At 69.1% G+C, this 56310-nt stretch carries 51 protein-coding genes, 2 tRNA genes, 1 pseudogene and 1 riboswitch (1 of these 55 running past the window's edge); of the genes and pseudogenes, 22 read left to right on the top strand and 32 right to left on the bottom strand.

The window, feature by feature from the left end:
- The 7 genes from SALPAC6_RS0106430 to mqnE form a co-directional block, all read right to left on the bottom strand.
- Positions 1 to 471, bottom strand: the 5' portion of a protein-coding gene (locus tag SALPAC6_RS0106430; protein ID WP_026189365.1) for an ABC transporter ATP-binding protein. Its footprint begins 339 nt before the window's first position; the window shows 471 of its 810 coding nt (coding positions 1-471); it begins with the start codon at positions 469 to 471; its stop codon lies beyond the left edge, outside the window.
- Positions 468 to 1556: a FecCD family ABC transporter permease gene (locus SALPAC6_RS0106435; RefSeq protein WP_018252604.1), complete on the bottom strand. Its 1089-nt coding sequence runs from the start codon at positions 1554 to 1556 to the stop codon at positions 468 to 470. Before SALPAC6_RS0106435 ends, SALPAC6_RS0106430 begins: the two co-directional genes overlap by 4 nt.
- A gap of 33 nt (positions 1557 to 1589) precedes the next feature.
- Entirely contained in the window at positions 1590 to 2528 is a 939-nt protein-coding gene (locus SALPAC6_RS0106440; protein ID WP_018252605.1) for an ABC transporter substrate-binding protein, read from the bottom strand.
- A gap of 81 nt (positions 2529 to 2609) precedes the next feature.
- Positions 2610 to 2755: riboswitch (cobalamin riboswitch) on the bottom strand.
- A gap of 61 nt (positions 2756 to 2816) precedes the next feature.
- Positions 2817 to 4697, bottom strand: coding sequence for a M14 family metallopeptidase (locus SALPAC6_RS0106445; protein WP_018252606.1), 1881 nt, complete (start codon positions 4695 to 4697; stop codon positions 2817 to 2819).
- Positions 4698 to 4813: 116 nt separating this feature from the next.
- Complete coding sequence (locus SALPAC6_RS0106450; RefSeq protein ID WP_018252607.1) at positions 4814 to 5107, bottom strand: DUF4229 domain-containing protein; 294 nt, start codon at positions 5105 to 5107, stop codon at positions 4814 to 4816.
- A gap of 35 nt (positions 5108 to 5142) precedes the next feature.
- On the bottom strand, positions 5143 to 5565 hold the full coding sequence (locus tag SALPAC6_RS0106455) for a hypothetical protein (RefSeq protein WP_018252608.1): 423 nt from the start codon (positions 5563 to 5565) through the stop codon (positions 5143 to 5145).
- Between the two features lie 37 nt (positions 5566 to 5602).
- On the bottom strand, positions 5603 to 6772 hold the full coding sequence (mqnE, locus tag SALPAC6_RS0106460) for an aminofutalosine synthase MqnE (RefSeq protein WP_018252609.1): 1170 nt from the start codon (positions 6770 to 6772) through the stop codon (positions 5603 to 5605).
- Positions 6773 to 7038: 266 nt separating this feature from the next.
- Here mqnE and SALPAC6_RS0106465 point away from each other — a divergent pair, with 266 nt between their 5' ends.
- From SALPAC6_RS0106465 to SALPAC6_RS0106475, 3 genes are all read left to right on the top strand, one after another.
- A complete protein-coding gene (locus SALPAC6_RS0106465; RefSeq protein WP_018252610.1) occupies positions 7039 to 8592 on the top strand; it encodes a C40 family peptidase in 1554 nt (517 codons plus the stop codon).
- Between the two features lie 200 nt (positions 8593 to 8792).
- Positions 8793 to 9773, top strand: a complete 981-nt coding sequence (locus tag SALPAC6_RS29935; protein ID WP_223874401.1) for a hypothetical protein — start codon at positions 8793 to 8795, stop codon at positions 9771 to 9773.
- A gap of 197 nt (positions 9774 to 9970) precedes the next feature.
- Entirely contained in the window at positions 9971 to 11356 is a 1386-nt protein-coding gene (locus tag SALPAC6_RS0106475) for a DEAD/DEAH box helicase (RefSeq protein ID WP_018252611.1), read from the top strand.
- Between the two features lie 38 nt (positions 11357 to 11394).
- Here the strand turns inward: SALPAC6_RS0106475 and SALPAC6_RS0106480 are convergent, their stop codons facing one another.
- On the bottom strand, positions 11395 to 12495 hold the full coding sequence (locus SALPAC6_RS0106480; protein WP_026189368.1) for an L-cysteine desulfhydrase Cds1: 1101 nt from the start codon (positions 12493 to 12495) through the stop codon (positions 11395 to 11397).
- Positions 12496 to 12574: 79 nt separating this feature from the next.
- A complete protein-coding gene (locus SALPAC6_RS0106485) occupies positions 12575 to 13033 on the bottom strand; it encodes an Lrp/AsnC family transcriptional regulator (protein ID WP_018252613.1) in 459 nt (152 codons plus the stop codon).
- Positions 13034 to 13304: 271 nt separating this feature from the next.
- On the opposite strand from SALPAC6_RS0106485, the gene SALPAC6_RS27260 reads away from it, so the two are divergent.
- Positions 13305 to 13571 (top strand): BldC family transcriptional regulator, encoded by a 267-nt coding sequence (locus tag SALPAC6_RS27260; protein WP_026189369.1) that lies wholly within the window; start codon positions 13305 to 13307, stop codon positions 13569 to 13571.
- 58 nt (positions 13572 to 13629) lie between these two features.
- Here the strand turns inward: SALPAC6_RS27260 and SALPAC6_RS0106495 are convergent, their stop codons facing one another.
- From SALPAC6_RS0106495 to hemL, 9 genes are all read right to left on the bottom strand, one after another.
- On the bottom strand, positions 13630 to 14259 hold the full coding sequence (locus SALPAC6_RS0106495) for a UbiX family flavin prenyltransferase (RefSeq protein WP_018252614.1): 630 nt from the start codon (positions 14257 to 14259) through the stop codon (positions 13630 to 13632).
- A 56-nt stretch (positions 14260 to 14315) separates the two neighbouring features.
- On the bottom strand, positions 14316 to 15266 hold the full coding sequence (gene mqnP, locus SALPAC6_RS0106500; protein ID WP_018252615.1) for a menaquinone biosynthesis prenyltransferase MqnP: 951 nt from the start codon (positions 15264 to 15266) through the stop codon (positions 14316 to 14318).
- On the bottom strand, positions 15266 to 16726 hold the full coding sequence (locus SALPAC6_RS0106505) for a menaquinone biosynthesis decarboxylase (protein ID WP_018252616.1): 1461 nt from the start codon (positions 16724 to 16726) through the stop codon (positions 15266 to 15268). The genes mqnP and SALPAC6_RS0106505 overlap by 1 nt, the downstream gene beginning before the upstream one ends.
- An 85-nt stretch (positions 16727 to 16811) precedes the next feature.
- On the bottom strand, positions 16812 to 17789 hold the full coding sequence (ccsB, locus tag SALPAC6_RS0106510) for a c-type cytochrome biogenesis protein CcsB (protein ID WP_018252617.1): 978 nt from the start codon (positions 17787 to 17789) through the stop codon (positions 16812 to 16814).
- Positions 17789 to 19426 (bottom strand): cytochrome c biogenesis protein ResB, encoded by a 1638-nt coding sequence (gene resB, locus SALPAC6_RS0106515; RefSeq protein WP_018252618.1) that lies wholly within the window; start codon positions 19424 to 19426, stop codon positions 17789 to 17791. Before resB ends, ccsB begins: the two co-directional genes overlap by 1 nt.
- On the bottom strand, positions 19426 to 20283 hold the full coding sequence (locus SALPAC6_RS0106520; RefSeq protein WP_018252619.1) for a cytochrome c biogenesis CcdA family protein: 858 nt from the start codon (positions 20281 to 20283) through the stop codon (positions 19426 to 19428). Before SALPAC6_RS0106520 ends, resB begins: the two co-directional genes overlap by 1 nt.
- Positions 20283 to 20858, bottom strand: coding sequence for a TlpA family protein disulfide reductase (locus SALPAC6_RS0106525; protein ID WP_018252620.1), 576 nt, complete (start codon positions 20856 to 20858; stop codon positions 20283 to 20285). Before SALPAC6_RS0106525 ends, SALPAC6_RS0106520 begins: the two co-directional genes overlap by 1 nt.
- Positions 20858 to 21511, bottom strand: coding sequence for a histidine phosphatase family protein (locus SALPAC6_RS0106530; protein WP_018252621.1), 654 nt, complete (start codon positions 21509 to 21511; stop codon positions 20858 to 20860). The genes SALPAC6_RS0106525 and SALPAC6_RS0106530 overlap by 1 nt, the downstream gene beginning before the upstream one ends.
- The gene (gene hemL / locus SALPAC6_RS0106535) at positions 21511 to 22848 is read right to left on the bottom strand and encodes a glutamate-1-semialdehyde 2,1-aminomutase (RefSeq protein WP_018252622.1); all 1338 of its coding nucleotides are present in this window, start codon (positions 22846 to 22848) and stop codon (positions 21511 to 21513) included. Before hemL ends, SALPAC6_RS0106530 begins: the two co-directional genes overlap by 1 nt.
- 137 nt (positions 22849 to 22985) lie before the next feature.
- Between hemL and SALPAC6_RS0106540 the strand changes: the two genes are divergently transcribed.
- Positions 22986 to 23309 carry an STAS domain-containing protein gene (locus tag SALPAC6_RS0106540; protein WP_018252623.1) on the top strand — a complete coding sequence of 108 codons (324 nt, stop codon included), beginning with the start codon at positions 22986 to 22988 and terminating at the stop codon, positions 23307 to 23309.
- Between the two features lie 3 nt (positions 23310 to 23312).
- Here SALPAC6_RS0106540 and SALPAC6_RS0106545 read toward each other — a convergent pair whose 3' ends face one another.
- Positions 23313 to 23870, bottom strand: a complete 558-nt coding sequence (locus SALPAC6_RS0106545) for a response regulator (protein ID WP_018252624.1) — start codon at positions 23868 to 23870, stop codon at positions 23313 to 23315.
- A complete protein-coding gene (locus SALPAC6_RS0106550) occupies positions 23867 to 27409 on the bottom strand; it encodes a HAMP domain-containing protein (RefSeq protein WP_018252625.1) in 3543 nt (1180 codons plus the stop codon). The genes SALPAC6_RS0106545 and SALPAC6_RS0106550 overlap by 4 nt, the downstream gene beginning before the upstream one ends.
- A gap of 180 nt (positions 27410 to 27589) precedes the next feature.
- Here SALPAC6_RS0106550 and SALPAC6_RS0106555 point away from each other — a divergent pair, with 180 nt between their 5' ends.
- Both SALPAC6_RS0106555 and SALPAC6_RS0106560 read left to right on the top strand, forming a co-directional pair.
- Complete coding sequence (locus tag SALPAC6_RS0106555; RefSeq protein ID WP_018252626.1) at positions 27590 to 29671, top strand: SpoIIE family protein phosphatase; 2082 nt, start codon at positions 27590 to 27592, stop codon at positions 29669 to 29671.
- A gap of 55 nt (positions 29672 to 29726) precedes the next feature.
- A complete protein-coding gene (locus SALPAC6_RS0106560) occupies positions 29727 to 31823 on the top strand; it encodes a S9 family peptidase (protein WP_018252627.1) in 2097 nt (698 codons plus the stop codon).
- A 20-nt stretch (positions 31824 to 31843) separates the two neighbouring features.
- On the opposite strand, the gene SALPAC6_RS0106565 is transcribed toward SALPAC6_RS0106560, so the two are convergent.
- Complete coding sequence (locus SALPAC6_RS0106565; protein WP_018252628.1) at positions 31844 to 32788, bottom strand: threonine ammonia-lyase; 945 nt, start codon at positions 32786 to 32788, stop codon at positions 31844 to 31846.
- Between the two features lie 44 nt (positions 32789 to 32832).
- Here SALPAC6_RS0106565 and SALPAC6_RS0106570 point away from each other — a divergent pair, with 44 nt between their 5' ends.
- Together SALPAC6_RS0106570 and SALPAC6_RS0106575 are read left to right on the top strand one after the other, a co-directional pair.
- Positions 32833 to 33033 (top strand): hypothetical protein, encoded by a 201-nt coding sequence (locus SALPAC6_RS0106570; protein ID WP_018252629.1) that lies wholly within the window; start codon positions 32833 to 32835, stop codon positions 33031 to 33033.
- 93 nt (positions 33034 to 33126) lie between these two features.
- On the top strand, positions 33127 to 33477 hold the full coding sequence (locus tag SALPAC6_RS0106575; RefSeq protein ID WP_018252630.1) for an STAS domain-containing protein: 351 nt from the start codon (positions 33127 to 33129) through the stop codon (positions 33475 to 33477).
- 24 nt (positions 33478 to 33501) lie between these two features.
- On the opposite strand, the gene SALPAC6_RS0106580 is transcribed toward SALPAC6_RS0106575, so the two are convergent.
- A complete protein-coding gene (locus SALPAC6_RS0106580) occupies positions 33502 to 34686 on the bottom strand; it encodes an MFS transporter (RefSeq protein ID WP_020493551.1) in 1185 nt (394 codons plus the stop codon).
- 233 nt (positions 34687 to 34919) lie between these two features.
- On the opposite strand from SALPAC6_RS0106580, the gene SALPAC6_RS0106585 reads away from it, so the two are divergent.
- The 4 genes from SALPAC6_RS0106585 to SALPAC6_RS0106600 all read left to right on the top strand — a co-directional run bounded on the left by SALPAC6_RS0106585 (position 34920) and on the right by SALPAC6_RS0106600 (position 37115).
- Complete coding sequence (locus tag SALPAC6_RS0106585; protein WP_018252632.1) at positions 34920 to 35603, top strand: FadR/GntR family transcriptional regulator; 684 nt, start codon at positions 34920 to 34922, stop codon at positions 35601 to 35603.
- An 82-nt stretch (positions 35604 to 35685) separates the two neighbouring features.
- Positions 35686 to 35931 carry a hypothetical protein gene (locus SALPAC6_RS0106590; protein WP_018743778.1) on the top strand — a complete coding sequence of 82 codons (246 nt, stop codon included), beginning with the start codon at positions 35686 to 35688 and terminating at the stop codon, positions 35929 to 35931.
- 29 nt (positions 35932 to 35960) lie between these two features.
- Positions 35961 to 36317, top strand: a complete 357-nt coding sequence (locus SALPAC6_RS0106595; protein ID WP_018252634.1) for a hypothetical protein — start codon at positions 35961 to 35963, stop codon at positions 36315 to 36317.
- Positions 36318 to 36395: 78 nt separating this feature from the next.
- Entirely contained in the window at positions 36396 to 37115 is a 720-nt protein-coding gene (locus SALPAC6_RS0106600) for a PP2C family protein-serine/threonine phosphatase (protein WP_018252635.1), read from the top strand.
- Positions 37116 to 37163: 48 nt separating this feature from the next.
- On the opposite strand, the gene SALPAC6_RS0106605 is transcribed toward SALPAC6_RS0106600, so the two are convergent.
- Entirely contained in the window at positions 37164 to 38603 is a 1440-nt protein-coding gene (locus tag SALPAC6_RS0106605) for an MFS transporter (RefSeq protein WP_026189370.1), read from the bottom strand.
- Between the two features lie 172 nt (positions 38604 to 38775).
- The gene (locus SALPAC6_RS0106610) at positions 38776 to 40254 is read right to left on the bottom strand and encodes an FAD-binding oxidoreductase (protein WP_026189371.1); all 1479 of its coding nucleotides are present in this window, start codon (positions 40252 to 40254) and stop codon (positions 38776 to 38778) included.
- A 605-nt stretch (positions 40255 to 40859) separates the two neighbouring features.
- On the opposite strand from SALPAC6_RS0106610, the gene SALPAC6_RS0106615 reads away from it, so the two are divergent.
- Complete coding sequence (locus SALPAC6_RS0106615) at positions 40860 to 41393, top strand: YbhB/YbcL family Raf kinase inhibitor-like protein (protein WP_018252638.1); 534 nt, start codon at positions 40860 to 40862, stop codon at positions 41391 to 41393.
- Positions 41394 to 41491: 98 nt separating this feature from the next.
- Here SALPAC6_RS0106615 and SALPAC6_RS0106620 read toward each other — a convergent pair whose 3' ends face one another.
- The gene (locus tag SALPAC6_RS0106620) at positions 41492 to 42205 is read right to left on the bottom strand and encodes a class I SAM-dependent methyltransferase (protein ID WP_018252639.1); all 714 of its coding nucleotides are present in this window, start codon (positions 42203 to 42205) and stop codon (positions 41492 to 41494) included.
- A 210-nt stretch (positions 42206 to 42415) separates the two neighbouring features.
- Between SALPAC6_RS0106620 and SALPAC6_RS0106625 the strand changes: the two genes are divergently transcribed.
- Positions 42416 to 44227, top strand: coding sequence for a hypothetical protein (locus SALPAC6_RS0106625; RefSeq protein WP_026189372.1), 1812 nt, complete (start codon positions 42416 to 42418; stop codon positions 44225 to 44227).
- An 81-nt stretch (positions 44228 to 44308) separates the two neighbouring features.
- Here the strand turns inward: SALPAC6_RS0106625 and SALPAC6_RS0106630 are convergent, their stop codons facing one another.
- Positions 44309 to 45088 carry a hypothetical protein gene (locus tag SALPAC6_RS0106630; protein WP_026189373.1) on the bottom strand — a complete coding sequence of 260 codons (780 nt, stop codon included), beginning with the start codon at positions 45086 to 45088 and terminating at the stop codon, positions 44309 to 44311.
- Positions 45089 to 45386: 298 nt separating this feature from the next.
- On the opposite strand from SALPAC6_RS0106630, the gene SALPAC6_RS0106635 reads away from it, so the two are divergent.
- Positions 45387 to 46907, top strand: a complete 1521-nt coding sequence (locus tag SALPAC6_RS0106635) for a peptide deformylase (RefSeq protein ID WP_018252642.1) — start codon at positions 45387 to 45389, stop codon at positions 46905 to 46907.
- 94 nt (positions 46908 to 47001) lie between these two features.
- On the opposite strand, the gene SALPAC6_RS0106640 is transcribed toward SALPAC6_RS0106635, so the two are convergent.
- Positions 47002 to 48120 (bottom strand): globin domain-containing protein, encoded by a 1119-nt coding sequence (locus SALPAC6_RS0106640; protein WP_018252643.1) that lies wholly within the window; start codon positions 48118 to 48120, stop codon positions 47002 to 47004.
- A gap of 142 nt (positions 48121 to 48262) precedes the next feature.
- On the opposite strand from SALPAC6_RS0106640, the gene SALPAC6_RS0106645 reads away from it, so the two are divergent.
- The 3 genes from SALPAC6_RS0106645 to SALPAC6_RS0106655 all read left to right on the top strand — a co-directional run bounded on the left by SALPAC6_RS0106645 (position 48263) and on the right by SALPAC6_RS0106655 (position 49471).
- Positions 48263 to 49033, top strand: a complete 771-nt coding sequence (locus SALPAC6_RS0106645; RefSeq protein ID WP_018252644.1) for a CPBP family intramembrane glutamic endopeptidase — start codon at positions 48263 to 48265, stop codon at positions 49031 to 49033.
- Positions 49034 to 49272: 239 nt separating this feature from the next.
- Positions 49273 to 49363 (top strand) — tRNA-Ser (locus SALPAC6_RS0106650).
- Positions 49364 to 49398: 35 nt separating this feature from the next.
- Positions 49399 to 49471 (top strand) — tRNA-Arg (locus SALPAC6_RS0106655).
- A 135-nt stretch (positions 49472 to 49606) separates the two neighbouring features.
- Here the strand turns inward: SALPAC6_RS0106655 and SALPAC6_RS25385 are convergent.
- From SALPAC6_RS25385 to SALPAC6_RS29325, 3 genes and pseudogenes are all read right to left on the bottom strand, one after another.
- Positions 49607 to 50008 (bottom strand): annotated as a pseudogene (locus tag SALPAC6_RS25385) (tyrosine-type recombinase/integrase); the annotation flags it as partial.
- Positions 50009 to 50059: 51 nt separating this feature from the next.
- Positions 50060 to 50821, bottom strand: a complete 762-nt coding sequence (locus tag SALPAC6_RS28845) for an integrase core domain-containing protein (RefSeq protein ID WP_018252646.1) — start codon at positions 50819 to 50821, stop codon at positions 50060 to 50062.
- 218 nt (positions 50822 to 51039) lie between these two features.
- The gene (locus tag SALPAC6_RS29325; RefSeq protein WP_162561558.1) at positions 51040 to 51570 is read right to left on the bottom strand and encodes a hypothetical protein; all 531 of its coding nucleotides are present in this window, start codon (positions 51568 to 51570) and stop codon (positions 51040 to 51042) included.
- Between the two features lie 817 nt (positions 51571 to 52387).
- On the opposite strand from SALPAC6_RS29325, the gene SALPAC6_RS27275 reads away from it, so the two are divergent.
- Entirely contained in the window at positions 52388 to 52690 is a 303-nt protein-coding gene (locus tag SALPAC6_RS27275) for a winged helix-turn-helix transcriptional regulator (protein ID WP_223874405.1), read from the top strand.
- The gene (locus tag SALPAC6_RS0106675) at positions 52687 to 53373 is read left to right on the top strand and encodes a prepilin peptidase (protein ID WP_026189375.1); all 687 of its coding nucleotides are present in this window, start codon (positions 52687 to 52689) and stop codon (positions 53371 to 53373) included. The genes SALPAC6_RS27275 and SALPAC6_RS0106675 overlap by 4 nt, the downstream gene beginning before the upstream one ends.
- On the opposite strand, the gene SALPAC6_RS0106680 is transcribed toward SALPAC6_RS0106675, so the two are convergent.
- Positions 53366 to 53905 (bottom strand): SLOG cluster 4 domain-containing protein, encoded by a 540-nt coding sequence (locus SALPAC6_RS0106680; protein WP_317889027.1) that lies wholly within the window; start codon positions 53903 to 53905, stop codon positions 53366 to 53368. The two genes, SALPAC6_RS0106675 and SALPAC6_RS0106680, sit on opposite strands and share 8 nt — an antisense overlap.
- On the bottom strand, positions 53880 to 55307 hold the full coding sequence (locus SALPAC6_RS0106685) for a hypothetical protein (protein WP_026189376.1): 1428 nt from the start codon (positions 55305 to 55307) through the stop codon (positions 53880 to 53882). Before SALPAC6_RS0106685 ends, SALPAC6_RS0106680 begins: the two co-directional genes overlap by 26 nt.
- Positions 55308 to 56004: 697 nt before the next feature.
- Between SALPAC6_RS0106685 and SALPAC6_RS0106690 the strand changes: the two genes are divergently transcribed.
- Complete coding sequence (locus SALPAC6_RS0106690) at positions 56005 to 56193, top strand: hypothetical protein (RefSeq protein WP_026189377.1); 189 nt, start codon at positions 56005 to 56007, stop codon at positions 56191 to 56193.
- Positions 56194 to 56310: the final 117 nt, after the last annotated feature.

The raw sequence follows: 56310 nt of genomic DNA on the forward strand, positions 1-56310 counted from the left end.
CTGGGCGAAGGCTCGGGCCAGGAAGACCCGCTGCCGCTCACCACCGGAGAGGGTGGCCAGTTCCCGGGATTGGAATCCGGTGAGGTCCAGCCGGTCCAGGACATCGTGTGCGGCGGCCAGGTCGGCGGTGGACTCCCGGCCGAGCGGCGCGATGTACGGGGTGCGGCCGAGCAGCACGTAGTCCAGGACCGACATCCCGGCCGGCACCACCGGCGACTGGGCGACCGTCGCCACCACCCGGGCCCGGTCCCGGCGACGCAGCTGCTGGATCGGCGTACCGAAGAGGGAGACCGCGCCCGCGGTGGGCAGCAGGCCGCCGACGGCGCGCAGCAGCGTTGACTTGCCGGCGCCGTTCGGGCCGATCACGGTCACCCACTCGCCGGCGGCGACGCTCAGGTCGACCCCGGTGAGGATGGGTACGCCGGCCAGCCGGACCCGCAGGTCGCGTACCGCCACCGCAGGTGCGCTCATCCCAGCACCCGCCGGGCGCTCCGCAGTACCAGGACGAAGAACGGGCCGCCGAGCAGGGCGGTCACCACGCCGATCGGGATCTCCTCGGGGGCGGCGACGGTACGGGCGACCACGTCGGTCAGCGCCAGGAACGCCCCGCCGAAGAGCATCGACAGCGGCAGGATCACCCGGTAGCTGGAGCCGGCGAGCAGTCGTACGGCGTGCGGCACGATGATTCCGACGAAGCCGATCAGCCCGGACGCGGAGACCGCCGCGGCGGTGCCGAGGGAGGCGGCGGCGATCAGCAGGTAGCGAGACCGTTGCGGGTGCAGGCCCAGGCTGGTCGCCTCGTCGTCGCCGACCGAGAGGACGTCCAGCTCCCGCCGGTGCAGCAGGACCACCACGGCGGTCAGCAGGAAGTACGGCAGGACCAGCCACACATCGTGCCAGCCGGCGGTGGCGAGCCGCCCGAGCAGCCAGGCATAGACCTGTTGGATGCTGTCTGAGTTGCGTTGCAGCAGGTACGTCTGTCCGGCGGAGAGGAAGGCGGAGACCGCCACCCCGGCCAGGATCAGGGTCGCCGGTGATCGGCTTCGGCCACCGGCGGAGCCGAGCAGGTAGGTCAGCGTGACCGCGCCGATCGCGCCGACGAACGCGGCCAGCGGGATGGTGACCGGCAGCCCGGTGATCGCCCCGCCGACCCCACCAGCGGTGATCACCACGGTGACCGCGAACCCGGCGCCGGCCGCGACCCCGAGCAGGTACGGGTCGGCCAGCGGGTTACGGAACACGCCCTGGTAGGCGCCACCGGCCAGGGCGAGCAAGCCGCCGACGAGCAGGCCGAGTACGGCCCGGGGCAGGCGCAGCTCGGTGACGATGGCGATCTCCCGCTCGGTGAGCCCGCTGTCGAGGCCGACCCCGGGGAGGAGGTTCAGTAGCTCGACCGCGACGCTGCCGGGCGGCAGGCTGACCGGGCCGAGGGAGACGCCCGCCACCAGGGCGGCCAGGACCGCGGCCAGCCCGGCGACGAGCCAGCCGGGCCGCAGCCCGGCTGGCCGAGCCGTGGCCGCCCGGAGGGAGGGGCGCTGGGCTACCACCTGCCGCATGGGAAGGCCTCTGCTACTGCCGCCGGTCCAGCGTCACGCGGGGACCTTGGCGGTCGCCTCGATGATCGTGCGGAGCAGGTCAACGACGCGCGGGCCCCACCGGGAGGCGATGTCGTCGTCGAGCGCGACGACCTGGTTCTCCTGTACGGCGGTGAGCGTCGCCCAGCCGGGTCGGGCCTGGACCGACGCGATGCTCTGCTGGCAGCACTTGGTGTCGGCGAGGAAGACGAAATCCGGGTTGGCCTGGACGATGATCTCCTCGGAGAGCTGCGGGTAGCCGCCGCTCGCGCCGTCCGCGTCGGCCGGGTCGGCGATGTTCTCGAGCCCGGCGAGCGCGTAGAGCGAGCCGATGAAGGTCTTGCTGGTGGCGGTGTACAGCTCGGGGCTGAGCTCGTGGAAGTAGGTCAGCTTCTCCGCCCGCTGGGGCAGGTCGGCGACCAACTCCGCGATGTCGTCCCGCATCTGGCTGACCACGTCGGCGGCCTCGGCGGGGTGCCCGGTCAGCGCGCCCACCTCGGTGAGCTGCCGATAGGTGTCGTCCAGCGTGACCGCCGCCGGGGTGAGGAAGACCGGGATCTTCAGCGTGGTGAGCTGGTCCACGATCTTGTTCTGGTCGTTGGAGAGCAGCACCAGGTCGGGGTTGTGGGCGGCGATCGCCTCGGCGTTCGGCTGGAAGCCGGAGAGATCGGTCTGCGGTGCCTCCGCCGGATAGTTGGAGTTGTCATCGACCGCGACGACCTGCGGCCCCGCCCCGATCGCGAAGAGCATCTCGGTGGCGGCCGCCGACAGCGAGACGATCTTCTCCGGCTGCTCTTCCAGCGTCAGCGAGCCGACGGTTACCGGGAAGGTCGCGGCGCTCTTCGCGCCGTCGTCGGCTGCGGGGGAGTTGGTGGTGTTCTCGGCACAGCCGCCGAGCGCGAGCGCGGCCACCGCGAGGGCCGCGGTGAAGAACCGGGGGGTACGTCTGGACATCGGGCCTCCTGTCGGTCGAGGAGTTGGTGCTTCGCCGACAGGGACCGAGGTGCCCGTCCACGAGGCGCCCTTCCTCGAGAGCGCGTATCGCGACCGACCGCAGGCGACCTGACTCGTCTCCGGGACAAGCCCGGGGCATCACAGTTGCGGGACAGCGCCGGTTTCCCACCGGCTTCGCTGCGGGATGGTCGGTAGCACGGTAGCGCACGGTCGGGCCGGAGCCCGGAGTTGGCCGCAGACGTGTGACGAGGTGGGGTGGGGGCCCAGGGACAGGGCCCCCACCCGGAGTCAGGAAACAGTGATGGTGACGTTGTCGACTGCTGCCTCGACGAGGCTTCCGCCGGAGGCGTCCGCCGCCGCCACCTGGATCTGGATCGACTGGCCGGCATACGGCGTCAGGTCGAGGTTGGCCACTGACCAGGAGGCGCTGCGGTTGGTCGCCGCCCCGGCCTGGTTGAGCAGGGTGGTGGTGCCGCCGCTGTGCACGACGCTGACCCGGAGGTAGTCGGCGGAGGAGGCGTTCGAGTAGTGCGCCAGGTACCAGGCCAACGAGAGCGTCAGCGTGCCGCTCGACGGCAGGGCCACCGCTGGGGAGCGGGCGCTGGTCACGCCGCCGTCGATGTCGTGGGTGCCCGCCGAGGAGCCGGCGAGCCGACCGGTGACCAGGTCGTTACTGCCCGCGTACGGGGTGAGCTGCTTGGCACCGGAGTAGCTGGTCGCCTGGGCGGCGCCCCGCTCCCACTGGCCGGTGGTGGCGGTGTCGGTGCCGTCGGGGTCAATGGTCCAGCCGGTCGTGGTCTCGAAGGTGTCCGCCCAGACCGTCTCCCCGCCGCCGCCACCGTCGCAGTACTGGTCCTCCTTGCCGATCGCCCGGTACGGGCAGTCGGCGTACTCGGAGAGGAGCAGCACCGCTTCGCGGTTGCGGGCGGTCTCCGCCGGGATCACCTCATCGGGTGGGTAGAAGCCACCCCCCGCGGCGGAGCCGGGGTAGAGCTCGAAGGTGTATGCCCAGATCCCGTGCTCTCCCCACATCCAGTCGATGCTGCTGCCGTCGGTGATGTAGAGGTCGCTGGACTGCTGCGGGGTGTAGCCGTTGGTGGCCGCCATCTGCCCGCCGATGGTGGCGAAGGTGTTGTACTGGTCGGCCGTCATCCCCGGGGCGGTGTTGCTGTATGTGTAGCCGAACGGCCAGAGCACCAGCTCGGAGTAGGTGTGGAAGTCGATGTTGGCCTTGATCTGCTGGGCTCCGCCTACGACCCGGCTGTCAACAAAGTCGCGCACCGCATCGGTCTCCGGGGCGGAGAAGGGCGACGGGCCCCGGTAGGTGCTCGACGAGGTGGAGCCGGAGGAGCCGCCGCAGCAGCCCCAGAGGTAGTCCCAGTTGCGGTTCAGGTCGGTGCCGACCCAGGACGAGCCGCTGTTCGGCTGCCGGTTCTTCCGCCACGACCGGTACGAGCCGGTGGCGATGTCGTACTCGCTGCCGTCCGGGTTCACGGTCGGCACGATCCACAACTCCCGGCTGTTGACCACGTTGGTGACCCGGGAGTCGCTGCCGTAGTTGTCGGTGAAGAGGTTGAGCAGATAGATCGCCATCTCCACGGTCAGGTGCTCCCGGGCGTGCTGCTGGGAGTTGAAGAGGATCTCTGGTTCGTCCTCGTCGGTCCCGACGTTGTCGGAGATCTTCACCGCCATCAGGTCCCGGCCCTCGTACGAGGTGCCGATGCTGATCTTCCGCGCGATGCTGGGGTGGTCCGCCACCACCTGGTTCACCACCGCCGTCAGCTCGGCGTAGTTGTGGTAGTCGGAGTCGGCGGGCGGGAAGTCGAAGATGCCGACGTCCCCGTGATCGTGATCGTGGTGGGTGGGGGCTACCGGCACCTCCTCCAGTTCGAAGCCCAGCCGGGTGATCGCGGCGGCCTCGGCGGCGGTGGCGGAGACGTGCAGGACGCCGTGCTCGGAGTAGTCGATCGCGGCGCCGGTGCTGGCGACCGCGCTGCGGTCGGTCACGGTACGCGGGCCGAGCACCCGGTACTGGACGGCGGCCGACTCACCGGTGGGCTCCGACGTGGTGTTCGCGGAGACCGGTGGCGCCGCGAAGGTGAGCAGGCCGAACCCCGCGGCGACGACGAACGCGAGGCGGCGGCGAAGGGTGGGGGTGCGGAAGGCCATGGACAACCTCCTGATGAGCGCGGGAAACCTTTCCCGCCTGGTACCGCACACTCCACCACTCAGCGCATGGTCATATCAATATTCTTCCATGTATAAATTAAGCGGTGATCCGGAGGTCAGGACTTCGGCGCGTCGCCGCCCTGCTCCGCCGAGTCCGTCCCGGCGTCGTCCTCGCCGGCCAGTGCGGAGCGCAGTCGCTCCTTCTCCGCGCGCCGCCGCTCTGCGGCGGCGGCCATCTCCTCGGCCATCTCCTCCCGCCACGGACGCAGCAGGAAGAAGGAGAGCGCCGCCGAGAAGATCAGCGCCACCATCAGCTTGATGAAGAGATTCAACTCCACGAACCACAGGGCCGCCAGCACGACGACAAACAGCCCGATCCGGCCCAGCGTGTACTTGACCGCCGCGCTCATCTCCGTACTCCGTTCTCCGCCATCGGCCGGCGGCCTCAGCCCGCCCTCCGGGCGAGCCACCGCACGCCGTGGAACCACACCACCGCGTACCCCACCGTGAAGGCCGCCGCACCCAACCCGCCGGAGACCACCGGCAACAGGTCAGTGGTGAGGCCGGCCACCACCAGGCCGAGGGTCAGCCCCATGGCCCCGGCTACCAGGCCCGCCACCACCCGGGCGGCGCCGAACCCCCAGGCGCGGAAGTCATCCCAGTAGAGCCAGGCCGGCAGGATCACCGCCAACCACCCGTTGGCCTGCCCGAACTCCCCCGAACTGAGCGAGGTGAAACCCCAGTCCAGTGCCACCAACGCGAGCACCCCGAAGACCCAGCCGGCCAGGCTCACCCCGAGCAGGTCGCCCAGGGTCAGCACGCGCCCCTCGGCGTCTCGCCGGGGAATTTTGTTGCGCTGCTCGGTCATGGCCCTACGAGGGTACGCGAACCGCCGACCAGCACGATCAGGCCCACACCTGCTGCGGCTGGGCGCGGCGCTCGGCGAGTGAGGGCGCGGCGTCGTACTCGCGCACGACGTCGTACCGGGTGTTGCGCTCGACCGGGCGGAACCCGGCATCCCAGATCAGGTCCAACAGGTCAGCCCGGTGCATGGTGTTCGGCGTACCGTACGAGTCGGCATCATGGGTGATCTTGTATTCGACCACCGAGCCGTCCAGGTCGTCCACGCCGAAGTTCAGCGACAGCTGGGCCACCGAGAGCCCGTGCATCACCCAGAAGCACTTCACGTGCGGGACGTTGTCGAAGAGCAGCCGGGACACCGCGTACGTCTTCAGCGACTCCGCCGGCGAGGCCATCGTGGTCCGCGCCTGGATCTGGTTACGGATCTTGCCGTCCGCCGAGTCAACGAAGTCATGCTGGTAGCGCAGCGGGATGAAGACCACGAAGCCGTTGGTCTCGTCCTGCAGCTCCCGCAGGCGCAGCACGTGGTCAACCCGGTGCCGGGGCTCCTCGATGTGCCCGTACAGCATGGTTGACGGGGTCTTCATGCCCTTGTTGTGCGCCAGCCGGTGGATGCGGGACCAGTCCTCCCAGTGGCAGGCGTGGTCAACGATGTGCTGCCGCACATCCCAGTCGAAGATCTCCGCGCCGCCGCCGGTCAACGACTCCAGACCGGCGTCCATCAGCTCGTCCAGGATCTCGTCGGCGCTCAGGCCGCTGATCTTCTCGAACCACTGCACCTCGGTCGCGGTGAACGCCTTGAGCCGGACGTTCGGCAGCGCCGCCTTCAGCTCACGGAGCACCTTCGGGTAGTAGCGCCACGGCAGGGTGGGGTGCAGCCCGTTGACGATGTGCAGCTCGGTGAGCTGCTCGTCCTCCATCTCCTTGGCCTTGCGGACCGCCTCGTCAATCCGCATCGTGTACGCGTCCTTCTCGCCCGGCTTGCGCTGGAACGAACAGTACGCACAGCTGGCGCTACAGACGTTGGTCAGGTTCAGGTGCCGGTTGACGTTGAACATCACCCGGTCGCCGTTCAGTTCGGTCCGCCGGTGGTGCGCAAGCCGACCCAGCCAGGTCAGGTCGTCACTCTCGTAGAGGGCGATCCCGTCCGCGCGGGTCAGCCGCTCGCCGGCGTACACCTTCGCTTCGAGCTCGCGCTTGAGTCCGGCGTCCATCTCCAGCCCCGTCCCTTCCGCCTGTGGTCCCGATCGAGCCTACGTGGGACGGCGAACCCGCGGTCAGCGCGGGCGGTGCGCCGCGACAAACCTCACCGCTCTCCCCGTCGCCGCTATCCGAATTCTCAGCTACTCGTAACCCGACCACACATCGACACTGCTGCCCGCGTGCGATAGGACAGGGTGGGGCCGGACGCGACACACCACTGGTAGCGTCCGGACACCGTGTGCACCCAATGCACGGATTGACCCAGACAAGGAGCGGAATGGGCGACAGCAGCTACGGACGGCGACCTCGACGACGCCCGGTGATCTCACCGGTGCTCCGCCCGAAGCTCTGGTCCGCGTTGCTGGGCCTCATCGCCGCCGGGGCGCTCAGCGCGCCGGTCTACGCCGATCCGTCACTGCCCAACACCGTGCCCGACAGCGGCGCCCGACCGGTCCTGTCCGGCCCGCTGAGCCTGCCCGGCGGCGGACCGCTCGCCCCGTCTGGGTCAACGCCGGTCAACAACCTCATCAACGGACCGCTCGCCACCCAGATCTATGCGGCCGAGGCCCGCATCGGTCAGCTGAGCGACGAACTGCTCCTGCTGAAGCAGCAACGCGCCGAGGCGGAGGCGCGGCTCATCGCCGCCGAACGGGAGCTGAACACGGCCCTGACCGCGCTGGCCAAAGCCCAGTCGCGAGCCGATGCCGCGGCCGCCGACGCGATCAAGGCGGCGGCCGCGTTGCCACCGGCGCCCTTCGCCGACGATCTCCAGGATCTGAATGAGCTCTCCGGCCTTGCCCGGGGAGAGAAGGTCGCGGGCCGGGAAACCACCGCGGCGACCCGGGAGCTCAACCGGGCCCGCTCCGACGAGCAGGCCGCGCGGCGGGAGTGGACGGCGGCGCAGTCCCGGGCACGCTCCATCGACACCACCTACGCCAGCACTGAGCAGTCGCTGCGCAGCGAGAAGGCGAAGCTCGCCACTCTCCGCCAGGACAACGACGCCCTCCTGCTGGAGCTGGAGCGTCAGCAGGAGGCGGCGGAGCAGGCGCTCGGCGCGCAGTGGGTCGCCAACGAGACAGCGAACGGGCTCTCCGCGCACCCCACCGCCCGCGCGGCGGTCGCCTACGCGATCGACCAGCTCGGCGACCCGTACCTCTGGGCGGCCGAGGGGCCGGACCGATTCGACTGCTCGGGCCTGATCTGGGCCGCCTACCGCTCGGCCGGCTACCGCAACCTGCCCCGGGTCTCCCGCGACCAGTACTACGCGACCCGGCACCGCACCGTTCCCCGGACCGGCCTGCTCCCCGGTGACCTGCTCTTCTTCGCCTCCGGATCGAGCTGGACCAGCATCCACCACATCGGCATGTACATCGGCGGCGGGCGGATGATCCACGCCCCGAGCAGCGGTGACGTGGTCAAGATTTCAACTGTGACCTGGTCGCGCCTCTACGCGGCGACGCGAGTGATCGACGGCGTCCCCGCATCGACCACGCCCACACCCACGCCAACCGCATCGCCCACCCCGAAGCCGACACCGCCCCCGGCGCCGTCACCATCCCCCTCGGCCACGAGCACCCCGTCGCACTCGGCGCCGCCGACCGACTCCCCGTCCCCCACGACCAGCCCGAGCAACACCCCGTTCCCCACCACTTCCCCCTCGGCGCCCCCGACCAGCAGCCCGCCCCCCACCACCAGCCCGAGCAACACCCCGCCCCCCACCACCTCACTCTCGGCAGAACCGACCGATACCCCGCCCCCCATCACCTCATCCTCGGCGGAACCGACCGAACGCCCGTCGCCCTCGACGGCCGGCAGCTCATTCCTGCCGTAGCCCGGCGAGACCGCTCCGACCTGCCGTCCTGATCTCCTAGGAGCAGGGCCGCAGACTTTGGGCATCCTGAGGTGACGCGACAACCGGCGGGGTAGCCCTGCTCCGGCTGTGCTCCCTGGACGGAATGTGGCACGGTGAGACCAGGCATTCCCGGCTCGGGTGACACGAGTCCGGGTGCGAGCACGGCGCGGAGGGCGAACATGGCCGAGCAGAACGACCCGGTGGACTCATCCGCCGCCGACACGACGGTTATTCGGTCGGCGACCGGGGAGGCCCGGATCTACCACCAGGCTGGCCCCAGGGAGCCCGAGCCGGTGCGACCACCCGAGCCCGTACAGCCACCCGAGCCCGTACAGCCACCCGAGCCGGTGCAGCCACCCGAGCCGGTGCAGCCACCCGAGCCGTCCGTTCCGGACCCGACCCCACCTGCGCCTGAGCCGCCGCCGCCCCCGGCCCCCGGCCCACACCCGCCGGGTCCGATCCGACCGCAGCCGGCACCCCCGACCCCGGCGCCCCCTGCCCCGGCGCCACCCGGGCCGCCGGCACCTGCGCCAACCGACCCGGCACCGACGTCCCCGTTCCCACCACCGCCGATCACCTCCGGCGGCAACACCGGGCCATCCGGGGACGCCAGCGCCCCCGCGTCCGGCTCGTTCCCCACCCCGCGCATCACGACATCGCCGTTCTCCGGGTTCCGCACGGAGTCACTACCGCCCACGGCCTCATCCGCCAGCACCCAGGTCATCCCCACAACCGGCCACCAGCACCCACCCACGGCCTCATCCGCCAACACCCAGGTCATCCCCACAACCGGCCACCAGCACCCACCCACGGCCTCATCCGCCAACACCCAGGTCATCCCCACAACCGGCCACCAGCAACGGTCGGGCGCCGGGCGCCACAACCCGCAGGAGGGTGACCTGGGCACCCTCTACGGTGACGGGTCGGGCCTGTCCACCGTCGCTTTCCCGGTCAACCCGGTGGAGAACTCGGGCTCCCTGACCAGGCACATTCTCGCCCAGGGCTGGGCGGAGACGTCGACCGAGCAGCGTTCCAGCAATACCCGGGTGCTGGTCGCCCTGGCCGCCTCGCTCGCCCTACTGGTGGCGATCGGCGTGGTGGTCGTCCTCATCGCCAACAATGCGCTGGACGGGGCGTTCGAGAGCCTGTCGAGCGGGTGAGCCCGCCCACTGCGCCACGGCGGGTGCACGGCGCGGTGTGGCATCGCCGTACACTGGCGCGGAAACTGACCTGGCGCGCCTCGCCGCGCGCCCATGGGCGATCTTGCGGGTGATCCGGCGGCACTCCGCCGCGGCGGCCATCGCGAAGATGCGCCCCACTCGAAAGGCCATTCTTGACCACGTCGATCGACCCTGGTATGCCCCCGTCCGCCCCCGAACTCGTCGACTTCGCCGCGCTCGGCCTGCCCCAACCCTTGGTCCGGGCGTTGGCCCGACAGGGGATCACCACTCCGTTCGAAATCCAGCGCGCCACCATGCCGGATGCGCTCGCCGGCCGGGATGTCCTCGGCCGCGGCCAGACCGGCTCCGGAAAGACGCTGGCGTTCGGCCTCCCCCTGCTCGCCCGGCTGGCCGCCGGGGAACGGGCCCGCCCCCGACACCCGCGCGCGCTCGTACTGGTGCCGACTCGGGAGCTGGCTATGCAGGTCAGCGACGCCCTGTTCCCGCTGGGCCGGGCGATCGGCGTATTCCTGCGGACCGCGGTCGGCGGAGTGCCCTACGACCGGCAGATCAGTGCCCTACGCCGTGGCGTCGAGGTGCTGGTGGCCACACCTGGCCGGCTCGCTGACCTCATTGAGCGGGGTGTCTGCCGCCTCGACGACATCGAGGTCACCGTGCTGGACGAGGCGGACCAGATGGCCGACATGGGATTCCTGCCCGAGGTCACCGAACTTCTGGCGAAGACCCCCGCCGACGCGCAGCGGCTCCTCTTCTCGGCCACCCTGGACCGAGACGTGGACGCGCTGGTGCGGCGCTTCATGACCGACCCGGTCACCCACTCGACCGCGCCACCGACGGCAGCGGTGGCAACAATGGATCATCACCTGCTGCTGATCCCACCACACGACAAGTTCTCGGTCGTCGCGTCGATCGCGGCCCGGGAGGGGCGGACGATGGTCTTCGCCCGGACCCAACTCGGTGTGGACCGGCTGGTGGGGCAACTCGCGGCGGTCGGGGTACGCGCCGGCGGCCTGCACGGCGGCAAGACGCAGCGGATGCGCACCCGCACCCTGGCCGAGTTCCGGGAAGGCCGGACGAATGTCCTGGTCGCCACCGACGTGGCCGCCCGCGGCATCCACGTTGACGGTGTCTCGCTGGTGCTACACGTTGACCCGCCGAAGGATCCGAAGGACTACCTGCACCGGGCGGGGCGGACCGCACGGGCAGGCGAGACCGGTGCGGTGGCGACTCTGGCGCTGCCGAAGCAACGCCGTGGCACCCTCGCCATGCTGGAGAAGGCGGGTGTGGCCCCGGCACAGACCCGGGTGCGAGCCGGCGACCCAGCGCTGGCCGAGCTGACCGGAGCCCGGGAACCGAGCGGCGTACCCGTTCGGGACGAGCCCGAGCCGCGCCGACGGGCGGGCCGGCCAGACGGGGCTCGCCGGTTCCCGGACCGGCACCGCCGCGGCGAATCGGGGCGTTCCGGTGATCGCCGCCATCCGCTCCGGCCGGCGGAGGGCCGGCCGGAGCGGCGGTCGGGAGATCGACGGTTCGGCGGACGGCCGGCCGCGGGCACCCACTGACCCGGCCGGCACCTACTGGCCCGGCCTGAGGCTGTTCCTCAGGCCGGCCAGGCGCCGGTGGCCAGAAACCGCTCGATGGTCGCCAGGTGGGGGGAGAGGTCGAGCCCCTGGGCGGCCACCCAGTCGTCGGCGTAGTAGGTGTCGCCGTAGCGGTCCCCGGCGTCGCAGATCAGGGTGGCCACCGAGCCGGTCTTCCCCTCCGCGAGCAGGCCGGCGATCAGGCCGAAGGCACCCCAGAGGTTGGTGCCGGTCGAGCCACCGAGCCGGCGGCCGAGCACTGCGGAGCCGGCCCGCATCGCGGCCAACGAGGCGGCGTCGGGCACCTGCACCATCCGGTCCACCACCGACGGCAGGAAGGATGCCTCCACCGTCGGTCGCCCGATGCCCTCGATTCGCGAGCCGCGGCCGGTGCACACCGACCAGTCGGAGGCCTGCCAGGCCGGATAGAACGCCGAGTTCTCCGGGTCCACCACGCAAAGCTTCGTGGGCAGCCGACGGAAACGCGTGTATCGGCCGATCGTTGCGCTGGTGCCGCCGGTGCCGGCGCCGACCACGACCCACGCCGGCACCGGATGCCGCTCCAACGCTAGCTGCGAAAAGATCGACTCGGCGATGTTGTTGTTACCCCGCCAGTCAGTGGCCCGCTCGGCGTACGTGAACTGGTCCATGAAGTGGCCGCCCGTGTCCTCGGCCAGCCACCGTGCTTCGACGACCACCTTGGCCGGGTCGTCCACCAGGTGGCAGCGCCCCTCCTGGAACTCGATCTTCGCGATCTTCTCCGGCGAGGTGGACGCCGGCATCACCGCGATAAACGGCAGCCCCAGCATCCGGGCGAAGTACGCCTCGGAGACCGCCGTCGATCCAGAGGACGCCTCCACGATCGTGGTGCCCGGGCCGATCCACCCGTTGCAGAGCCCGTAGAGGAACAGGGAGCGAGCCAGCCGGTGCTTCAGCGAGCCGGTCGGGTGCACCGACTCGTCCTTGAGGTAGAGGTCGATTCCCCACTGCCGGGGCAGGGGGAACGGCAACAGGTGGGTGTCGGCGGACCGGTTGGCGTCCGCCTCGACGGCGGCAATCGCCTCGGTCACCCACCCCCGGATCGCCTCGTCGCATCGGTCCAGATGAGTCACGCCCAGCAACCTAGCAAGCCGGGCCGGCGCGGCCTGATCCTGGCCCACGCGCAGCGACCGCACCCCACCGGGCGGTCAACGGGCCCGGTCAGGCCGGCGGCGTACCGACGGGCTGGGGGCGGTTCTCCCACTTGGTCGATAGCGCGATCCCGGTACGGGTAGAGGCGACGCCGGGGGTACGGTTCAACCGTACGATCAGCGCCTCCAGCTCCCCGATGGTGCCGACCCTCGCTTTGAGCAGGAACGACTCCACGCCGGCCATGAAGTAGCAGGACTCAATCTCCGGAATGGCGCGGAACGACTCCAGCACGTCGTCGGTGTCCGCGGCGGACTCCTCAATGATCTCGATCAGGGCGGTCACGCCCAGCCCGATACTCTCCGGCTCGATCTCGGCTCGGTACGCACGGATAACTCCACTGGACTCCAGCTTGCCGACCCGCTCATGCACTGCCGGTGCCGAGAGGCCCACCTGGCGGGCGAGCTCGGCGTACGAGAGACGGGCGTTGCCCCGCAGCAGTTCGATGATGTTCAGATCGATCGCATCCACGGACTGTAGACCCTAATAGCACTGACCCGCCCGCGGGCGTCCGGTCCCGATGATCGACCCCGCGCCCTGCCATTGTTGACGAACCAACCGCAACGGGGCACAGCTACGGGTACCATTGCCTAACCTCCTGATCAGTGCTTTTCTCGCGTTTGGCGGACACGACTGGTCGCCGGTGCTGTAATTGCCATACGTCCCTCATGACGGCTCTGGGCTCGCACCGGCCGGGGGCAGTGTGTTCAGCCGGGGGCTTCGTCGATGCGAGGAGGGGGCTGTGGACACTGGAGATCGCCTGCTGACACCGGGTGAGGTCGCCGCGCTGTTTCGGGTTGATCCGAAGACTGTGACCAGGTGGGCGGCGGCTGGCCGGATAGGCAGCATTCGAACTCCGGGCGGGCATCGCCGATTTCGGGAATCCGAAGTCCGGGCCCTACTCGAGGGCGAAGGAATGCTGGACGAGGCGGAGGAGACAGAACGGCCGCGCAATACCGGCCCTGCCGCCCCGACCGGCCCTGGCCCCGCCAACGCCGGGATGTACTGAGGTGGTGGCCGGCGGGTGATCGCCACCCGTTCCACGCCGGCGCCACGCCCCACCCAGCTCAGGAGCGCGCCGCTCCCAACTCACCCGCCCAGCGGCGAAAGAGCGTGTGCGGCACACCCAGGGCGTCCAGCACCTTCCCGGCGACGAAGTCGACCAGCTGGGCGGCGGAGGCCTCCGCTCCCGCCCCGTAGAAACCGGGGCTGGCGGGGAGCACCACCGCACCAGCGTCGTGCAACGCGATCAAGTGCTCCAGGTGGCTCCGGGTCACCGGTGTCTCACGGGGCACGACGACCACCGGGCGGCGCTCCTTGAGGTTGACCTCGGCGGCGCGTTGCAACAGGTCCTTGGAGAGCCCGATGGAGATCCCGGCGCAGGCCGCCGTACTCGCCGGGACGACCGCCATCCCGCGCGCCCGGTAGGAACCGCTGCTCGGCCCAGCGGCGAGATCGCCGGCCGACCAGTGCCGAAGATCAGCTCCGCTCAGGTCGCGCCCCAGCCAGGCGGCGAGGTCCTCCGCCCAGTGCCCGTCGCGAAACGACCGCCCGGTCTCGTCCAGGATGGTCAGCCGGGCCGCCCGGGACACGATCAGATCAACGGCTTCGCCCGCGTCGAGCAGGGCCCGCAGGACCGCAGCCGCGTACGGCGTGCCGGAGGCTCCGGAGACGCCGACCACCCATGGTTCACGCATGGTCCCAGCGTGCCTGGTCGCCCTCGACCGCCGACGGGCGCCCCCGGTTCCCGGGGTCAGGGCCGCAGCCCGAGGCGTACCACCAGGTCAAGCAGGGCGAAGCCGAAGAGTGCGATACCGACGAAGCCGTTCGCGGTGAAGAAGGCCCGGTTGACCCGGCTCAGGTCGGTCGGGCTCACCACCACGTGTTGGTAGGCGAAGGCGACCGCGGTCAGTGCCAGCCCGATCCACCAGAGCCAGCCGAAGCCGACCACGGTGCCGAACCAGACGAAGAGCACGAAGGTCGCCACGTGCGCGACGGTGGACGCGTGCAGCGCGAAACGCAGCCCGTACCGGGCCGGAACGCTGTGCACGCCGATCTCCCGGTCCACCTCGGCGTCCTGACAGGCGTAGATCAGGTCGAACCCACCGATCCACAGCCCGACCGCCACGCCGAGCAGCCAGGCCGGCCCGGAGCCGGCGAAGGTACCGGTCACCGCGAGCCACGCGCCGACTGGGCCGACCGCCTGCGCCACCGCCAGGACCGCGTGCGGCCAGTTGGTGAACCGCTTGGCGTACGGGTAGCCGACCAACGGCACGACCGCGAGCGGCGCCAGCGCCAGACAGAGGGGGTTGAGCAGCGCGGCGGCGACCAGGAAGACCGCCAGGGCGACGCCCGCGCCGGCCCAGGCCGTATGCAGGCTGACCGCCCCGGTCACCAGTTCCCGGTTGGCGGTGCGCGGGTTCAGCGCGTCGATCCGCCGGTCCAGGATGCGGTTGGCGGCCATCGCGAACGTCCGCGCTCCGACCATCGCCACGGTGATCAGTAACAGGTCGAGCCAGCGCACGTGACCGCCGTTGACCTGCATCGCGGTCAGGGCGGACAGGTAGGCGAAGGGCAGCGCGAAGACGGAGTGCTCGATCGCCACGAGGTCGAGAAACGCCCGGGCCCGCCCGCGCGAGTCCGCGCTGGCCGATGCGGCGGGGACCGAGACGGCGAGGTCCCGCGGATGGGAGGAACCGGACATCAGATGCCGTACTCCTTCCAGCGCTTGTCAACCAGCGACACCACCTCGGGCGACATGGTCATCTCCTCGGGCCAGCCCCGGGTGTAGCCCTCGCCGGGAAGCTTGCGGGTGGCGTCAACGCCGGCCTTACCACCCCAGAACTGCTGGTACGAGGCGTGGTCCAGGTGGTCCACCGGGCCTTCGGTGAGCAGCAGGTCCCGGGCGTAGTCCACGTTGCCGAAGGCCCGGAACGCGACCTCGTTGTAGTCGTGGACGTCGCAGTCCTCGTCCACGATCACAATCAGCTTGGTCATCGACATCAGGTGCGCACCCCAGATCGCGCTCATCACCTTCTGCGCGTGCTTCGGGTAGCGCTTCCGGATCGACACGATCGCGCAGTTGTGGAAGACCCCGGCAGCCGGCAGGTCGTAGTCAACGATATCCGGGATAAGCAGCTTGAGCAGCGGCTGGAAGATCCGCTCGGTGGCCTTGCCCAGACCGTGGTCCTCCTGCGGCGGCTTCGAGGTGACGATCGAGTGGTAGACCGGGTTGCGCTGCATGGTCATTGTCTCGACGTGCAGGACCGGAAACGGCTCGACCGGCGTGTAGTAGCCGGTGTGGTCCCCGAACGGCCCCTCAGGCAGCCGCTCACCAGGCTCCAGGTAGCCCTCAAGCACCACCTGGGCGCGCGCCGGCACCTGGAGTGGAACGGTCAGGCAGTCGACCATCTCGACCCGCTCCCCCCGCAGGAAGCCCGCGAACAGATATTCGTCGATATCGCCGGGGAGTGGGGCGCTGGCGGCATACGAGATCACCGGGTCGCAGCCGATGGCGATGGCGACCGGCAGCCGCTGGCCGAGCCGCTCCGCGACCGCGTGATGGGCGGTGGAGTCCTTGTGGATCTGCCAGTGCATGCCCAGCGTGTTCCGGCTGTGTTGCTGAAGTCGGTAGAGGCCGAGGTTGCGGGCGCCAGTCTCGGGGTGCTTGGTGTGGGTCAACCCGAAGTTGTGAAAGACACCGCCGTCGCCGGGCCACATCTGCAGGCCGGGCAGCCGGTTCAGATCAACGTCGTCGCCCCGGTACACCACCTGCTGACAGGGGGCCGTCTTCACCTTGCGCGGCGGCACCGACTTGAGCTGCATAACCTTGCCGAGGCCCTCCCGGATCCCGGTCCAGCCGACCGGCAGCTCCGGTCGCACCAGCGCACCGATCCGCGCCCCGATCTCGTCCAGCGACTCGACGCCGAGCGCCATCGCCATCCGCTGCTCGGTGCCGAACAGGTTGATCGCCACCGGCATCTCGCCCCGGGTCGGCTGCTCGAACACCAGCGCCGGGCCCCCGGCGCGAACCGTCCGGCTGACGATCTCACTCAACTCCAGCGACGGATCGACCGGAACGTCCACCCGCCTCAGCTCACCCGCGCGCTCCAGCGCCGCGAGGAAGTCCTTCAGATCGGAGTACGGAAAGCCACGAGCCGCCATACCCACAAGTCTCCCCCACCGCCCGGCATACCACCCCAGCCGGGGTGCGGGAAAGGGGCCTCGAGCACGGTGTCGCGCTGACGGGTCAGTCGAGGCCGCCGTAGGAGTGCAGCCCCTCGAAGAAGATGTTCACGCCGAAGAGGTTCATCATCACGGTGAGGAAACCCAGCACTGCGAGCCAGGTGGCCACGTTTCGTTTGACGCTCGGGGTGGCGCGGGCGTGCAGGTATCCGGCGTACACCACCCAGGAGATGAAGGCCCAGGTCTCCTTCGGGTCCCAGCCCCACGCCCGACCCCACGCCGCCTCGGCCCAGATCGCGCCGGCGATCACCGCGAAGGTGAAGATCGGGAACGAGAAGGCGTGCAGCACGAAGGTCAGCCGCTCCAGGGCCGCCGCGGCCGGCATGCGCTTCGCCAACAGGTAGGGGAAGCTGCGCCGGCCCTGTTCGTAGCCGGCCCGCATCAGGTAGGCGCACGCCGGCACCACGCCGAGCAGGAAGATGCCGGAGCTGAAGACGATCGTGGCGACGTGGATGATGAACCAGTACGAGTTGAGCGCCGGCACCAACGGCACGATCGGGGTGTAGAGCAGCAGCTCGGCGGTGGCCACCAGCAGCACCATCACCAGCGTCAGGAACAGCCCGAGCCGACGCAGCGTGGGGCGCTTCCAGAGCACGACGAACCAACTGGCGACCCCGATGAAGGAGACCGTCAGGACGAACTCGTACATGTTGCCCCAGGGCATCCGGTCGGCGGCGACCCCGCGGGCGATCAGCGCACCGAGGTGCAGCAGAGCGGCCACCACGGTCACGGCGACGGCGCCCAGGCCGGCCGCGCGGGCGCGGGCGGCGGTCCGCTGGGCGGTGGTGGCAGCGCGGACCGTCGGCTCCGGCCCGGAGCCCGCACCGCCGGCCGCCCCGACCCCGGCACCGACCAGCTCGCGGGCGGGCGGGCCGACGCGAACGCGGGCGTTGCCCAGCGCGTACTCGACAGCGTGCACGACCATCGCGACCAGGTAGGCCAGGATCGAGAAGGTCACCAGCTGGTCGGAGAGTACGGACATCACTCGGCTCCTACTCGCGCTCCGGCCTGGCCATCAGGATCGACCCGGCGCCCGGCTCCGCTGACCGCTGCCACGAGCCGGGTGAACTCCTCGGCGAAGCCGGGATGGTCAACGCGCGGCAGACCACCGGCCTCGACCAAACTACTACCGGGCGTCGAAGATTCGTCTGCGGGGTCAGCCGGGCGTGCCCGGAAGAAGACCCGCCGCCGACGGCCGAAGAGTGAGCCCATCAGGCCCAGCAGCAGCGTGCCGGAGCTGACCAACAGCAGCGTCGAGCCGGGGTCGTGCCGCACGGACAGGACGATGTACGGCTCGGTGCCCAGGAACTCCAGCGTGGTGCCGTCATCCAGGGTCCAGACCTCACCGAGGCGGAGCAGCTTGGTGCCGACCTCCTTGACCCGGCCGGCGTCAACCTGCCGCTGGTCCAGCTCGTACACCGAGCCGGGAATACCGGCATCCAGGCCCAGATTGCCCCGGTACGCGACGAGATTGAGCAGCGGATTGCGCTCGGTCGGGAACTCCGACCGGACGAACGGAGCCTCCTGTGGGGCGGTGGGCAGGTACAGCCCGGTGAAGGCCAGCTGGAGCTCCGGGTCCCGCTCACCGGTGGCCGGGTCCACGTTCGCGTCCGGAAAAGCCGCCAGCCCCTCCCCGGTCAGGCCGATGTCCCCGGTGCTCAGGAAGGGGTTCGGGCTGGTCTGGCTCCGCCCGAACCGGTCGGTGTACCGGACCACCGGGGCGTACCCGTGACCGAGCAGGTAGACGTTCGCCCCGTCCAGCCGCAGCGGCGAGTTCACCGAGAACTCCGCCGAGCGGGGGGTGCCACCGTTCTCGTCCACGGTCACCTTCGCGTTGAAGAACTCCGGTTGGCCGTTGGACTCCAGGAACCTCGCCTCGAAGTCGTCCAGTTGCAGGCAGAACCGGGGCAGATCGGCACCGTCCACCTGGGGGCCGAACGACGTCTCGGCGTACTGCTGCTGCGTGTTGCAGAAGGCGTTGTCCGCTCCGGCGACCAGGACCCGGTTACCACTCCAGCCGTACCAGGAGCCGAGGGCGACCCCGATGAGCACCACCACCATCGAGGCGTGGAAGAGCAGGTTGCCGGTCTCCTTCAGGTAGCCCTTCTCGGCGGACACCTCGTCGCCGCGTACCTCCACCCGCCAGCGGTGCCGACGCAGCACGGCGGCGATCGCCGGCGCGCCACCGGCCGGGACCGCGAACACGGTGTGCTGGGGCAACCGGTCCAGCCGCTTCGGCGCCGCCGGGGGCTTGGACCGCAGGGCGCGGACGTGGTCGCGCAGCCGGGGCGTGATGCAACCGACCAGCGAGGTGAAGAGCAACAGGTAGATCGCGGAGAACCAGACCGAGCTGAACGCGTCGAAGGCACCGAGCCGGTCCAGCACCGGCGCCAGATCGGGGTACGCGACGAAGTAGTCCCGGACGTCCTCGGGGTTGACGCCACGCTGCGGCAGAACCGACCCGGGAATCGCGGCGATCGCCAGCAGGAAGAGCAGCACCAGCGCCGTACGCATGCTGGTGAGCTGCCGCCACGAGTTACGCAGCAGCGCCAGTACCCGGTTGGGGCGGCGCCGGGGGGTCTCGGCCGGCGGCGCCGGCCGGTCGTCGGTGACCGTCATCAGATGCTTACCTGCCCCGTACCGAAGGTGGTCTGCAGCAGGGTCACGAAGCTGGTCCACCCACCGGTGATGAGCGCGAGGCCGATCAGGATCAGCAGCCCACCACCGATCCGGGTGACCCACCGGCTGTTGCGACGTACCGCCTGGAAGACCCCGAGTAGGCGGTGGAAGCCCAGCCCGAAGAGGACAAACGGCACCCCCAGCCCGAGGCAGTACGCCACGGCCAGCACCACCGCCCGGTTGGTCTGCCCCTCGACGAGGGCCATGCCCATCACCGCGCCGAGGGTCGGGCCGGTGCAGGGCAGCCAGCTGAGCGCGAAGACCGCGCCGAGCACGGGCGCGCCGAGCAGCCCGGCGGCCGGCAGTCGTTGGATGCGCAGCTCGCGCTGCAGCCCCGGGACCACGCCGAGATAACCCAGTCCGAGCAGCACCACCACGCCGCCGATGACGATCTCGAGCGTCCGCTCGTAGGCGAAGAAGACCTGGCCGACCGTGGTGACCAGGACCGCGGTGGCGGTGAAGACGGCGGTGAAGCCGCCGATGAACAACAGCGTGCCGGCGAGCACCCGGCCCTTGACGGCAGCGGTCACCACCCGGGCGGTCCGCTCCCGCACCGCGACTGCCCCGGCGACGGCACCCGCGTCGTTCGCTGCCATCGGCGACGTGCGGCGGGAGTCGTCGCCCGCTCCCCGGCCTTCCAGATCGGCGCCGGCCAGGCCGGTCACGTAGGAGAGGTAGCCGGGCATCAGCGGCAGGACGCACGGCGACAGAAAACTGACCAGCCCGGCCAGCGCCGCCGCGCCGACGGCGAGTAGTAGTGGGCCGGACTGCGCGATCTCCCGGAACGTCTCGCCCATCAGAGGTCGCCGGTCGGATCGGGTGACTCCGCGGCGACCCGCTCGACGATCGGTTGGAGCCCCTCCTGCCTGACAGCGGCCCGGATCACCGCCGCGATCCGCCCGTCCCGGTCCAGCACGACCGTCGCCGGGATGGTGTTCGGTGGGACCTCCAGCTCCAACGCCAGTCGGCTGCCGGGATCGAAGATACTCGGGTAGGTGACCCGGCCCTCCTCGAAGGCGATCGCCTTGTCCCGGCTGTCCTGCACGTTGATGCCGAGGAAGGTCACCCCCGCGCCCTTGGTGGCCTGGTAAGTGGCCTCCAGGTCATCGGCCTCCGCCCGGCAGGGCGCGCACCACGAGCCCCAGAAATTGACCACCACGACCTGCCCACGGTCCTGCGCCACGTCGTAGCTACCCCCGTCGAGCAGCTCGCCGGCGAGCTCGGGCGCGGCGGAACGCTGATCCGGGGCGCATTCGATCACGCCGTCGGAGTTGGTGTCACAGGCCTTCCCCCAGTCCGGGGTGGCGCAGGCGGCGAGCGCCACCGCGACCATGGTGGCGAGCAGGCTGGCAGACCACCGCCGGACAGTCATCAGGCCCCCTTGGCCGTCCGAGCCGTCGACGACATCGCGACCAGGTGGGCGGCCGGCTCGGTGTAGCCGATCCCGGCCACCTTCGACCCCTCGAAGTGAAAGGTGGTAAGGCTGGCCAGCCCACACTGCCGCTTTCGCGGGTCGTGCCAGAGGCGCTTACGCTCGACGAACCGACGCAGCGTCCAGATCGGCAGCTGGTGGGAGACGAGCACCGCCTCCCGCCCCTGCGCAGCCTCCCGGGCGGCCTGTAGCGCGGCGAACATTCGCTCCGCGATGGCCCGGTACGCCTCACCCCAGGAGGGGGTGACCGGATCCCGCAGCACCCACCAGTTGCGCGGGTCGCGGAACGAACCGTCGCCCGGCGAGACCTTCTTGCCCTCGAACCAGTTCGCGCTCTCGATCAACCGCTCGTCGACCCCGATCGGGAGCCCGAACTGCGCGGCGATCGGCTCGGCGGTCTGCTGGGCACGCTCCAGCGGACTGGCGACGACGTGCACCACCTCCCGCTCGGCGAGGCCCTGCGCCGCGGCCTTCGCCATCTGCACGCCCAACTCCGACAGGCGGAAGCCCGGCAGCCGCCCGTAGAGGATGCCCTCCGGGTTGTGCACCTCGCCGTGCCGCAGCACGTGGACCACAGTCTTACTCACCGTCACTACCCCCCGTGACCTGCCGCGGCTGCTGCCGCCGCCGCTGCTGGCAGCGCCGCGGCGATCTGCTCCAGGGCGGCGTCGTCGATCGCCGCCGAGACGAACCAGGACTCGAAGGCGCTCGGCGGCAGGTAGACGCCGGCCGCCAGCATCGCGTGGAAGAACGCCTTGAACGCGGGCACCTGCTGGGCACTCGCGGTGGCGTAGTCGAAGACGTCGGCGTCGGTGAAGAATATCGAGAACATGTTGCCGGCGGAGGACAACCGGTGCGGCACTCCGGCGGTGGTGAGCGCCTCACCGGCGAGCCGGCCCACGACGGCGGCCGTCTCGTCCAGCCGGCGATAGAGGGCGTCGTCAGCGAGCCGCAGCGTGGCGAGCCCGGCGGCGCAGGCGAGCGGGTTACCGGAGAGGGTGCCGGCCTGGTAGACCGGACCGGCCGGAGCCAGCTGGGACATGATCTCCGCTCGCCCGCCGAAGGCGGCGGCGGGCAGGCCGCCCCCCATGACCTTGCCGTAGGTCCAGAGGTCGGCGGCACAGGGGTCAAGGCCGTGCCAGCCGGCGCGGGAGACCCGGAAGCCGGTCATGACCTCGTCAACGATCAGCAGCGCACCGTTCGCGTGGGCGAGGGTGGCGAGTCGCTGGTTGAAGTTGTCGCGGGGCGCGACCACGCCCATGTTGCCGGCGGCGGACTCGGTGATCACCGCGGCGATCTGCGGGCCCTCGGCGGCGAAGACCGCCTCGACGGCGGCGAGGTCGTTGTACGGCAGCACGATCGTCTCCCCGGCCGCCGCACCGGTTACGCCCGGCGAGTCGGGCAGACCAAGGGTGGCGACGCCGGAACCGGCGGCGGCGAGCAACGCGTCCGAATGCCCGTGGTAGCAGCCGGCGAACTTGATGATCCGGGTACGGCCGGTGTAGCCCCGGGCCAGCCGGATCGCCGACATGGTCGCCTCGGTCCCCGAGTTGACCAGTCGTACCTGCTCGATGGGTACGCGGTCAACGATCTCCGCTGCCAGCTCCACCTCACCCGGAGTCGGAGCGCCGAAGCTCGTGCCGAGCGCGGCGGCGGAGCGTAGCGCCTCCACCACCGCAGGGTGGGCGTGCCCGAGGATCATGGGGCCCCACGAGCAGACCAGGTCGACGTAGCGCCGCCCGTCGGCGTCGTAGAGCCACGGCCCCTCCCCCCGAACGATGAAGCGCGGGGTGCCACCGACGGCACGGAACGCGCGGACAGGGGAGTTCACCCCGCCGGGCACGAGGGCGCAGGCGCGGTCGAACAGGGCCTCGGAGGCCGGCGCGGCGGCCGGGTAGCGGCCGGATCCGGCAGGAAAGACGTCGGTCACGATGTCGCCATTGTGGCAGCGTCGGCGGGCAGACCGGCAGGCACCCCGGGCTCCGGGTAATCAGTCTCACCCCGGCCGACGGCCAAGGCAGCTCGCCGACGTGGGGCGGCACCTCAAGGTCGCGCTAGGCTGACCGGGTGGATCGTGCCGAACTGTCCATCACGTTACACCGGTCGGGGGACGAGGTTGTCCTGTGCCTCGCCGGTGAGATCGACATGATGACGGCCGCCCAGCTCTCCACCGTCGTCAATGAGATGTTGACCGAGCCGCCCCCACGAATCGTGCTGGACCTGGCAGCCGTCACCTTCTGCGACTCGCAGGGCCTGGGCACGCTGGTCGTGCTCAGCCGCAAGACCAGTCACTCCCAGAGCCTGCTGGTCCTCACCAACGTGGCGGAGTTCCTGCGCCGCGTCCTCGACATCACGGGCCTGCGTAGCGCCCTGATGATTCGCGGCGACTGACTCTCAGCCGGTGTTGCCCCAGCGAGCCTGCTCCAGCAGGTCGATCGCGCGCTGCACCGCCGCTGGGTCGGTCTCCGCGCGGAGCAGCGCGGTGGCCTCGTCAATGGCGTCGGTCAGCAGCCGCCGCTGGGTCTCCCGCTCCTGAAGCAGGGCCGACTGGGCGGTGAGCTGCCCAGTCTTCACCCACAGGTCAACGAAGACCGACACCTTGGCCCGCAGTACCCACGGGTCGAACGGCTTGGTGAGGTGGTCCACCGCGCCGGCGGCGTACCCGCGCATGGCCAGCTGGGCGTCCTGGTCCGCGGAGGTAAGGAAGATGATCGGCACATGCCGGGTTCGTTCCCGCCGCTTGATGTGACTCGCCGTCTCGAAGCCGTCCATCTCCGGCATCTGGGCGTCCAGGAGGATCACCGCGAAGTCGTCAACGAGGAGCCGCTTCAGCGCCGCCTCGCCGCTCTCCACGGCCACCGACTGGACCTGGAGCCCCTGCAGGATCGCCTCCAGGGCCGTCAGGTTCTCCCGACGATCATCCACCAGCAGCGCCTTCGCCAGCTGCGTCATGGGCTCTCCTCGCTCCGGCCTCCACTGATCCAGGACGAGATGAGCTCGATCAACTCGTCCAGGTCAACGGGCTTGGTGATGTATCCGCTGCCCCCGGCCGCGAGCGCGGACTCCCGATCACCGGGCATCGCCTTCGCGGTCAGGAAGACGATCGGGAGGTCGGCGAAGCGGTGGTTACGCCGGATCTGCCGTGTCGTCTCGTATCCGTCCTGATCGGGGATCATGGCATCCATCAGCACGATGTCCGCCTCCGGATGCTCGGCCAGCAGGCGTACGCCGTCGGCCCCGTTGTCCGCGTACAGCACGGTCATCCCGTGTAGCTCCAGGGCGCTGGTCAGGGCGAACACGGTACGTACGTCGTCGTCCACGATCAGCACGGTGGCACCGGCCAGCTGGCGGGTCGCCGTCGCCTCGACGGTGGGTGGCAGCAGCTCCACGGCGGGCATCAGTAGCGACGACGGGAGACCGGCTCGGGCAGGTGAGGGTGGCGCCGGCGCCACGACCGCGTCCGGGGCCAGGACGTCGGGGAGGAAGAGGGTGAACGTCGAACCCTGCCCGGGCACCGACGAGACGCTGATCGCGCCACCCAGCAGCCGGGCCAGATCCCGACTGATCGACAGCCCCAGACCGGTCCCCCCGTACCGACGACTGGTCGTGCCGTCGGCCTGCTGGAACGCCTCAAAGATGATCGACAGCTTGTCGTCGGAGATGCCGATCCCGGTGTCCGTGACGGTGAAGGCGACCACCTGCCGCGCGTTGGTCAAGGCCGGCACGTCGAAGACCGTCGACTCCGGTGCGGGGGCGATCCCCAACCGCACCGCCCCGGCGTCGGTGAACTTGACCGCGTTGGAAAGTAGGTTCCGCAGGATCTGCTGCAGCAGCTGGACGTCGGTGACGATCTCCTTCGGCAGTTCCGGACTGACCTGGACCTCGAAGTTGAGGCCCTTCTCCTCCGCCTGCGGGACGAACGCCTGCTCGACATAGCCGCGGACCTCGGTGAACTGAATCTCGGTCGGCTCGACATCCGTCCGGCCAGCTTCGATCTTGGACAGGTCCAGAATGTCGTCGATCAGCGTGAGCAGGTCGGTGCCGGCGTTGTGGATCGTCCGGGCGAACTCGATCTGCTTCGGGGTGAGGTTCTGCTCCGGGTTCTGGGCCAGCAGCCGGGCCAGCAGCAACAACGAGTTCAGCGGCGTACGCAGCTCATGGCTCATGTTGGCCAGGAACTCCGACTTGTACGCCGAGGCGCGGGTGAGCTGCTGCGCCGTCTCCTCCAGGCCCAGCCGGGCCAGCTCGACCTCCCGATTCTTGGTCTCGATGTTGCCCTTCTGCTCGGAGAGGAGCTTCGCCTTCTCCTCCAGCTCCGCATTCGTGCGCTGGAGTTCGGCCGACTGCTCCTGCAGCTCGTTGGCCAGCCGCTGTGACTGGGCCAGCAACTCCTCGGTACGCCGGTTCGCCTGGATGGTGTTGACCGCGACGCCGATGGTGAGGACGAGCCGCTCCAGGAAGGAGAGATACAAGTCGGAGAGAGCGGTCACGCTGGCGAACTCGATCACGCCGAGCAGTTCGCCCTCGAAGATGACCGGCAGCACCACCAGGTCGGCCGGCGGGGTGTCCGCGAGCCCGGAACGGAGCCGGAGCCGGCTCTCCGCCGGCCCGCTGACCCGAATCGTGCGCCGGGACAGCGCGACCTGGCCGACCAGGCCCTCACCGGGGCCAAACGTCACGTCCTGCCCACGAGCGACGTAGCCGTACGAGGCGGTGAGCCGTAGTCGAAAGTTGCCCTCAGTGTCATCCACCAGGAAGAACGCGCCGAGCTGCGCGTCCACCAGCGGAGTCACCTCCATCATGATCATGCGGCAGACCTCGCCGAGGTCCCGCTGACCCTGCAGCAGCCCACCGATACGGGCCAGATTGGAGTCCAGCCAGCCCTGCTCGGCATTCACCGTGGTCGTCTCCCGGAGGGTGACGATCATCTGGTTGATGTTGTCTGTCAGCTCGGCGACCTCCCCCTGCGCGTCGACCGCGATCTGCTGGGTCAGGTCGCCGCGGGTCACCGACGTGGAGACCTCGGCGATGGCGCGCAGCTGAATGGTCAGGGTGGAGGCGAGTTGGTTGACGTTCTCGGTGAGGTCCCGCCACGTCCCGGCGACGCCCTTCACCTGGGCCTGACCACCCAACTTCCCCTCGGTACCCACCTCCCGAGCCACCCGGGTCACCTCATCGGCGAACGACGACAACTGATCCACCATCGTGTTGACGGTGTTCTTCAACTCCAGAATCTCGCCCTGCGCATCAACCGTGATCTTCTGCCCCAGATCACCCCGCGCGACGGCGGTCGTGACCGAGGCGATGTTGCGCACCTGCAAGGTCAGGTTCGACGCCATCGAGTTCACGTTGTCCGTCAGGTCCCGCCACGTCCCGGAGACACCCTTCACCTGGGCCTGACCACCCAACTTCCCCTCGGTACCCACCTCCCGAGCCACCCGGGTCACCTCATCGGCGAACGACGACAACTGATCCACCATCGTGTTGACGGTGTTCTTCAACTCCAGAATCTCGCCCTGCGCATCAACCGTGATCTTCTGCCCCAGATCACCCCGCGCGACCGCCGTCGACACCTGCGAGATGTTGCGAACCTGGCTGGTCAGATTGCCGGCGAGTTGATTGACGTTCTCGGTGAGGTCCCGCCACGTCCCGGAGACGCCCCGCACCTGGGCCTGACCACCCAACTTCCCGTCGATGCCGACCTCCCGAGCCACCCGGGTCACCTCATCGGCGAACGACGACAACTGATCCACCATCGTGTTGACGGTGTTCTTCAACTCCAGAATCTCGCCCTGCGCATCAACCGTGATCTTCTGCCCCAGATCACCCGTCGCCACCGCCGTCGACACCTGCGAGATGTTGCGAACCTGTGCGGTCAGGTTCGACCCCATGGTGTTCACCGAGTCGATCAGGTCCTTCCAGGTGCCGGCGGCACCTCGGACATCGGCCTGACCACCCAGCTTCCCCTCGGTACCCACCTCCCGGGCCACCCGGGTCACCTCATCGGCGTACGACGACAACTGGTCGACCACGGTGTTCACCGTGCGCCCGATGCGCAGGTACTCCCCACGCAGCGGTCGGTCGTCCAGCTCCAGCGCCACGTGCTGGGAGAGATCACCCTTGGCGACGGCCGCGATCACCCGAGCGATCTCGATGGTCGGGCGCCCGAGGTCGTCGATGAGCGAATTGACCGCCTGCTGCCCCTCCGCCCAGGAACCATCCAGGTCCTCGTCGTCGAGGCGTTCGGTGAGCCGTCCGTCCCGGCCCACGATCCGGCTGATCCGGCGCAGGTCGTGGTACTGCCGCTCCTGGAGCGACACCACCTCGTTGAAGGCGTCCGCCACCTCGCCCGCCCGGCCCGACCGGTGCGGCAGCCGAACCCTGAGATCGCCGTGGCGAACGCGCCGAAGCGCCTCGGTCAGCTCGATGAGGACCGCATCGGGGTCCGGCGCGGACAGCTCCGCTGCCGGCTGCTTCGCCGTGGTCATCATTCCTCGCTCACGTCGGGGCCGCCTGCTGCCGGCAGGCCGGACATCCCACTATTGTGCCCACCGCCGACCACACGCCAGACCGACGCGGCGTGCGCCGGCACCCGGTTCGGGGCTGCCCCGGCGGCGCCGTTCCGCTGGGTCCGCTTGGCACCCACCGCGGCAGCGGTGGAGGATACGGGGGTGTCAGCGGAGAGGGGGCCCGCGCCGACCGGAGGCCGGGATGAGCGCATCCGACGAGTCCGGCTCCCCGCAGATCCCCGAACGCCCGCCGCGGCGCGCGCACTCGTCCGGTCGCTGCTCGCCGAGGCGGACCTGGCGGAGCTGACCAACGAGGCGCTCCTGCTCACCACCGAACTCTCCACCAACGCGGTGGAGCACGCCCGCACCGAACTGGACCTCGAGGTGGTCGCCGACCGGAGGGGTCTCACCGTCACCGTCTCCGACTTCGCCCGCGGGCCGGTCGAGGAGCTGACCGTCGGCGTTCGCAACGAGAGCAGCGACATCGCCGACATCGCCGAGCGGGGCCGGGGCCTGCTCCTGGTTGACCACTTCGCCAGCCGGTGGGGCACCACGTACCTGCCCGCCGGTAAGGGGATCTGGTTCCGGCTCGACCGGCCCGACTCGCTGGATCACCCCGGCCGGTCACCGGTCACCGCGGTGTCAGCCGTGGCGGTGACCGGTGACCAAGGCGCCAGCGCGGGCAGCTTCCCGCCGAGCGCCGCGGCGATGAGTGAGCTGATGCAGACCGCACCCGACCCGTACGCGGAGGACTCCCTGCCGGACTTCGCGACCAGCCTGTTGACCCGGGTGGCCGAGATGGTCGGCGCGGCCGGCGGCCAGGTCCGGCTGGACCGGGGTGACGGGCAGGGCCCGCAGCTACTGGCCCGCTACGGCCGACAGCCCCGGGTCGACAATGACCTGGTACGGGTGCCGCTGACCGTACACCGGCCGTACGTCGGCGAGTTGGAGCTGGACGCGGCACCGTCCGCGTACGCCCAACCGCTGGCGGTGTTGATGGCCGAGCGGCTTTCGCTGCACCTGGAGAACGACCGGCTGCGCCGGGCCGACCTGCGCCGGCAGGCCTGGCTGACCTTCCTCGCCGAGGCCAGTGAGCTGCTCGCCCAGTCCCTCGACGTCGAGTTGACCATGGCACTCATCCCGCAGCTCGTGGTGCCCCGCCTCGGGCAGTGGTGCGCGGTGCACACCAGCAATGAGTGGGGGCGGCTGCGCCTGGCGGCGGCCAGCCACGCGGACGAGTCGATGCTGCCCCAACTACACGCCGTGCTGGCGGAGACCGGGCCGGACTCGATCCAGTCCCGGCTGCGTGAGGCCTCCCGCAACGGCACCCAGCTCCCGCTCGGCGCGCCGACCGAGGGCTTCGCCGTCCCGCTGATCGCCCGCGGCCAGCGGCTCGGCACCCTCGCTGTTGGCCGGCACCAACGGCATCGGCACGACCCGGACGAAGTCGCCGTACTGGAGGATGTGGCCCGACGCGCGGCGCTGGCGATCGAGAATGCGCGCATCCACGCCGAGCGCCGCCGGGTCGCCCAGGCGCTCCAGCAGTCGCTGCTGCCGCCCGTGCTGCCGGTGGTGGAGGGGATCGGCCTCGCCGCGGAGTACGTCCCGACCGGGGACGACGCGGACGTCGGCGGCGATTTCTACGACGTGCTGCCGCTGCCGGACGGGCGGTGGTTGGTGGTGATCGGTGACGTCTCCGGTAAGGGAGTGCAGGCGGCCACCCTCACCGGCCTGGTCCGGGACGTCATCCGGACCCTGATCGGGGACGGCAAGCCACTGTCGGAGACGCTGATCCGGCTCAACGGGACACTGGTCGAGCGGGGCGGCGGGCGCTACTGCACGCTGGCTCTGGCCGCGGTTGGACCGGGTGTGGGTAACCACATGGAGGTTAGCCTGTACCTCGCCGGGCACGACCGGCCGGTGCTGCTGACGGCCGCCGGTGCGGCCCGGTTCGTCGGCACCGGCGGCACCGCGCTCGGGCTACTCGACTCGATCTCCTCGCCGGCCACCGAGCTCACCCTGGGCCCCGGCGAGGCATTGATCTTCTACACCGACGGGGTCACCGAGCGGCGGCGCGGGCGGGAGCTTTTCGGGGTGGACCGGCTCCGGGAGGCGGCGGCGCCGCTCGCCGGCTACTCGGCGGATGTGGTGGCGGCGCGGCTGCGCTCGACCGCGCTCGGGTTCTCCACCGAGACGCCCCGGGACGACATCGCGATCCTGGTCCTGCGCAACGACGCCGACTAGCCGCGGCCCCGCGAGCAGGAGGGTGGCTGGGCGGCCCGGCCGGTAACGTAACGCCGTGACCACCGAGACCCCAGCGCCCGTCGCCACGCGGATGCCGACCGAGCGAACCCACCACGGCGATACCGTCATTGACGAGTACGCCTGGCTCGCCGGCAAGGACGATCCCGCCACGATCGCCTACCTCACCACCGAGAACGCCTACACCGAGGCCCGAACGGCCCACCTTGCCGACCTGCGCGAGCAGCTGTTCGAGGAGATCCGCCGGCGGACCCAGGAGACCGACCTGTCGGTGCCCACCCGCAAGGGCGGCCACTGGTACTACACCCGCACGGTCGAGGGGCAGCAGTACGGGGTGCAGTGCCGCCGCGTCGTCCACGACGGCGAAACCGACCCGCCGGTCAGCCGGGACGGCGCTCCCCTGGCCGGCGAGGAGGTGCTGCTAGACGGCAACCTACTCGCCGCGGGGCAGGACTTCTTCGCGCTCGGAGCCTTCGACGTGAGCCCGGACGGGCGTTGGCTCGCGTACTCGACCGACTTCTCCGGCGACGAGCGGTTCACGCTCCGGGTGAAGGACCTCAGCACCGGGGAGCTGCTGCCCGACGAGGTGCCCGGCACGTTCTACGGAACGGCCTGGTCCACCGATGCCTCGATTCTCTTCTATGTCACCGTTGACGACGCGTGGCGGCCGAACCGGGTCTGGCGGCACACGCTGGGCACCCCGGCCAGCGAGGACGTGGTGGTCTACCAGGAGGACGACGAACGGTTCTGGGTCGGTGTCGAGCTGACCCGCTCGGAGAAGTTCCTCCTCATCGATATTCACAGCAAGGTGACCAGCGAGGTCCTGGCGATCCCCGCCGGCAACCCGACCGGCACCCCGGTCCCGGTGGCCCCCCGCCGCCAGGGCGTGGAGTACACGGTCGAGCACCACGGCCACCGGTTCCTGATCCTGCACAACGACGGCGCCGAGGACTTCGCCCTCGCGTACACCTCGGCCGACGCCCCGGGCGACTGGGTGCCGCTCGTCGCGCACTCCCCCGGCACCCGTCTGGAGGCGGTTGACGCCTTCGAGAACCATCTTGTGGTCACGTTGCGCGCCAACGGGCTGACCGGGCTGCGGGTGTTGCCGATCGGGGGTGGCGATCCGCACGACATCGACTTCCCCGAACCGCTGTACGCCGTCGGCCTGGACAGCAACCCGGAGTACCACACGAGTCAGCTCCGACTCCGCTACACCTCACTGGTCACCCCGGACTCGGTGTACGACTACGACCTGGTCACCCGCCGGATGGTGCAACGCCGGCAGCGGCCGGTGCTGCCCGGGCCGGACGGCCGCCCGTACGACCCCACCGGCTACGAGCAGCACCGGGACTGGGCGATCGCCGACGACGGCACCCGGGTGCCGATCTCGTTGGTCTGCCGGGCCGGCACCCCGCGCGACGGCTCCGCGCCGTGCGTCATCTACGGCTACGGCGCCTACGAGGCGAGCATGGACCCCTGGTTCTCGGTCGCCCGGCTCTCCCTGCTGGACCGGGGTGTCGTCTTCGCCGTGGCACACATCCGCGGCGGCGGCGAGCTGGGCCGGCGCTGGTACGACCAGGGCAAGCTGCTGGCCAAGAAGAACACCTTCACCGACTTCGTGGCCTGTGCGCGGCATCTGGTCAAGGCGGGCTGGACCACGACCGACCGGCTGGTCGCCCGGGGTGCCTCCGCCGGCGGGCTGCTGATGGGCGCGGTGACCAACCTCGCCCCGGACGCGTTCACCGGGATCGTCGCGCAGGTTCCCTTCGTTGACGCGCTGACCTCGATCCTCGACCCGTCGCTGCCGTTGACCGTCACCGAGTGGGAGGAGTGGGGCAACCCGTTGGACGACCCCGAGGTGTACGCGTACATGAAGTCGTACACGCCGTACGAGAACGTGCGGGCCGTGGACTATCCAGCGATCCTCGCGGTGACCAGCCTCAACGACACCCGGGTGCTCTACCACGAGCCGGCGAAGTGGATCGCGCGCCTGCGGGCCACCGCGCCGCGGGGCGACTACCTGCTCAAGACCGAGATGGGCGCCGGGCACGGCGGGCCGAGCGGTCGGTACGACGCCTGGCGGGAGGAGGCCTTCATCAACGCCTGGCTGCTCGACCAGCTCGGCCGCGCCTGAGGCCGGGCCCGCGCAGGGAGCTAGTCGGCGAGCGCAGCGGCCAGCGCGGCCGGCTCCACGTTGCCGCCGGTCACCACCGCAGCCGTACGCCCGGCGGGTAGCTCGGCGCGGCGGAACAACCGGGCGGCGACCGCCACCGCGGCGCTCGGCTCCACGACGAGCCGAGCGTCGCGGACCAGCCGGCTCAGCGCCGCCCGAATCTCGTCCTCCGTGACGGTCACGATCCCGTCCAGCCGCTCCAGTAGGTGCGCGAGGGTCAGTGCGGACGGCGGCAGGCGCAGCCCGTCGGCGCAGGTCCGGTAGGTGCGCTCCTCGCCCCACGACACCACCGACCCGGCCGCCAGCGAGTCCCGGGTGTCGGCGGCCAACTCCGGCTCCACCCCGATGACCGCCGCCGCCGGCCGCAGCGCCCGGACCGCGGTCGCGACGCCGGAGGACAGCCCGCCCCCGCCAACCGGCACCAGCACCACATCGACATCGGGTAGGTCCGCCACGATCTCCAGACCGATCGTTCCCTGGCCCGCGATGACTCGCCGGTCGTCGAAGGGGGGCACCAGCACCGCGCCGGTCTCCGTCGCGATCTGCTGCGCCGCCGATGCACGGCGCGGCGGTGGCACCGTCACCACCTCGACGCCGAACGCCCGGATCCGATCGACCTTGGCCGCCGGCGCCCCCTCGGGTACGACGACCCGGCACGGCACACCGGTGGCGGTAGCCGCGTGCGCCAACGCCAGGCCGTGGTTGCCCGAGGAGTGGGTGACCACTCCGGCCGACCGCTGCTCCGCCGTGAGCCGGGCCACCGCGTGGGTCGCGCCGCGCAGCTTGAAGGAGCCGACCGGCTGTAGGCTCTCCGCCTTGAGCCACAGCTCCGCATCCCATGGGGCTCGCATCAGCGGGGTACGGAGGACCTGGCCGGTGATATCGGCGGACGCACTCCAGACGTCGTCAACAGACACAAGCTCCATCACCTGATCCTGCCCGACGGAAATCCCGCCTAGACTTCCGGGGCGTGAGCAGCGAACGTCCGGTCGCCAGCGGCGGGGACGATCCGGCAACGGGCGACCGACCCCGGCCCGGCCTTCGCGTGATCGCCCGGGACCGGCGGGTCTGGTTGATCCTCGGTGTGGTCGCCGCCGTGCTGGTCTGCTGCTGCGCGTCGGCCGCCGGCACCCTGTTCGCCCTCGCCGCCGGCCTCTTCACCACCGGGTGAGCACGAGGTCGGCGAGGGACGGGAATCAACCTCCTGATCTGCGTAACACCCCCTGGTGGGATACCGTTTTTCTGGTAGCAGGAGGTCCGGCGGATGTCGTTGACGGTGCACACCCAACAGCGTGGCGAGGTCGCCGTCGTGTCGGTCGCCGGCGAGCTGGATCTGGCGACCGCGCCGCGGTTGCAGGAACACATCACCGACCTGTTGGACCGGGGCCGCAGCCGGCTGGTCTTCGACCTGACGCGGGTCTCGTTCTGCGACTCGACCGGGCTGGCCACCTTCATCCACGCGAAGAACTGCTGCGACGAGGCGGGCGGATCCGTACGGCTGGCGGCCCCGCAGCGCGATGTGCTGCGCATCCTCGAGGTCTGCGGGCTCTCCGAGGTGCTGCGGACGTACCCGACGGTCGAGCAGGCCGTCAACCCCACCGGGGCGTCCTCGTGACGCCCCGCGTCGCCGGCCCGGGCGCTATCTCTCGTCCTCGATGTACCGCGGACGGGCGATGACCAGACCCGCACCGGTCTGCACCACAAGCGCCGAGATCAGAAAGCCGACCGGCACGTCCCACCCGCCGGTGGCCCCGTAGAGGACGCCGACGAGCAGCGGCCCCAGCGCCGCGATGAGGTAGCCGGTGCTCTGCACGAACGCCGACAGCGCCACCGTTCCCTCCGCCGTACGCGCCCGCAGCCCGATGGTCGTGAGGACCAACGAGAAGGCCCCCTGCCCGACGGCCAGCAGGGCCATCCAGAGCAGCGCGCCCCGGTACGGCGCCAGGGCCAGCCCCAGGTAGGCCACCGTTGACGCAGCGGCCAACGACAGCACCAACGGTCGCAGCGTCCGCAGCCGACCGGCCAGCGTCGGCATCAGGAGTGCGACCGGCACGCCCAGCGCGGTGACCCCGGCGAGCAGGAGGCCCGCCGTCGCCGGACGGAACCCGGCGTCCCGGTACAGCTGCGCCAGCCAGCCCATGATCGCGTACCCGCTGAGGGACTGGGTGCCGAAGCACACGGCCATGGCCCAGCCGAGCCGGGTGCGCGCCGGGCGCACCCGAGCGGCGGTGGCGGTCTCGGTCGGGGCCGATCGCCGCGCAACGGAGCGGGCCCGGCGGGCCAACGGCACCCATGGGAGTACGGCCACCGCGGCCAGCCCGGCCCAGATTCCGAGCCCGGTCCGCCAGGAGCCGAAGGCCTGCGCGGTCGGCACCGCCGCGGCGGCGGCCACCGTCATGCCCGCGGTCATGGCCGTCGTGTATGCCCCGGTGGCCAGTCCGGTGCGGTGTGGAAAGTACTGCTTGACCAGCAGGGGCAGGAGGATGTTCGCCACCGCGACCCCGGCCAGCGCCAGCGCGCTGGTGAGGACGAAGACCAGCGCGGAGTCGGTGGCCACCCGAAGCACCTGGCCGGCGGCGAGCACCGCCATCGCCACCACCAGCACCCGGGCCGGTGCGACCCGACGGACCAGCCACGGGGTGATCGCCCCGAGTCCGGCGAACGCGACCGTCGGCAGCGTGGTCACCACGCCGGCCATGGTTCCGGAGAGTCCGAGCCCGGTCCGGACCTCGTCCAGCAGCGCACCGAGGCTGGTCACCACGATCCGCAGGTTCGCGCCGACCAGAATTATCCCGACCAGTACGAGCGCGGCTCGGCGCGCCACCTGGCGCTCTCCGGCCAGAGTCGGGTCCACGCCGTCCGGGGAGCCCTTCGTGGCCACGGGGCCCGGAGCGCTCTTTGTGGCCGCGCCCTGCGGTCGTGGCCGGCCGGCCGCCTCCGGAGGGTTGCTCTCTCGGGGCGGGCGCGGCCCCATCCTGGTGGACGTTGCGGACGGTGGCGGAATCATGCCCCCGAACCTACAATCATGGGATGAATTCTCGGCAGGAGATGTAACCGGTGCCACCCGGGGTCGAAGCCACCGCCGTCCCACCGCGGGGTCAACGGGTCCAGGAGACGATCGCCCAGCTCCGCGACCGGATCCTCGGCGGTGAGTGGCCGGTGGGCAGCCGAATCCCGACCGAGCCGCAACTCGTCGCGGCCCTCGGTGTGGGGCGCAACACCGTTCGCGAGGCGGTCCGCGCCCTGGCGCACGCGGGAGTGCTGGAGATCCGGCAGGGCTCCGGCACGTACGTGGTGTCGGTTGATGAGCTGGCCCCGGTGGTGGCCCGCCGACTCACCGACGACCGGATGACCGAGGTGGTCGAGGTTCGGCGCGCCCTCGAGGTGGAGGCCGCCCGACTCGCCGCGCTGCGGCGTACCGCCGAGGACCTGGCGGCGCTCGCCGACGCGCTCGCCGCCCGGGAGACCGCGTGGCGCAGCGGCCGGGTTGACGAGTTCGTGACAGCCGATGCCATGCTGCACACCATCGTTGTCGCGGCGGCGCACAACGGGATCCTCGCCGAGTTGCACTCCTCCATCGGCACCGCGATGCGCAGCACGGTCGCTGCGACGTTGGGCGAGACCCTGGCACCGGAGCGGTACGTTGACCACTCCCGACTGGTTGATGCCATCCGGGCCGGCGATCCGGAGTGGGCGGTGATCGAAGCAGGTGCCTACCTGACGCCACCGCCACCGACCTAGATCACCCTGAGGCACACCGACGCCCACGGAAATCCCACGGTCGCCGACACTGCTCGTACACATGTTCGATAAGGTCCTGGTCATGGAACAGCGAAAGCACTGGTGGAACGGGAAATGGGGGCGCCTGGCCCGACGTGACGTCTTCCTCCGCGTCAACGCCGACCGGTGGCACGTCGAACAGCGTGCCGGCGGCTCGGAGGGAGTCTCCCAGTTCTACGAGTACAGCAGCGTCGAGGAGGCCGAAGAGACGGTCCGGGCGCTGCTCCACGGCACTGACACGTGGCGTGAACTCTCCCCTCGCCCTCCGGGCGGCTGGGGCGGTGTTTAGCGCACAGAGCGGCCGGGAACGGCGCCAGCATGAACGAGCAACGTGCCCTCTCTCGGGTCACCACCGGGATGCGAGTGGTTGACGTCGCCGGTAGTGAGATCGGCACCGTGGACCTGGTCCAGCGAGACGACCCGAACGCGGTGACCGTGCAGGCACCGGCCACCGACCCGGGCAGCAGCCTGAACGAGCTGATCGAGGCCACCGCGGTGGAGGAGCCGGACGTCCCGGCCGACCTGGCGGCCCGGTTGCGTCACTCGGGCTACCTGAAGGTCTCCACCAACCGGGTCCGCGCCGGGGCGGTCTACGTACCCGCCGACCAGATCGCAGCCGTCACCGACGCGGTCCGCCTGGAGGTCCCGCTGGCGGAACTGCCCGCCGAGGAGTAACCCATCCGACCAAGACTTTCCCAATCCCGCACATCTCTGTAGAGACGAACGGAGGGTGCTCTTGGCAAGCTTGGTCCCATGACGTTGATCCTCCGTTCGGCCATCCGCAACGACATCGGCCTTGTCCGGAACAACAACGAGGACTCCGCCCTGGCCGGTGAGCGCCTCCTTGCAGTCGCGGACGGCATGGGCGGCCTGCCCGCCGGGGAGGTGGCGAGCGAGATCGTCATCCGAGTCCTGGACGAGCTGACTCCGCCAACCACCCCCGCTGCGGCCGCAGACGCGCTCCGCGCCGTGGTCAGCGCCGCCAACCAGCGCATCCACGCCGCGATCGCCGCGGATCCCGCCCGGGAGGGCATGGGGACGACGCTGACCGCCACCCTGCTCGCCGACGACACGCTGGTGCTGGCCCAGGTCGGTGACTCCCGCTGCTACCTGTTGCGCGACGGGGAACTGAGCCTGATCACCCGGGACGACACATTCGTACAGGCGCTGGTGGACCAGGGGGCGATCACCCCCGAACAGGCCCGGCACCACCCCCAGCGGTCGCTGGTGACCCGAGCGGTGCAGGGAGCCGGCGCCCCACCCGCGATCGGGACCCTGACCGTGACCTCCGGCGACCGGTTGCTGCTGTGCAGCGATGGGCTCTCCGACTACGTCGAGCACGAGGCGATCGCCGCCACCCTGACCCGGTACGGTGACCGGCAGCTCTGCGGGGAGCAGTTGGTCAAGCTCGCCCACCAGGCCGGCGCCCCGGACAACGTCACCGTCGTGGTTTCCGACGTCACCACCGCCTGAGCGGTCAACCGCGGTACCGGCCACCCAGCGGGACACCGGGTGGCCGGCCTACCTCTTCCCCCTGGTGAAGATGTCCGTCAGGGCGATCAGTAGGGCGACGAGGATGAAGGCCGAGATGATCAACAATGTGGTCCGGAAAGCCGCCAACCAGTTACCGCCGGTACGGTCCAACGTGGCGAACAGTGCAGTGCTGACGCCGACCGTTCCGGCCGAGATTCCAAGCCGGTGCCCGGTCTGCAACATCCCGGCAGCGCTGCCGGCCCGCGTGTTGGATACCTGTGACATGGTCACGGCCTGGTTCGGAATGTTGGTCAGCCCGCTCCCCAGGCCGCTGAGGACGAAGCCCGCGCCGAGGCCGGCGAGCAGCAACGGCAGGGCCGCCGAGTGCGGGCTGTCGAAGGTCGGCAGCAAGAGGTCACCAACCATGACCGCCGCCAGCCCGACCAGGGACGTCAGCAGTCCGACGGCTACTATTCGGCGACCTGCGCGCCAGGCCAGCCGGCCCCCGACGACCGCCCCCGCCGCCGTGCCCCCGGCAATCGGCACCATCACCAGACCGGTGGTCAGCGGGCTGTGCCCCACCCCGTCCTGCATGTACAGCGCGAATACGTAGTACAGCGCGTCATAGGCGCCGAACAACACCGCGATGATCGCGCCCAGGCCGTATGACCGGACCCGCAGCAGGCTCAGGTCAACCAGCGGTGACCCCCGTTTCGCCTGCCGCCACTCCCAGAGCACGAAGCCGGCGAGAACGACCACGCCGACCGGCGCCAGCACCCACAGCACCGGGACCCATGCCACCTCCCCCTCCACCATCGGAATCCAGAGCAGCACCATCCCGACGACGAACAAGACGACGCCCACCGGGTCCGTCCGTCGCCACCAGAAGCGATCCGGGGGTGCTGTCGACGCGGGTATCAGGAGAAGCCCCAGGGCGGCTGCCAGGAAGGCGATCGAGGCGCTCGCGGCGAAAGCCAACCGCCAGCCGTTCTCCGGGTTTGTATCCACCAGCAGCCCGCCCAGGACCGGTCCGGACCCGAGGGCGACGGCGAACGCCACCCCGAGTAGACCGTACGGACGGCCCCGCTCCTCCTTGTTGAACAACTGCTGGAAGAGCCCAAGGATCTGGGGGCTGGCCACCCCGAGCGCACCGCCCAGCACCAACACGGAGAGCACCAGCCAGACGGGCGTCTGGGCGAGGGCGGCAGACGTGGCAGCCACCCCACAGAGCACCAGGGTGGACACGAAGACGGCGCGCCGTCGCCACACGTCTCCGAGCCGACCGCCGGGTACCAGCATCAGGGCGTACGCCAGCGCGTAGCCGGCAACCATCCACTGCTGGCCGTCCTCGCCGAGGCCTATCGTCGAGGTGATCTGCGGCACTGCGATGGCCAACATCGCGGTGGTGGCCGTCGCGAGGAATACGACCACCTGACAGACCGCGGCCACCAGCCACCGCCGGGCTTGTCCGGGCGCCCTCGCGCCCACCGGCGCCGGCCCGGAGCGAGGCTCGCGAGCCGTCAACGCGACCTCCCGGCACACTCGCTACTGGTCACGCGGCCCCCCTGCCTGCCCGTGCGGCGTTCTCCTCTCATCGGAGACTCCCGGGAGTTGATCCGGCTGTCGCAGGACCAACTCCCGGGAGCGCGGCTCCACCTCGTCAGTACGGCCGGATGCTCTGCTCGTACTGGAAGAACTCATGCGGGTCGTACTTGGTCTTGACCTCACGCAGCCGGGCGTAGTTGTCGCCGTAGTAGGCGGTGGCCCAGTCACCGATGCTGCTGTCCGGAACGTTGACGTAGGAGCCGCTGACGTAGGGCAGCAGCGCCTGGCGGAACCGCTCCGTCCACGCCAGGACCGTCTTCTGCTCCTCGTCGTTCTCCCAGTTCCCGCTCCACTCCATGTAATATCTCGGGCTCCGGTGGAAGAAGGCGGTAGCGTCGATCGGAATCCGGTCCACCGCACCACCCCAGTTCAAACACCAGATCTCGCCGCCGAGGCCGGGAAGTTCGGCCAGGAACCGGATGACCGTGTCGATCCCTCGCTTCGGGAGCAGGTCATACACCCAGGACGAGGGGATGTGCGTCTTCCGCGGCGGGTCCGTGGTTCCCGCGAGCTGGTTCCAGGCATCCAGGTAGGACGTGGTCTCCATGGTGACCTGCGGGTTGCCGATATTGAGCAGCGGCCGAAGTATCTTTCGCAGCCGGTCCTCCGAACCACGGTAGATACCGTTGCAGTAGATATGACCGTCCGCTCGGGTCTTCGCATTGAAAACCGACCCGAGTCCGTCATCCGCGAAGGGTGCGATCTCCTGCCAGGTCCGCAACAGCTCCCCGACGTATCGCCAATCATCCCAGGTGATCTCGTACACCACGACATCCGACACCGGATGGATGCGGTACGTGTATGTGGTCGCGATGCCGAAATTGCCGCCGCCACCCCCACGAGAGGCCCACAGCAGATCGGCGTGCTGCGTCTCGTCCGCGTGGACGAGCCGGGCACCCCGTTCCCCGTCAGGAATTACAATATCGAGAGACATAAGACTGTCGCTGGTCACCCCAAGACTCCGACTGAGCTGGCCGATCCCGCCGCCCAACGTGACCCCGGCCACGCCGACGCCGACCTCCGCTCCGGTGGGGATGGCGAAGCCCCGCTCCCCCAACGCCTCGACGACCTGGTCCTGGGTTGCTCCGGTCTGCACTGTCGCCTGGCGCGCATGCGTGTCCAGCTCGATCTCCTGCATGGCACTGACGTCGATAATGACGCCGCCATCCACCGCCGACCACCCCTCCAGGGCGTGCCGACCACCTCGCGCACGGAAGGCCACATCGTGTCGACGGCACCAGGTGATCGCATTGATCACGTCCTGGGCCTCCTGACAGAAGACGATGACCAGCGGATACGGGTTGAACTGCCGGTTCCACCCGAGTCGCGCGGCGTCGTAGTCGGCGTCGTCGGGGAATACCAAGCGCCCGGTCAGCCGTCCCGGGTTCGGGTGCGGACTTCGCCCCGCCATCGGTTCGCCTCGGCCAGCACCGTCACCATAGGTCGCCAGAGCGGAGGGCGAGATGGCGGCAGCGCCGGCCACGCCCGCACCTACCGCCAGAACACGTAGGACATTTCGTCGAGTGGCTTCCATTTCCTTCTCCTTCAGCACCGGAACAACGATCTGAAATGGCCCGGCCCGCGAATACAACTATTCGTGGCAACAATTCCGACCCGCCGTAGCCGACCTGACATCACCGGCCACACCAGGCACGCCACCAGCAGATTTGGGCGGTACGGTGCCGTCACACACACCTACGTCACTCAAAGGCGTTTTTACGTCCTGCAACACCGGCTGGCCTGTTTTGACCGTATCAGTCCGGTCTGCCACCCGAAGGCGCTTGGCGGGATCGCCAATAGCTGCTCCGTGGTACGCCCGAGGCTGCTGGGAATTCAGTCACCTTATGGGAAAACCACAGGCCAACCAGAGGGCTCGAGCGGAGCACCGTCGTATCCGCGTCAGCGGCGGTTCCTCCGGCGCACCACAGCCCACGTGACGCCGACGACCAGCGCCAGCGACGTCACGAGGCATAGCAGAAGGGTGATGTGCCATGGCCTGATCGCGCCCATGACACGGCATGCTACCCAGCGCGGACACGTCCCGCTGGACCCGAGGAGGCGCTTCCGGTTCGCCAGCACGGCTCAACGAGGTATGAAGGTGCACAGGCGACAATCCGCACACCGGAAGGACCTGGCTCGATGACCCTGGAACGACCGATCGCCCCGGACCCGTACGAACTGCTGCCGACGGTGCCATCGTTCACACTCACCAGTGACGACGTACGCAACGGCGAGCCGATGGACGCGACGCACGCCCATCCGAGCGTCGGCGGCGACGACCTCTCCCCGCACCTGGCCTGGTCGGGCTTCCCCACCGAGACCAAGGGCTTCGTGGTGACCTGCTTCGACCCGGACGCGCCGACCGGCAGTGGCTTCTGGCACTGGGTGCTGGTCAACCTGCCAGCGAGTGTGACAGCGCTGCCACGCGGCGCGAGCAGCGACGGCCTGGGCGGCGCCTTCACGGTCCGCAATGACTACAGTCAGCAGGGTTACGGGGGCGCCGCCCCGCCACCGGGTGACCACCCGCACCGATACCTCTTCGCGGTGCACGCGCTGAGCGTGGAGCGCCTCGACGTCACCCCGGACGCCTCCCCGGCGTACGTGGGCTTCAACCTCGCCTTCCACACCCTGGCCCGCGCGGTGATCCGGCCGACCTTCCAGGTCACGCAGTAGCCGTCCCCGCGCTTCCACGATCCGCGTCCGGCCTGGTGGCGACCGCAGCACGGCGGAGGTGACCGGTGCCGGATCGCGGGGAGGCGGATGGCCTCGGGTCAGGAGGGCGTACGGGCCACCGCGAAGACGGACTGGCCGAACGGGGGGCGGGCCAGCTGCTCGGCGGCCCTGGTCAGCGGGAGCACCAGGGTGTCGTACACCTTGACCATAGGGCCCTCCTTGGGCATCAGCCGGAAGACCTTGGTCGCCATGAAGTAACCGATCAGCCCGAGCGCATTCGCGTAGTGGATCTTTTCCACGGTCAGCCCGGCTTCGGTCATCGCGGCGGCCAGGGTCTTCGTCGTGTACCGCCGGACGTGGCCGGTGGCGATGTCGGCGGGGCTCATCGCGAACTCGAACGCCGGCACGATGATGATCACCGGACTGCCCGGCCGGACCAGGTCGCGCATACCGCGCAGGGCACCGACGTGGTCCTCGATGTGTTCCAGGACGTTGTACGAGACGACGGCGCTGTAGTCGCCGCCGTCGGTGTGCGGCAGCAGCATCTCACGCACCTCGATACCGGGCTGCTCGGCGGCGAGCCGTTCCTTCAGTGCGACCAGCCGCTCCGGGTCAGCCTCCGTGGCGGTAAAGCGGGGTACTCGCTCGGCCCACTCCAGCGCATAGTCACCGAGACCGCTACCAACCTCGATCGGGTTCTCACCGAGGTACGGCAGGGCCAGCTCAACGAACCAACGGCGGTGGTTCACGGCGGTCGCGAGGCCTTCCAGCACCTCGGACTGGACACGCTGATTACCGGTTATTTCTGCCATACGTCGATTCCTCACGGTGTGGCTCGGCTTGACCCCGCCTGGACCGACAGAGTGAACCATCCGCCTAGAAGGCGGAACAAATCGGGGCATCGGGATGACCGAAATGCGATCGGAGTAGGTGCATGATCGGCGGCCAGGAGCCGGCACATGCTACCAATCGCCCAAAACCTGGCACGGCACGGCCATCATCTGACTACGCTATGAATTTGTATGACTACCGCCGATTCGAGTCGCGCAGCCGACGTCTCCGAGCAGGGAGCGCCGGCCCCCCGACCTGACCAGCCCGGCAGGCGGTGGCAGCTCGACCTGTTGGCAGTACTGAGCTTCGTCCTGCTCGCGCTCTGGGTGACCCTCCGGCTCTGGCTGGACCCCGCCGACGGGCTCCGGGACAACCGCACCGATCAGTCCCAGTTCGAGTGGATGATGGCGCACGGTTCACGAGTGGTGACCGATTTCGCCTACCCGTTCACCTCGGACCGAATGAATGTGCCGGAGGCCGTCAATTTGATGGCCAATACGTCCGTACTATCCGTATCTATACCAATGACGCCGGTAACCCTTCTGGCCGGACCCCGGATGTCTTTCCTGCTTTTCCTCACCCTGGGCATGGCGGCCACCGCGACATCGTGGTATTTCCTGCTCTCCCGGGTGGTGGTCCGCTCCCCCGGACCGGCCTGGCTCGGCGCCACGTTCTGCGGGTTCGCACCCGCGATGGTCTCGCACGCCAACGCCCACCCCAACATCGTCTCCCAGTTCGTCGTACCTCTGATCATCTGGCGCACCCTGCGCCTCGGCGAGCCGGGCCGCTGGCTCCGCAACGGGATCCTGCTCGCCCTGGTCATCGTCTGGCAGGCCTTCCTCAACCTGGAAGTCCTGCTGATGACCGCGATCGGCCTCGGCGTGATCATGGTCGCGCTCGCCCTCCGCCGGCCCGACCTACGCCAGCGGGCACGCCCCTTCCTCGCCGGATTGGGTGTCGCCGCCGCAGTCGCGCTCCTCCTGCTGGCGTATCCGCTCTACGTGCAGTTCTTCGGCCCCGGCGCCTACCGAGGACTCTCCCCCCTCATCCGCGGCTACTCCACCGACCTCGCCTCGTACGTGGCGTACTCCCGGGAATCACTGGCCGGCGACGAACCCGGCGCGCGCGGGTTGGCGCAGAACCCCACCGAGGAGAACGCCTTCTTCGGCTGGCCCCTGTTGGTGCTCGTCGCCGCGCTCGTCTGGTGGCTGCGCCGCAGTGTCGTCGTCTGGGCTCTGGCCCTGCTCGCGGTGATCTTCGCAGTGCTCTCACTCGGCCGGGAGATTCTGTTCAACGGCGAGCTCACCGGTATCCCGGCCCCCTGGGCCGCGCTGGAGAACCTGCCCATCCTGCACTCGGTGGTGCCCACCCGATGGGCGCTGGCCATCACCCCGCTGTTCGGGCTCCTGCTCGCCTACGGGTCGCAGCGCGCCCGGACCCTCGCCAACCGGAATCCCGCCGCCCGGCCGCAGATCCGCTTCGCCACCGTCACCGTACTGGCGATGGCGCTCCTGCCGCTCCTGCCAACCCCGCTGCCGGCGGTCCGGCTGGAGCCCACCCCCGCCTTCGTCACCTCCGGCGCCTGGCGACCATATGTGACCGATGGACGCAGCGTCGTCACCCTGCCGCTACCGGACACCCACTACGCCGACCCGCTACGGTGGTCCGCCGAGACAGGCCTGGACATGCCGATCGCCCGCGGGTACTTCCTCGGCCCGGACACCCGTCCCGGTCGGCACCAAGTCGCCCTGTTCACCGCACCGGCCCGCCCGACCAGCGATTTCTTCGACGAGATCCGGCGCACCGGCACGGTGCCACCGATCAGCCAGCAGGAGCGGACGGCCGCCGAGGAGGACCTGCGGTACTGGCGGGCCGGCGCAGTCATCCTCGCTCCACACGAACACGTCGACGCGCTACGCCAGGGCATGACCGAACTGATCGGGATGGCGCCGACCTACACCGAGGGCGTCTGGCTCTGGGACGTGCGAAGCCTCACCGCCTGACCGGCGCCGGCCCGACCAGGACCCGCCGAGCTGACCAGGCCGGCCCGTTCAGGACCAACGGAGTGCCCGGCACCGGCCCGATCAGGACCGACGGAGGCAGCAGCCCGGGCACGTCTTCGGGCGAGGGAGGGTGAACGCGAGGCAGCAGGTGTACCGCTGCACCGTCGGCTCACCGGCCGGACCTGGCACCAGCTCGACCAGATCCCGCAGGTCGAGCGCCGAAAGCAACGTGTCGATCGTGGCGACGGAGGAGCCCGGCAGGCCATCGGCGGCGCGCAGGATGGCGTGGGCGATCCCGGCGGCCACCGAGCCCAACAACGTTCGGGTGCCGATCCGCACTTCCGCCCGGATCGCCGCAATCACCGGGGCGAGGTGAGCGTCGAGCAGCGTCGACCGGAGAGCCGCGAGCAGCTCCGCCTCGCCGGCGACCACCTGTACCTCGGGCCGGCCGGCCAGCGCCAGCGGATCACCAGGCAGGACCGCCACCACGGTTGACCGGCGCAGACCCAGGGTGAACAGCGACCGATGATCGGCAAAGTGAATCAAGACATCGGCGGGAACGAGCAGGGGAACCCGCCGGGCCGAGGCCCAGCCCAGTACCGCCGGCAGAGCCGCCCAGTAGCTGTATGACTTCCATGCCAGTGCCGCACTGGCGTGCCGGGTGCCACCCCACTGGTCAGTGGCCGCGGCCAGGAGCTCAGGCAAGCGCGTCCCGTCCACCAGGCTGGTGGCGGGTGACCAACCAACCTCATCGGTGACCAACAGGCCGTGAGCCAGACCGGGCACGTCGTCGGTGCCGAAGAGCTGGCGAAGCGCCATGGTGACCGGAGCCAACGGGGCGGTAGCTGCCGTGGCGGGCAGAACTGTTGTCACCGACGCTCCTCCCGTCCCATCACCAGATAAGCCAAGGCTAGCCTAACTCCTATGGCCTCGGCGACTCGTGGCCATCCGCACCTCGGGGGCGACTTCGGCCCATCGCACCTCGGCGACTCCTGGCTTCCGCGCCTCGGCGTACTACCCGCCCACCAGCCCGGGAAAACAGCCGCTGCACTCTCGACCCTCGTCGCTGGAGAGTCAAGACTCATGTCGACAAGGTGGCACTTCTATATCCGACCAATGACAGAACGTGAAACTGATAGTCCCGGCCCCAAGGAAGCTGATGACGACATCACCGCTCGATCGGGCGGCCAACACCTTCGCCGTCGAACTCGCCCGCCACCGGACCGAGCGAGGGCTGTCCAAGAAACAGCTGGCGACGCTGATGGGATTCGACCCGTCGTATGTCAGCCACGTGGAGGGACGCCGGCACCGGCCCACCGAAGACTTCGCCCGCCGGGCAGAGGCCGTGCTGGAGGCCAGCGGAGCGATCTGGCAACGCTTCTGTGAATACGACGAACTCCGACACCACCGCAGCGATCGGACGGCGCACCGCGAGCCACCCACCCCCGGGCAGTGGCTGCCCCCCGGCACCGGGCTGATCGTTGAACGGGAACACGCCAGCCTCACCTACCGAGACGAGACGTACCACTGCGTCATCCGCCGGGAACTGCACAACGCCGGGACCGAGCCGATCACCCGATACCTCATCCGCGTCGCCGTTGACCGCTACCCGGGCGACCCCGGCCGCTCCAACCGGCACCACCGGGCCCACCCACTCACCTTCGCCGAGTTGCAGCTTCGCGCGTACCGGCTGGACGGGCAGGAGCACGAGGCGATGCACTGGCGAACCAAGCACGACCGGGACGCCTTCAAGGAGATCTGGCTCCTCTTCGAGAACGCCGACCGGCGCTTCCCGCTCTACCCGGGCGACCGCGCCACCATCGAGTACGCCTACCACGTCGGGGCGGACAAGTGGGGCCCCTGGTTCCAGCGGGCCGTCCGGGTACCCACCCGGCACCTCGCCGTCCGGCTCGACCTGCCCGCCGCCCTCGACCCGCAGGTCTGGGGTGCCCAGACCTCGCTCTCCGCGGAGGAAGGTCCGCTGCGTACCCCGGTGGCCCGCCGAGAGGAGGGCGACCGAACGATCTTCGACTGGGCGGCGGACGAGCCGCCGTTGAACGGCCGCTACCGGATGCAGTGGCGATTCCGGTCCCGACCCGAAGGGGAGCCGACAGAGCCCGGCTGGCTGCGACCAAGCGACCGGATGCGAAGCCTCGGCATCCTCCAACACGACGCCGACCTACTCCGCCAGCCCACCCAGCCGTTCGACCTGCCCCGCGAGGCAGAGGTCGCCCAGGAGGCGGTGGAACGGCTCACCGCAGCCCTACTCCGCCTGGACGAGCTACACCCGTTCAGCAAGGGCGTCGGCGTCGCCGCTCCCCAAATCGGCATCGGCCGTGCCGTCGCCGTCGTCCGCCCCCCAGACCGCGACGGCGAGCCCGTCGTTCTCCTCAACCCGCAGGTGGTCGACGCCGCACCCGACACCGACGAACAGTACGAAGGGTGCCTCTCCTTCTTCGACCAGCGGGGGCTCGTGCCCCGTCCGCTGCGGATCGACGTCGAGCACACCCACCTCGACGGCAGTCGGGTCATCACCTCCTACGAGTACGCCATGGCGCGCCTCGTGGCGCACGAGATCGACCACCTCGAGGGGCGTCTCTACGTCGACCGGATGGCCCCCGGCGTACCCCTGGTGCCGGTCGAGGAGTACCGGCACACCGGACAGCCCTGGCGCTACTGACAGCGTTGGTACGGCCACGTCCGCCCGGGGGAAGGAGGGCCGGGCGGACGTGGCCGTCGTGGGCGGTGCCGGTCCGCCCGATGGGTAATGTCCGCTACAACTCACCGAAGGTGTCGTACCGAGTACGCTCCGGTGGCACCTCATCGCCGGAGAGAACCCGCAGCGTGGCCCGGACCATCGGCGCCGACCCGGAGACGTAGCAGTCGTGCGCCGTCCACGGGCCGTACCGGCCGACCACCTCGGAAATGGCGCCCAGCTCACCGTCGAAGCCCTGGTCCGCGCTACACGCCGGGGTCACCGACAACCACGGATGCCGGGCGACCAACTCCTGCAGCCCGGCCAGACCATAGAGGTCAAGATGCGTACGGGCGCCGTAGAAGACGTGCACCCAGCGGGTCCGGTTATAGGTTGCCAGTTCCTCGACCAGCGCCTTCACCGGAGCCAAGCCAACCCCACCGGCGACACAGAGGATGTCCCGGTCCGACGCCCGATCCAGGGTCATCGACCCCATCGGTGCCGCCAACCGCAACAGGTCACCCGGCTTCACCCGACGAACCAACGCGCCGGACAGCCACCCCGCACCCGGCGGTGTCCGAACGTGGAACTCCAGCACGTTGTCGTCGTTCGGCGCGTTCGCCACCGAATAGGTGCGCCACACCCGCGGGTGATAGCGGGGTGCCTCGATGCTGACATACTGGCCCGCCTGCCACCGCAGCCGATGCTGGAGGGCGCGGACCGTCAACACCGCCGTGTCCGGCCCGTACCGAACGTGGGTCAACACCTCGGCATGCCAGAACGGCGGGTTGTCGTCCGCCGCCGCCCCCGCGAGCATTTTTCCCGAGATGGCCGCGTACGCGTCCCGCCAGGCCTGGTCGAAGGTCAGATTCCAGCCGTCGCCGGCAGTGCTGCGCAAGGCGTCCAGCAGGGCGACGCCCATGGTCTCGTAGTTCGTCGCCTCGACGTGGTACTTGCGGTGGTCCCGGCCCAGCGAGCGGAGGAACTCGTCGAAGCCCTCCGGGTCGTCCACCGTGTGGGCGGCGGTGATGATCGCCTCCAACAGCCGATCACCCTGACCCGCCATCTGAGCCGGAAAGAGCGAACGCAGCTCGGGATCGAGCAGGAACAGCCGGGCGTAGAAGTGCTCGCTCAGCCGGTCCCGGTGCTCCTCAACCAGGGTCCAACTCTCCTTGAGTAGCCGCGCGACATCGTCCACGGGAGCGCGCTCCTTCTCCGTACGGAAATCGGGCACCTTCAGAATGGCAACGGAGCGTGCCGGACGGTCGCACAGAATGTGCGACCATTCGTGAGGTCTCCTCGGTGCCACGATCAGGAGTCGGGTCAGGCACAGTGGTGCGGTGACCCTCGATCTGGACCGACCGTTGACTCGCCGGACGCTGAGCACCGAGACGTGGCTGGTCCTCGGCTTGTCACTCGGCCAGTCGGCCGTCTACGCCCTGACCTCGATCGTCGCCAAACTCACCGCCGAGGGACCGCTGTCGGCCCAGACCGCCGCCCTGAACACATCCCGGTCCGAGCGGCCCTACCTCGACCTCACGTACCAGCTGCTCGGGATCAGCTTCGCCCTGCTACCGGTGCTGCTCGCCGTACACCTGCTGGCGCGCAACCCCGGCGATCCGGCCCGGACTCTCGGCCTGGACGCCCGACGGCCCGGCCAGGACCTCGTACGCGGCACCGGCCTGGCCGCGCTGATCGGCCTGCCCGGCCTGGCCCTGTTCTGGGCGGCGGCGCAACTCGGACTCAACGCGACGCTGGTGCCCGCCGCGCTGCCGGACGTCTGGTGGGCAGCACCAGTGTTGATCTTTGCGGCCGTGCAGAACGCCGTGCTGGAAGAAGTGATCGTGGTCGGCTACCTCGTCACCCGACTGCGGCAGCTCCAGTGGCGACTCGGTACGGTCGTCGCCACCAGCGCGCTACTCCGCGGCTCCTACCACCTCTACCAGGGATTCGGCGCGTTCGTCGGAAACGCGGTCATGGGCGTCATCTTCAGCCTGTACTTCCTACGAACCCGGCGGGTGATGCCACTGGTGGTGGCGCACACACTCCTGGACATCGTGGCCTTTGTCGGCTACACCGCGCTACCGAAGGAGTGGTTCGACTGGCTCTGAGGTCCGCGGCGATGCCGACATCGCGGCGGGCGGCGCCCGCCTCGGGCTGTCATCCCTGGCCCACGACGCGTGACGGCCCCGCACCCCGCTGCTGGGCGGGCCAGCCGGCACCGGGCGGGCGCGCGGATGGCAGGCTATCCAACCAGTCCGAGGGATCCGACCTGCCCGAGGGTAGTCGCTTTGCTCCCGGCGGCCAGGGCCCTGTATTCTCAATCCCCGGTGGCCTGCGTGGCCGCCAGGGAGACTTCGCCTAGTCTGGTCTATGGCGCCGCACTGCTAATGCGGTTGGGGTTTTAAAGCCCCTCCCGGGTTCGAATCCCGGAGTCTCCGCGCGAAAGTCGGTCGTGTAGGCTGACCAAGCACCAGCGCCCGTAGCTCAACGGATAGAGCATCTGACTACGGATCAGAAGGTTAGGGGTTCGAATCCCTTCGGGCGCGCAGAGCAGAGGCCCTGACCAGCGGAAACGCTGATCAGGGCCTCTGGCATATTCGAACTGTCCCCCGAAAACCCCCCGGTAACGCCCGTGGACGGTCGGGTTCGGTGACCTGCTACGGCCACCGTTGTGCTGGTGTCTACGCGGTCTGGCGCGGCTCGTCGCGCTTTGGGACGGTGGTCGCGCGGCCGGTGCCGAGCTGTTCGAGGATCTCGGAACTGTCCGGGGCGATGGCCGGTTTCTCGATGTAGTGCTTCTTCGTGACCTGCTCGGTGCGGTGTCCGAGTTGGCTTGCGGCCCTCTTGGTGTCGGCCTCCTTGTCGAGGAGCGTGGCGACGGTCTTGCGGAACGTGTGCGGTGTGACCCACTCGAGTCCAGTATCGGCGCGGGCTTGCCGCCACTGGCGCCGCACGTTGTGCGGGGAGAGCCACGTGCCAACCCGGGAGGCGAAGATCGCGTCGAGCGAGTTATCGACGGCGGTGAGTTTGCGGTCCATCACCACCGCGACGGCGAATCTGGGCAGGACGATCGTTCGGAAGCCTGTAGGGGCTCAATACTCCGTACCTGCGGTGGCCTGCGGCTTCTTGAGGATCTACGCGGCTCGCTCGTACTCGTTGATCAGCCCGCCGAGGATCGGTCTTCGCCGTACTCGGCGCTGCTCGTCGAGATCGACGACGGGGGCCGGTGGGCGCGGCGGCAACAGGTTCAGGGCCCGATGCGGCCGGCTGTGGTTGTAGTGCTTCACGTACTCGGCCAGGACATGGCGTAGATGTCGTTGCCCGAAGATGAGCATCCGGTCGGTGAGCTCGCCGCGTAGCGTTCTCACCCACCGCTCGGCGTGCGCGTTGGCCCGCGGGCACCGCGGCGGTGTCCTGATCACTTCGATGCCGGCGGCATTGAAGACCGTGTCGAACACGCCCGTGAACTGGCCTGCGCGGTCGCGGATGAGGAACCTGAACCGGTCCGCGTGCTCGCCGAGGTCCATCAGAAAGTTGCGGGCCGCCTGCACAGTCCAGGACCCGTCGGGGTTGGTCGTGACACCCAGCACGTGGACGTAGCGGGTGCCGACCTCGATCACGAAGAACACGTACACCCGCCTGAGCGTGACCGCGCAGTCCACGTGCAGGAAGTCACAGGCCAGCACCGTGCCCGCCTGGGTACGCAGGAACTGCCGCCACGTGGCCCGCTCACGCTGCGGGGCAGGCGGGATACGGCGCAGGCGCAGCAGCCGCTGGATCGTGGCGCGGCTGACCCGGCGCCCCAGCTTGCGCAACTCGCCTTGAATCCGAACATAGCCCCAGGACGGGTTCTCGACCGCAAGCCGTCCGATCAGATCGGCGAGCTCGCCGTCCACACGAGGCCGGCCGCGGCTCGGGTAGGTCCACTTCCTGGCGACTGCCGTCGATGCCAGGTCAGTACCGTCGCAGGGGTAACCAGCCGCCAGGCCTTCAACTGCTTGGGCAGCAGCCGGATCAACGCGGCGAGGATGGCACGATCAGGCCAGGACAACCGCGGCTTCGGATGCTGCCGCCGTAGAAGCGACGAGAGCAACCGTCACGCAGCGCCTCAGCATCAACATGATCCGATTTCTTCCAGATGGAACGAGGTGACCTCCCAGGCATTTTCAGCAAGGTTGACGGTGGCGGTAATGCGTCGACGACCACGAGGATCTTCTTCAATCGGCTCACCCGAGGACTTCGTGTGAGTCGTCCAGTTCGTGGAGTCGCCGCAATCGGCCAGCTTCACTTCAGTCGCCGTTGCGGACACGACGCTTGGGTCGTTTACTGGGCGGCCACGGGTAACTACACCGGTCTCCCGGTACGTCACCAGGGCGCGCACGACACGTGTCAGCGCGTCACCAGAAGCGTACTGGCGCAACTCCGGCGCATCCGGATCCGGGATTTCGCCAGCCTTAGCCATCGACTGCCATAGGGCGTTGTAAGCGGTGATCGCATCCTGCTCAGCAGCGACCAGAGTGGAACTCGGGGAAGCCGGTGCCGTCGCTGACGGGGCCTCTGCATCGCTACCAGACTCGCCCGAACAGCCCGCACCAACGAGCAGCCCGCCGATAGCGAGGCCAGCCATAACCGGACGGGTGTACACCCTCAGTACCTCCCCAACACGTGAACCACTCCCCGCAGCGAGTGACCGCTCAGGTGACCTTGAGTCCGAGTCGCGTTGGATGACACTCATCAAGGTCATGATTCGTGTCTACACCCTCACCCTGTAGGGGCCGCAAGTTCCGTACCCTCGGGTACGCACCCGGGAGTGCGTACCGAGACAACACCCATAGTCGCAGCGACGAAGCTGTCCCTTAGGCGACAGAGCGGTCAGCTTCGCCCGCGCGTACACTCGCCTATACCTGTGGCCGCGAGAGAGGTGCACCGCGGTGAGCGACCACGGACGCATCGAACAAATACTCATGCTGCTCGCCAAACCCGGTGTCTACGAAGTACTGCACGGCATGAGTTCACGCGGTGGTACAGCTACCCTCGGCCACCTTTATTCGGACGTGCGTCGGGTGCTACCACTGCTGCGAGCACTATCCGCCGCAGGATTCGTGATCAGACCTGACAGCGGAAGTCTGGACCTCAGCCCCCACCGACAGACCAGCTTTCACCTGACTGCTAAAGGTCAAGCAATAGCGGGCCGTATCTTCCGGCTCCAGCAGTCCCTCGCGCCCTGCGCAAGCCACCACAGCGGACCGCTCCGAGCGCAATAGCGGCACCACATTTGATCTACGCACAGCACGGGCAAGGTAGCCCAGCCTCGGGCACCCGTGGGCGACGAAGTGTGGCAAGCCCCCGAAAGGCTGGTCAACGTTGGTGCGGCCCCCCTACACTCGATCATCGCAGAGTAGCGCGCTCGTGACTGGGGGAGGTGAGCTGCGCTGACGAACGAACTCGAACCCATCTATAACCTGACGAAACGCAAACTAAATCGGGCCATCCTGACTGTCCTTCAGGACGGTCCCCTCCGGTACTCCCGGCTCCATCACGCAGTATCGAAGTCCAGTACCGACGTCGTCCATGCCCGCACCCTCACCCGCACGCTCGGTTATCTACAAGATCAAGGGCTGGTCGAGCACCACCACGACGATCACACCGCCGACTACCGCCTCACCAACGCTGGCATCGAAATGGTCGACCTGCTGTCGGAACTCAACCGCTGGACCCAGGAACACCGAACCCCAACATCACCGACGGCGGCCAGCACACCGTGAACATCCTCACCGCGAGCGGCTTCGGCCTCGCGGGGGCGCTTGCCGGTATCCCGCTCGCCGCCATCGCCTATTCAGCACCAGCGCACGGAAACCTCCGCCTCCCCGCGGCTTGGTGGCGTGGTGCCCCTGCAGGATTACTGACCGTGGCTGCTGTCTCAATCACAACTGGAGCTACCACCGCAGCCGTCGGCAGCCTATTGCCGATATCGGCCGCACTGCCAGCGTACTGGCTCTTCGCTGTCCTCGGAGTAGGTCTAGTGATCATTGACATCCGGCAGCATCGCCTCCCACATGTTCTTACCGGAACCTTGATCTTCACTTGTCTGATTAGCTTTGTCATTGTTGCTGTAATGAGTGGAAACCCTGCCCCGCTTCTTCGTGCGGTCATCGCCGGGGTGATCACCATGACAACACTGTTGATCATCGCTCTATCCCTGCCGGGACAGCTCGGCCTCGGCGACGTGACCCTCGTAGGAGTGATCACGGCGAGCCTCGCGTGGCTAAGCTGGTACGCCGCGGCCCACGGCCTCATCGTCGGACTCACTCTTCAAGGCGTCCTGGGCTTCTTGGCGCGGGCGCGTTCCCGGAGTCGGACTGCACTACCGATGGGACCTGCGCTCCTCGCTGGCTGGCTTGCCGCGATATTGGCTTCGGGATGGCTGCAACCTGGCTATCTCATGTAGAACTTGCGGCTTGGAGAGCCTCCGCGACGGCATCCTCTGCCGTGTCTACATACCGGAGGCCGGGCACGAGTTCACCGTCGGCTTTTACGACCCGCCATCCGCCGAGTGCCACGACCGGCACGCGTCCCCGGCGCATGGCGAGTGCGACCTCGCTGAGGGTGCCCCAGGAGCCACCAACACTGATCACGGCGTCAGCGCTCCACACGATGATGGCGTTGCGGGCTTCACCCATGTTCGTGACGATCGTGGCAGACAGGTCTGGGCAGGCGCCGTCCTTGCTGTCGTTGGGGCGGATGCCGATGACAACGCCGTTCTTGGTGCGTGCACCGGCTGCACAGGCTGCCATGACGCCTACGCCTCCGCCGCAGATGATCGTTGCTCCCCGGTCGGCCAAGAGTTCGCCGACGCGCCGAGCGTTGTCGACATCGTCGTCTGTGCAGTATCGGGGTCCACAAACGGCTACTTGAACGGCCACGCTGTTATGCCTCCAAGGTGAGGGATTGGTGTCAGTCCGGCGAAGCGGGCAATTCACGTGAAGCGGTGTACGCGCAAAAGAGATGGATGCGTTCCCGTAGTTCGGCAGCGAGCGCCGACTTGGCGAAGGCCTGACTGGTCAGCGTTCGGTCTGTCGCCTTCATGCGCTTAATCACCGGCAGCGTCCGGCTCTCCGTCGGCAAGGAGAATATTGGTTGCAGATGCTCTTCAGCGCCGTCGAGGTCGTTCAACGCGAGGTGCGCCGCCACCAGGTCAACCTGTGCCGCAGCGAAGAACTCGGGGCATTGCTCGAGGTCCGGCTGCGCCGCGAACAACTCCAGGGCATGTGTAGCCTCGGACGCCGCTCGCTCGAAGTTTGTCTTGCCACCGAGGGCTAACCTGACCTCGCTTGCGTAGTAAGCGGCCTTGCCGAGATTGAAGTGGAACACCCCTCCTGGCCCGTCGCCATCTGGACCTACATGTGACCGAGCCGCCTGGGCCGTCGCCAGGGCACGACCGGCCTCCCGGTGATCGGCGGCTGCCGCATTCGCCCGCGCCTCCTGACTCGCGAGCCTTAGCAGACTCGTGCCGACCGTGGCATACCGCTGGCCGCTGTGAGCCAACTCGGCGGCTCTGCCGTAGTCGCCGTTCCAGTAGGCAACGTTTGATTGCACCCAGCGAACGTAGACACGCAGGGTGTCGTCCTCCGCGAGATCTGCACAGAGCCAGGCCGTACGCGTATGGGTGTCGGCGGCATACGCTTGGCCAAGGTCCGCACAGGTATGGGCCAGAAGCGCACAGAGCTGGCCGGCGACCTGGTACAGGCTGGGCAACACGGCCGGGCGCTGACGGTCATCGAGCAACTCGAAAACCTCTGCCCGCAGCCGGGACAAGGGCCGAAACATCGCAAACGGTGGGCGCATCAGGTAGTCATGCGCCATGTGGCTGACGTCAGCACCGAGCTGGTCCAGGACGTCTTGGTCTACAGCTCCTCGCGCTCGCCGCACGAAGCGCGCGGACTCTTCGGCAGACATCGCAATCTCCTCGCTTAGCGCGCCGTCCCCGGACAGGCACGCCTTGTCGACGTGTACCTCCTCCGACGGTACGTCGCCGCGGCCGGAGGTTGCCGACAGGCCCAGCGCGATCTCAGCGATCGGCAGCGCCCCCGCAGGGTGCGCGAGCGTGGCCGGCGCGTCCGCGCCAACGGTAAACAGTTGCGTGGTGGCCAGCCCTGGGAAGAGACCTTCAAGGATGCGACACGAATCCGGGTGCGGCAGACCCTTCAGGTCGCATGCTAGCCACCGGGCAAGTTGGGACCGGCTTGGATAGCCACCCACAAGATCAGGGTCAACCCGCTCCGCAACCCGATCCCACTCCTTACAGAACGTCGAGTACTTCTGCCAGTGACGCTCGCGAAGCAGCGCCTTTAGCAGAGTCGATGCCTTGGCCACGTCACACATCCCTGTCCGGTTGGCTACGCCCGGCGTCCACATCGTAGCGCCGGAATCGCGAATCGGCTGCTGCTGACGGCGTCCCAACGTCACGCGATACATAGACGCGACAGATACGCGACCGAAACTCCTCCACAGCTAGTGGCACGCAGTCGAAATGCGACGCACGCTGGACCCATGCTGTTTGGCATGCGGTAGGGACGGCAGATTCGGTCAACCCCCAGCTAGGTCCGACGGCCTAATTGCTCGACGAGGTAGCGGTCTCTACCGATAAGCATTTAGGACTGCGTTGATGGGCGGCGGACTTGTTTAGCGTATGAGCAACACCACGTGGTCGCCCAGGCCGCACACGTTCGTCCAGACCGGTTGAGACAAGGACAGATTTGGTAGCCCACCACTGCTACAACAAGGCTGAGCGGCGCGCATTGACACCTTCGCCCACTGCGGTCCATCAATACCTATTCACCGGGAGGCTCGCCATGCCGACAGTCGCGAATGAGCACAAAGATTGCCTGTCCCAGCGAGGTGGCGGAACTTTCCTCACTACCTCGCCCAATTCGGACTTCACTCAAATTGCCGCGTCAGAGCTGGATTCTGAGCGCTTGCCTTTTACTGGTCGTGCTGTGGGCCGGGCACGCGTGTACTACACCTCCCATCCTGGCTTGGACGTTCTTCAGTCCGTGCTGGACGGGCTGAGGAGGCTGTGATGGTCGACGGCAGCAGGCTCCCGCTACATGGCAACCGTGATCCGCACGGAACGCCTCCGCTGCCGGATGGTGATGGGGTTCCAGTGATACCGAGGGAGCCGGATCCGCCGACAGCCAGGCAGAAGCTGGTCACGGCGCTCGTTCTGATGATCGTTGTTGTTGGGGTTGTGTTCGGGATGTTGCGGTGATGGGCCAGGTCGCCGGGGTTGTGGAAAGAGGGCCGGAGAATCCGTTCGCCTGGATCGAACTTGTTCCCCGCAGTTCGTTCGCCCCGTGTGGTTCGTGTGATTCGAGTTCTTGATCGG

The sequence above is a fragment of the Salinispora mooreana genome (genome assembly GCF_000379065.1).
Taxonomy (GTDB): domain Bacteria; phylum Actinomycetota; class Actinomycetes; order Mycobacteriales; family Micromonosporaceae; genus Micromonospora; species Micromonospora mooreana.

What these genes read in the sequence shown, in the direction of transcription:
- SALPAC6_RS0106435 (WP_018252604.1), bottom strand. Translation starts at nt 1,556, where the DNA reads ATGCGGCAGGTGGTAGCCCAGCGCCCCTCCCTCCGGGCGGCCACGGCT.
- SALPAC6_RS0106440 (WP_018252605.1), bottom strand. Translation starts at nt 2,528, where the DNA reads ATGTCCAGACGTACCCCCCGGTTCTTCACCGCGGCCCTCGCGGTGGCC.
- SALPAC6_RS0106445 (WP_018252606.1), bottom strand. Translation starts at nt 4,697, where the DNA reads ATGGCCTTCCGCACCCCCACCCTTCGCCGCCGCCTCGCGTTCGTCGTC.
- SALPAC6_RS0106450 (WP_018252607.1), bottom strand. Translation starts at nt 5,107, where the DNA reads ATGAGCGCGGCGGTCAAGTACACGCTGGGCCGGATCGGGCTGTTTGTC.
- SALPAC6_RS0106455 (WP_018252608.1), bottom strand. Translation starts at nt 5,565, where the DNA reads ATGACCGAGCAGCGCAACAAAATTCCCCGGCGAGACGCCGAGGGGCGC.
- mqnE (WP_018252609.1), bottom strand. Translation starts at nt 6,772, where the DNA reads ATGGACGCCGGACTCAAGCGCGAGCTCGAAGCGAAGGTGTACGCCGGC.
- SALPAC6_RS0106465 (WP_018252610.1), top strand. Translation starts at nt 7,039, where the DNA reads ATGGGCGACAGCAGCTACGGACGGCGACCTCGACGACGCCCGGTGATC.
- SALPAC6_RS29935 (WP_223874401.1), top strand. Translation starts at nt 8,793, where the DNA reads ATGGCCGAGCAGAACGACCCGGTGGACTCATCCGCCGCCGACACGACG.
- SALPAC6_RS0106475 (WP_018252611.1), top strand. Translation starts at nt 9,971, where the DNA reads ATGCCCCCGTCCGCCCCCGAACTCGTCGACTTCGCCGCGCTCGGCCTG.
- SALPAC6_RS0106495 (WP_018252614.1), bottom strand. Translation starts at nt 14,259, where the DNA reads ATGCGTGAACCATGGGTGGTCGGCGTCTCCGGAGCCTCCGGCACGCCG.
- mqnP (WP_018252615.1), bottom strand. Translation starts at nt 15,266, where the DNA reads ATGTCCGGTTCCTCCCATCCGCGGGACCTCGCCGTCTCGGTCCCCGCC.
- SALPAC6_RS0106505 (WP_018252616.1), bottom strand. Translation starts at nt 16,726, where the DNA reads ATGGCGGCTCGTGGCTTTCCGTACTCCGATCTGAAGGACTTCCTCGCG.
- ccsB (WP_018252617.1), bottom strand. Translation starts at nt 17,789, where the DNA reads ATGTCCGTACTCTCCGACCAGCTGGTGACCTTCTCGATCCTGGCCTAC.
- resB (WP_018252618.1), bottom strand. Translation starts at nt 19,426, where the DNA reads ATGACGGTCACCGACGACCGGCCGGCGCCGCCGGCCGAGACCCCCCGG.
- SALPAC6_RS0106520 (WP_018252619.1), bottom strand. Translation starts at nt 20,283, where the DNA reads ATGGGCGAGACGTTCCGGGAGATCGCGCAGTCCGGCCCACTACTACTC.
- SALPAC6_RS0106525 (WP_018252620.1), bottom strand. Translation starts at nt 20,858, where the DNA reads ATGACTGTCCGGCGGTGGTCTGCCAGCCTGCTCGCCACCATGGTCGCG.
- SALPAC6_RS0106545 (WP_018252624.1), bottom strand. Translation starts at nt 23,870, where the DNA reads ATGACGCAGCTGGCGAAGGCGCTGCTGGTGGATGATCGTCGGGAGAAC.
- SALPAC6_RS0106550 (WP_018252625.1), bottom strand. Translation starts at nt 27,409, where the DNA reads ATGATGACCACGGCGAAGCAGCCGGCAGCGGAGCTGTCCGCGCCGGAC.
- SALPAC6_RS0106565 (WP_018252628.1), bottom strand. Translation starts at nt 32,788, where the DNA reads ATGGAGCTTGTGTCTGTTGACGACGTCTGGAGTGCGTCCGCCGATATC.
- SALPAC6_RS0106575 (WP_018252630.1), top strand. Translation starts at nt 33,127, where the DNA reads ATGTCGTTGACGGTGCACACCCAACAGCGTGGCGAGGTCGCCGTCGTG.
- SALPAC6_RS0106590 (WP_018743778.1), top strand. Translation starts at nt 35,686, where the DNA reads ATGGAACAGCGAAAGCACTGGTGGAACGGGAAATGGGGGCGCCTGGCC.
- SALPAC6_RS0106595 (WP_018252634.1), top strand. Translation starts at nt 35,961, where the DNA reads ATGAACGAGCAACGTGCCCTCTCTCGGGTCACCACCGGGATGCGAGTG.
- SALPAC6_RS0106600 (WP_018252635.1), top strand. Translation starts at nt 36,396, where the DNA reads ATGACGTTGATCCTCCGTTCGGCCATCCGCAACGACATCGGCCTTGTC.
- SALPAC6_RS0106610 (WP_026189371.1), bottom strand. Translation starts at nt 40,254, where the DNA reads ATGGAAGCCACTCGACGAAATGTCCTACGTGTTCTGGCGGTAGGTGCG.
- SALPAC6_RS0106615 (WP_018252638.1), top strand. Translation starts at nt 40,860, where the DNA reads ATGACCCTGGAACGACCGATCGCCCCGGACCCGTACGAACTGCTGCCG.
- SALPAC6_RS0106620 (WP_018252639.1), bottom strand. Translation starts at nt 42,205, where the DNA reads ATGGCAGAAATAACCGGTAATCAGCGTGTCCAGTCCGAGGTGCTGGAA.
- SALPAC6_RS0106625 (WP_026189372.1), top strand. Translation starts at nt 42,416, where the DNA reads ATGACTACCGCCGATTCGAGTCGCGCAGCCGACGTCTCCGAGCAGGGA.
- SALPAC6_RS0106635 (WP_018252642.1), top strand. Translation starts at nt 45,387, where the DNA reads ATGACGACATCACCGCTCGATCGGGCGGCCAACACCTTCGCCGTCGAA.
- SALPAC6_RS0106685 (WP_026189376.1), bottom strand. Translation starts at nt 55,307, where the DNA reads ATGTGTGACGTGGCCAAGGCATCGACTCTGCTAAAGGCGCTGCTTCGC.
- SALPAC6_RS0106690 (WP_026189377.1), top strand. Translation starts at nt 56,005, where the DNA reads ATGGTCGACGGCAGCAGGCTCCCGCTACATGGCAACCGTGATCCGCAC.